General features: G+C 57.4%; 43 protein-coding genes (2 of these 43 cut by a window edge). 8 read left to right on the top strand and 35 right to left on the bottom strand.

Annotation, left to right across the window (positions count from 1 at the left end; all coding sequences use genetic code 11):
• A protein-coding gene (locus ABY734_RS05165) for an aldehyde dehydrogenase family protein (RefSeq protein WP_372777935.1) crosses the window boundary here: on the bottom strand, window positions 1-1453 show its 5' portion. It extends 92 nt beyond the left edge of the window; 1453 of the gene's 1545 nt are visible here — the first part of the coding sequence; its start codon is at window positions 1451-1453; its stop codon lies beyond the left edge, outside the window.
• A 258-nt stretch (window positions 1454-1711) separates the two neighbouring features.
• Here ABY734_RS05165 and ABY734_RS05160 point away from each other — a divergent pair, with 258 nt between their 5' ends.
• Window positions 1712-2659 carry a DMT family transporter gene (locus tag ABY734_RS05160; protein ID WP_372777934.1) on the top strand — a complete coding sequence of 316 codons (948 nt, stop codon included), beginning with the start codon at window positions 1712-1714 and terminating at the stop codon, window positions 2657-2659.
• Between the two features lie 32 nt (window positions 2660-2691).
• On the opposite strand, the gene pepN is transcribed toward ABY734_RS05160, so the two are convergent.
• The 5 genes from pepN to ABY734_RS05135 are packed head-to-tail and all read right to left on the bottom strand — an operon-like array spanning window position 2692 to window position 8245.
• Window positions 2692-5355, bottom strand: a complete 2664-nt coding sequence (gene pepN, locus ABY734_RS05155; RefSeq protein ID WP_372777933.1) for an aminopeptidase N — start codon at window positions 5353-5355, stop codon at window positions 2692-2694.
• 6 nt (window positions 5356-5361) lie between these two features.
• Window positions 5362-6210, bottom strand: coding sequence for a DUF2797 domain-containing protein (locus ABY734_RS05150; protein ID WP_372777932.1), 849 nt, complete (start codon window positions 6208-6210; stop codon window positions 5362-5364).
• The gene (locus ABY734_RS05145) at window positions 6195-6461 is read right to left on the bottom strand and encodes a YeaC family protein (RefSeq protein ID WP_372777931.1); all 267 of its coding nucleotides are present in this window, start codon (window positions 6459-6461) and stop codon (window positions 6195-6197) included. The genes ABY734_RS05150 and ABY734_RS05145 overlap by 16 nt, the downstream gene beginning before the upstream one ends.
• 43 nt (window positions 6462-6504) lie before the next feature.
• The gene (locus tag ABY734_RS05140) at window positions 6505-7341 is read right to left on the bottom strand and encodes a rhomboid family intramembrane serine protease (RefSeq protein ID WP_372777930.1); all 837 of its coding nucleotides are present in this window, start codon (window positions 7339-7341) and stop codon (window positions 6505-6507) included.
• Between the two features lie 25 nt (window positions 7342-7366).
• The gene (locus tag ABY734_RS05135) at window positions 7367-8245 is read right to left on the bottom strand and encodes an NAD(+) kinase (RefSeq protein ID WP_372777929.1); all 879 of its coding nucleotides are present in this window, start codon (window positions 8243-8245) and stop codon (window positions 7367-7369) included.
• 36 nt (window positions 8246-8281) lie between these two features.
• On the opposite strand from ABY734_RS05135, the gene ABY734_RS05130 reads away from it, so the two are divergent.
• Window positions 8282-9163, top strand: coding sequence for a DUF1853 family protein (locus ABY734_RS05130; protein ID WP_372777928.1), 882 nt, complete (start codon window positions 8282-8284; stop codon window positions 9161-9163).
• A gap of 19 nt (window positions 9164-9182) precedes the next feature.
• Here ABY734_RS05130 and secF read toward each other — a convergent pair whose 3' ends face one another.
• The 3 genes from secF to purL all read right to left on the bottom strand — a co-directional run bounded on the left by secF (window position 9183) and on the right by purL (window position 16028).
• Window positions 9183-10100: a protein translocase subunit SecF gene (secF, locus tag ABY734_RS05125; protein ID WP_372777927.1), complete on the bottom strand. Its 918-nt coding sequence runs from the start codon at window positions 10098-10100 to the stop codon at window positions 9183-9185.
• A gap of 8 nt (window positions 10101-10108) precedes the next feature.
• Window positions 10109-11974, bottom strand: a complete 1866-nt coding sequence (secD, locus tag ABY734_RS05120) for a protein translocase subunit SecD (RefSeq protein ID WP_372777926.1) — start codon at window positions 11972-11974, stop codon at window positions 10109-10111.
• Window positions 11975-12137: 163 nt separating this feature from the next.
• A complete protein-coding gene (gene purL, locus ABY734_RS05115) occupies window positions 12138-16028 on the bottom strand; it encodes a phosphoribosylformylglycinamidine synthase (RefSeq protein WP_372777925.1) in 3891 nt (1296 codons plus the stop codon).
• 194 nt (window positions 16029-16222) lie between these two features.
• Between purL and mltF the strand changes: the two genes are divergently transcribed.
• On the top strand, window positions 16223-17617 hold the full coding sequence (mltF, locus tag ABY734_RS05110) for a membrane-bound lytic murein transglycosylase MltF (RefSeq protein ID WP_372777924.1): 1395 nt from the start codon (window positions 16223-16225) through the stop codon (window positions 17615-17617).
• Window positions 17618-17770: 153 nt separating this feature from the next.
• Here mltF and tadA read toward each other — a convergent pair whose 3' ends face one another.
• A complete protein-coding gene (gene tadA, locus ABY734_RS05105) occupies window positions 17771-18253 on the bottom strand; it encodes a tRNA adenosine(34) deaminase TadA (protein WP_372777923.1) in 483 nt (160 codons plus the stop codon).
• A 193-nt stretch (window positions 18254-18446) separates the two neighbouring features.
• Between tadA and ilvD the strand changes: the two genes are divergently transcribed.
• From ilvD to ABY734_RS05090, 3 genes are all read left to right on the top strand, one after another.
• Complete coding sequence (ilvD, locus tag ABY734_RS05100; RefSeq protein ID WP_372777922.1) at window positions 18447-20141, top strand: dihydroxy-acid dehydratase; 1695 nt, start codon at window positions 18447-18449, stop codon at window positions 20139-20141.
• Window positions 20142-20508: 367 nt separating this feature from the next.
• Window positions 20509-21996, top strand: coding sequence for a SulP family inorganic anion transporter (locus tag ABY734_RS05095; protein ID WP_372777921.1), 1488 nt, complete (start codon window positions 20509-20511; stop codon window positions 21994-21996).
• Window positions 21997-22012: 16 nt separating this feature from the next.
• The gene (locus ABY734_RS05090; protein ID WP_372777920.1) at window positions 22013-22870 is read left to right on the top strand and encodes a universal stress protein; all 858 of its coding nucleotides are present in this window, start codon (window positions 22013-22015) and stop codon (window positions 22868-22870) included.
• A gap of 40 nt (window positions 22871-22910) precedes the next feature.
• On the opposite strand, the gene ABY734_RS05085 is transcribed toward ABY734_RS05090, so the two are convergent.
• The 10 genes from ABY734_RS05085 to guaB form a co-directional block, all read right to left on the bottom strand.
• Window positions 22911-28595, bottom strand: coding sequence for a PAS domain S-box protein (locus ABY734_RS05085; RefSeq protein ID WP_372777919.1), 5685 nt, complete (start codon window positions 28593-28595; stop codon window positions 22911-22913).
• A complete protein-coding gene (locus ABY734_RS05080) occupies window positions 28592-29848 on the bottom strand; it encodes an EAL domain-containing protein (protein ID WP_372777918.1) in 1257 nt (418 codons plus the stop codon). Before ABY734_RS05080 ends, ABY734_RS05085 begins: the two co-directional genes overlap by 4 nt.
• Before the next feature lie 16 nt (window positions 29849-29864).
• The gene (locus tag ABY734_RS05075; RefSeq protein ID WP_372777917.1) at window positions 29865-30242 is read right to left on the bottom strand and encodes a response regulator; all 378 of its coding nucleotides are present in this window, start codon (window positions 30240-30242) and stop codon (window positions 29865-29867) included.
• Between the two features lie 224 nt (window positions 30243-30466).
• Entirely contained in the window at window positions 30467-31099 is a 633-nt protein-coding gene (locus ABY734_RS05070) for a response regulator (RefSeq protein ID WP_372777916.1), read from the bottom strand.
• Window positions 31096-33126, bottom strand: a complete 2031-nt coding sequence (locus ABY734_RS05065) for a PAS domain S-box protein (protein WP_372777915.1) — start codon at window positions 33124-33126, stop codon at window positions 31096-31098. Before ABY734_RS05065 ends, ABY734_RS05070 begins: the two co-directional genes overlap by 4 nt.
• A 75-nt stretch (window positions 33127-33201) precedes the next feature.
• Window positions 33202-34179, bottom strand: coding sequence for an alpha/beta hydrolase (locus ABY734_RS05060; RefSeq protein WP_372777914.1), 978 nt, complete (start codon window positions 34177-34179; stop codon window positions 33202-33204).
• 183 nt (window positions 34180-34362) lie between these two features.
• The gene (locus ABY734_RS05055; protein ID WP_372777913.1) at window positions 34363-34599 is read right to left on the bottom strand and encodes a DUF2835 domain-containing protein; all 237 of its coding nucleotides are present in this window, start codon (window positions 34597-34599) and stop codon (window positions 34363-34365) included.
• Window positions 34600-34647: 48 nt separating this feature from the next.
• The gene (locus tag ABY734_RS05050) at window positions 34648-35151 is read right to left on the bottom strand and encodes an NADAR family protein (RefSeq protein ID WP_372777912.1); all 504 of its coding nucleotides are present in this window, start codon (window positions 35149-35151) and stop codon (window positions 34648-34650) included.
• Window positions 35152-35349: 198 nt separating this feature from the next.
• Window positions 35350-36921 (bottom strand): glutamine-hydrolyzing GMP synthase, encoded by a 1572-nt coding sequence (gene guaA / locus ABY734_RS05045; protein WP_372777911.1) that lies wholly within the window; start codon window positions 36919-36921, stop codon window positions 35350-35352.
• A 111-nt stretch (window positions 36922-37032) separates the two neighbouring features.
• The gene (gene guaB / locus ABY734_RS05040) at window positions 37033-38502 is read right to left on the bottom strand and encodes an IMP dehydrogenase (protein WP_372777910.1); all 1470 of its coding nucleotides are present in this window, start codon (window positions 38500-38502) and stop codon (window positions 37033-37035) included.
• Between the two features lie 116 nt (window positions 38503-38618).
• On the opposite strand from guaB, the gene xseA reads away from it, so the two are divergent.
• On the top strand, window positions 38619-39962 hold the full coding sequence (gene xseA, locus ABY734_RS05035) for an exodeoxyribonuclease VII large subunit (protein WP_372777909.1): 1344 nt from the start codon (window positions 38619-38621) through the stop codon (window positions 39960-39962).
• Between the two features lie 95 nt (window positions 39963-40057).
• On the opposite strand, the gene ABY734_RS05030 is transcribed toward xseA, so the two are convergent.
• The 3 genes from ABY734_RS05030 to prfB all read right to left on the bottom strand — a co-directional run bounded on the left by ABY734_RS05030 (window position 40058) and on the right by prfB (window position 43414).
• Window positions 40058-40708: a Crp/Fnr family transcriptional regulator gene (locus tag ABY734_RS05030; RefSeq protein ID WP_372777908.1), complete on the bottom strand. Its 651-nt coding sequence runs from the start codon at window positions 40706-40708 to the stop codon at window positions 40058-40060.
• A gap of 47 nt (window positions 40709-40755) precedes the next feature.
• Window positions 40756-42285 carry a lysine--tRNA ligase gene (gene lysS, locus ABY734_RS05025; RefSeq protein ID WP_372777907.1) on the bottom strand — a complete coding sequence of 510 codons (1530 nt, stop codon included), beginning with the start codon at window positions 42283-42285 and terminating at the stop codon, window positions 40756-40758.
• 30 nt (window positions 42286-42315) lie between these two features.
• Window positions 42316-43414 (bottom strand): peptide chain release factor 2 gene (prfB, locus tag ABY734_RS05020; RefSeq protein ID WP_372778193.1). Its coding sequence is split into 2 segments (ribosomal slippage): window positions 42316-43338 and window positions 43340-43414, totalling 1098 coding nucleotides; the frame shifts between segments, so codons are not numbered across the junction.
• A gap of 233 nt (window positions 43415-43647) precedes the next feature.
• Here prfB and ABY734_RS05015 point away from each other — a divergent pair.
• On the top strand, window positions 43648-45141 hold the full coding sequence (locus ABY734_RS05015) for a wax ester/triacylglycerol synthase family O-acyltransferase (RefSeq protein ID WP_372777906.1): 1494 nt from the start codon (window positions 43648-43650) through the stop codon (window positions 45139-45141).
• Between the two features lie 6 nt (window positions 45142-45147).
• Here the strand turns inward: ABY734_RS05015 and recJ are convergent, their stop codons facing one another.
• The 12 genes from recJ to ffh form a co-directional block, all read right to left on the bottom strand.
• Window positions 45148-46881 carry a single-stranded-DNA-specific exonuclease RecJ gene (gene recJ / locus ABY734_RS05010; protein WP_372777905.1) on the bottom strand — a complete coding sequence of 578 codons (1734 nt, stop codon included), beginning with the start codon at window positions 46879-46881 and terminating at the stop codon, window positions 45148-45150.
• The gene (thrC, locus tag ABY734_RS05005) at window positions 46881-48278 is read right to left on the bottom strand and encodes a threonine synthase (protein ID WP_372777904.1); all 1398 of its coding nucleotides are present in this window, start codon (window positions 48276-48278) and stop codon (window positions 46881-46883) included. The genes recJ and thrC overlap by 1 nt, the downstream gene beginning before the upstream one ends.
• 92 nt (window positions 48279-48370) lie before the next feature.
• Window positions 48371-49678 carry a homoserine dehydrogenase gene (locus ABY734_RS05000; RefSeq protein WP_372777903.1) on the bottom strand — a complete coding sequence of 436 codons (1308 nt, stop codon included), beginning with the start codon at window positions 49676-49678 and terminating at the stop codon, window positions 48371-48373.
• Window positions 49679-49834: 156 nt separating this feature from the next.
• A complete protein-coding gene (gene alaC / locus ABY734_RS04995) occupies window positions 49835-51031 on the bottom strand; it encodes an alanine transaminase (protein WP_372777902.1) in 1197 nt (398 codons plus the stop codon).
• Between the two features lie 36 nt (window positions 51032-51067).
• Window positions 51068-51808: a DsbC family protein gene (locus tag ABY734_RS04990; RefSeq protein WP_372777901.1), complete on the bottom strand. Its 741-nt coding sequence runs from the start codon at window positions 51806-51808 to the stop codon at window positions 51068-51070.
• 72 nt (window positions 51809-51880) lie between these two features.
• Window positions 51881-52759, bottom strand: coding sequence for a site-specific tyrosine recombinase XerD (xerD, locus tag ABY734_RS04985; RefSeq protein ID WP_372777900.1), 879 nt, complete (start codon window positions 52757-52759; stop codon window positions 51881-51883).
• 46 nt (window positions 52760-52805) lie between these two features.
• Window positions 52806-54584 (bottom strand): SLC13 family permease, encoded by a 1779-nt coding sequence (locus tag ABY734_RS04980; RefSeq protein WP_372777899.1) that lies wholly within the window; start codon window positions 54582-54584, stop codon window positions 52806-52808.
• Between the two features lie 217 nt (window positions 54585-54801).
• Complete coding sequence (rplS, locus tag ABY734_RS04975; RefSeq protein ID WP_372777898.1) at window positions 54802-55161, bottom strand: 50S ribosomal protein L19; 360 nt, start codon at window positions 55159-55161, stop codon at window positions 54802-54804.
• 33 nt (window positions 55162-55194) lie between these two features.
• Window positions 55195-55935: a tRNA (guanosine(37)-N1)-methyltransferase TrmD gene (gene trmD, locus ABY734_RS04970; RefSeq protein ID WP_372777897.1), complete on the bottom strand. Its 741-nt coding sequence runs from the start codon at window positions 55933-55935 to the stop codon at window positions 55195-55197.
• A 2-nt stretch (window positions 55936-55937) separates the two neighbouring features.
• Window positions 55938-56474 carry a ribosome maturation factor RimM gene (gene rimM, locus ABY734_RS04965; RefSeq protein WP_372777896.1) on the bottom strand — a complete coding sequence of 179 codons (537 nt, stop codon included), beginning with the start codon at window positions 56472-56474 and terminating at the stop codon, window positions 55938-55940.
• Window positions 56475-56492: 18 nt separating this feature from the next.
• A complete protein-coding gene (gene rpsP / locus ABY734_RS04960; protein ID WP_372777895.1) occupies window positions 56493-56753 on the bottom strand; it encodes a 30S ribosomal protein S16 in 261 nt (86 codons plus the stop codon).
• Between the two features lie 174 nt (window positions 56754-56927).
• Window positions 56928-57671, bottom strand: the 3' portion of a protein-coding gene (ffh, locus tag ABY734_RS04955) for a signal recognition particle protein (RefSeq protein ID WP_372777894.1). Its footprint extends 648 nt past the window's final position; 744 of the gene's 1392 nt are visible here — the last part of the coding sequence; its start codon lies off the right edge, out of view; it ends in the stop codon at window positions 56928-56930.

Raw genomic sequence — 57671 nt, 5'->3', positions numbered from 1 at the left:
CGCTTTGCAGCTTGCCCTTGCCTTTGTCGATCAGTATGGGTTGGGCGAAGCAGTAACCGCGAATGCCGGTGATGCTGTTCACCTGGCCAACACCGCTGTGCTTGCGGCCACCGAAAGGCGCTGTGGGTACACCGTAGGTCATGGCCATGTCGTTCACACTGACACCTCCGGTGTCGATGCGGCGGGCAAGGTTAAAGCCTTTGTCCAGATCAGAGGTCCACACGTTGCCGTTGAGGCCAAATTCGCTGTCGTTGGCAAGACGCAGGGCTTCGTTCTCGTCGCGCACTTTCTGAATGCAGATAATGGGGCCGAAGGTTTCATCGCGCATGATGGTCATGTCGTGCGTTACATCGGTGATCACGGTAGGCAGGTAGTACAGGCCTTTAAGCTCGGTATTGCGGCTGCCGCCGACGTGTATCTTGGCACCTTTGGCTCGGGCGTCTTCAACGTGGCTTTCGATAATGGTCATCTGTTTGTCCCAGAAAACCGCGCCCACATCTTCATCGCCACCATGTTCGGGGCCCTGCTTCAGGGTTTTGGTTTTCTCGACAACCTTGGCAACAAACTCGTCGTAGACGCTTTCCATCACGTAGATGCGTTCGGTACCACAGCAGTAATGGCCGGTGTTCATGCAGGAACCTGCCAGCGCGCCGTCAACCGCGCGATCCAGATTGGCGTCGGCACAGACAATCATCGCGTCTTTACCGCCGAGTTCCAGTGTCACCGGAATCAGCTGGCGTGCACAGGCTTCGGCCACTTTACGGCCCGTGTTCACACTGCCGGTAAATGAAATCTTGTCGACGCCGGCTTCAACCAGGTCAGCACCGGTTTGGCCATCGCCCATCAGCACCTGAACCACGCCATCTGGCATGCCCGCTTCGCGGTAGATGTCTTCCAGCAGCTTGGAGGAATACGGGGTCACTTCCGAGCCTTTCAGTACCACAGCGTTACCCGCCAGCAGGGCCTGCACCGCGGGGTTGGCCGCCAGCACGAAGGGGCCGTTCCAGGGCACGATAACGCCCACCACACCCAGCGGCTTGTAGACAATTTTCATTTTCTTGGTCAGGCCAACAATGCCCGGCACTTTGCGCTTTTCAGTGGCCAGGAATTTTTTGGCGTGCTTGGCGTAGTAGGTCATGGCGTCAACCACGGAGAATATCTCCATGCTCAGCGCATCAGCAGGCGCCTTGCCGGTTTCCTTGATCACCGTGTCGATGATTTCGTCCTGGCGCTTGAGGATAACCTGCACCGCCTTCTGGATGACTTTGGCGCGCGCTTCAACGGGCATTTCGGCCCAGGCGGTCTGGGCCTTGCGGGCCTTGGCTACCGCGGCTTTCACGTCCTCGGTATTGGCGCATACCAGCTCGCCTATCGGTTCCATGGTGACCGGGCTGGTCAATTGGTACACCCGGCGGTTTTCACCTGCTTTTTCAATCGGTTGATATATGGACATGGCGCCCTCCCTTCCTGTCAGAGACTAATAATTATTAGCCAACGAGTATACGCCCGGTTCTGCGTATAAAAAATGTCCGAAATGTTAGAATCGGACGCGGCCCTCAGCCGGACGCAATCACCATTTTTGCGGAGAGCATCACCCCCGCCTGATCGCCGACAAGCCCGAGGTCGAAGTCCCTGTATAATGCCGGGTTCGGGCAGCCTTGAGATGATGGCGTGCCCGGTCATGTAAACACTCTTATCCGGATGCCGGTCAATGCCACTACCCTCTTCCACCAAGGCGGATCTGTTATTGCTGCTGGTCACGCTGCTGGCGGCAATCAGCTGGATGTTCTCCAAGGAGGCGGTAATGCTGATGCCGCCTTTGTTGTTTATGGGCATTCGTTTTCTGCTGGCAAGCCTGCTGTTGGCCTTGTTCGCCTGGCGCCAGTTGCAACGCCTCGACGGTGAGCAGTATTGGCGCGGCGCCCGAGTTGGCGTGGTGTTCGGTCTTGCCATGTGTTTCTGGGTGTCCGGACTGAATGTCGCCAGCAATATTGGTGAAGGGGCTTTCCTGGCGAGCCTGGCGGTGATTCTGGTGCCGGTAATAGCGCGAATTGTGTTCAAGGAGAGGCAGCCTTCAAGCACGTGGCTGGCGCTGCCTGTAGCGGTGGCGGGGCTGGCGATGCTGTCGCTGCAACACGGCTTTCGGCTGGAGGCCGGGCAAGGGTTCTTTGTGGCAGCGGCGGTGATTTTTGCCCTGCACTACACGCTCAATACCCGCGCCGCCAACGCGCGGCTGATCCATAGCCGCGACGGCGCTACCCGCGAGCTGATGCGGATTCCCGTGATGGCGCTAACGACAATCTCGCTGGCCTGCGCTGGCGCCGTGGCACTGTCCGCATCGCTGCTGCTGGAGCCATGGCGCGCGACCTTCGAGAGTTTTTCACCGGTGCTGGCGGGCTGGATTCTGGCCAGCGTACTGATCGGCACATCCACACGCTTTGCCGTTCAGACCTGGGCCCAGAGTCTGTCGTCGTCGAATAACGGCGTTGTGATACTGGTGCTGGAGCCGGTATGGGTGGCGAGCATTTCGGCGTTCTGGTTTGACGAGCGCATGAGCGGCTCGCAAATGGCCGGCTGCGCGCTTATATTTGCGGCGCTGCTGATCAATCGCTGGAGCACGGTGCGCCGTTTGTTGACGCGCTCCCGAGCCTCGCTCTAAAGCTTTGACTGGCCCGGTACGCGCTTTTCCATTTACTCCTGCAGCGACTTGCTGACCACCTCGAACACATCGCGTGACAGCTCCGGCTCGGCCGCGATACGCTCCAGCTCGGCCTTCATCAATGCCTGCTGCTCAGGCAGGTACTTGCGCCATTTGGACAGCGGCCCCAACAGTCGCGCCGCGATCTGGGGGTTGATACGATTCAGCTCAATCACCCGCTCCGCCAGGAAGCGATAGCCACCCCCATCCAGCTGGTGAAAGTTAACGGCATTCTGGCCACAGAAAGCGCCAATCACCGCCCGCACCTTGTTGGGATTGCGAATTTCGAAGGCCGGATGGTTCAGCAGCTCTTCCACCCGCTTCAGGGTGCCCGGCCGATAGCTGGTGGCCTGAATCTGGAACCACTGATTGATGACCAACGGCTCGTGCTGCCAGTTCTGGTAGAACTGTTGCAGCGCCAGTGCCTTTTTCGACTCAAAGCTGCTGTTCACCAGCGCAACCAGTGCGGCCAGCCGATCAGTCATATTGTCGGCGCTGTCGAGCTGCTCCATGCAAACCTGCAGGTAGTGGTCTTCTTCCAACAACATCAGGTACTGCAGGCAGAGGTTTTTCAGGCTGCGCTGGGCAATCTGCTGTGCGCTGGGCTCATAGTCGCCCTGACGCTTGCTGAGCGAGCGATAGACTTCGATCAGGTCATCCCTGAGGGCGTGAGCCAGTTCCAGTCGCGCCTGCATTCTTGCGGCATGAATCGCCAGCACATCCACCGGCTGCAGTATCTCCGCCAGATAGGCCTCAGAAGGCAGGCTCAGCATCAGGGCCACCATAGCCGGGTCGAGACTGCTGTCGCGCAGTAAATTGCGCCCTGCCGTAATCAGGCGTTCGTCCAGTGCGCAGACCTGATTCTGCTGGTGGGCGCTAACCATATCTTTCAGGGCCAGCACGCCCAGTTGCTGTGAGGCTTCCCAGCGATTAAAGCCGTCGTCGTCCTGCTGCATCAAAAACAGCAGTTCGTCGCGACTGTAGTCAAAGGTCAGTTTTACCGGCGCGGAAAAACCGCGCAGTAAACTGGGCACCGGCGGCTCGGGAACATCTTCAAACACAAAGTGCTGCTCAGCCTGTTTCAGGTGCAGCACTTTATGGGTGTTATCTGCGGTTTCCGGGTCGGCCTCTTCTCCGGCCAGCTTCAAGCGCAGCGCGCCGGCATCGCCCAGCAGCCCCACCGCCACGGGAATATGGAAAGGCTCTTTAGCCGCCTGGCCGGGCGTTTTCGGGCAACTCTGCTGCAGGGTCAGGGTATAAGTGCTGTGTTCTGCATCGTAGCTGCCACTTGCTTTCACTTGCGGTGTGCCTGCCTGTGAGTACCAGAGGCGGAACTGGCCGAGATCCATACCGCTGGCATCTTCCATGGCTTTGACAAAGTCTTCGCAGGTCACTGCCTGGCCGTCAAAGCGCTCGAAATACAGGTCACTGCCCTTGCGGAACAATTCCGGCCCCAACAGGGTGTGAATCATCCGCACCACTTCGGCACCTTTTTCATAAATGGTGACGGTGTAGAAGTTGGAAATTTCCATATAGGAGTCGGGCCGCACCGGGTGGGCCATGGGGCCGGCGTCTTCGGCAAACTGCGCGGTGCGCAGCAGGCCGACGTCTTCAACCCGTTTGACAACGGGCGAGCCCATATCGGCAGAGAACTCCGCATCGCGAAACACGGTAAAGCCCTCTTTCAGGCTGAGCTGAAACCAGTCGCGGCAGGTAACGCGGTTGCCGGACCAGTTGTGAAAATACTCGTGGGCGACAACCCCTTCTACCCGCTGAAAGCCCACATCGGTTGTGGTGGCCGGGCTGGCGAGCACACAGGAGGTATTGAAGATATTGAGGCTCTTGTTTTCCATCGCCCCCATATTGAAATCATCCACCGCGACGATGTTGAAAATATCCAGATCGTATTCGCGGCCGTAGACCTCTTCGTCCCAGCGCATCGCGTTTTTCAGGGACTGCATGGCGTGGTCACACTTGTCGAGGTCTTTCTCCTCAACATAGATATGCAAATCCACATGGCGACCGCTGACAGTTACAAACTCGTCACTCACCCGCTCCAGGTCACCAGCGACCAGGGCAAACAGATAAGCGGGCTTTTTGTGCGGGTCTTCCCACACCGCGCGGTGGCGACCGTTTTCGAGGGTGTCGGTAGAAACCAGATTACCGTTGGACAAGAGCACCGGGCAGCGTTTGCTGTCGGCGTCCAGCGTAACGGTATACACAGACATCACATCGGGCCGGTCGAGGTAATAGGTGATTTTGCGAAAACCCTCTGCTTCGCACTGGGTGCAGTACATGCTGCTGGATTTGTACAGGCCTTCCAGCGAGGTGTTGTTCTGCGGGTAGATGCGCGTGGTGCAGCGCAGGGTAAAACGGTCGCCTACCTTGTCGACGGTCAGGCTTTCACCGGCAATCTGGTAGTCGGCTTCAGAAAGCGTCGCATCGTCGATAGCCAGCGACTCCAGTTCCAGCTCACAACCGTCGAGCACCAGCGGCGCGTCAACGGTTTCTGCTTCGGGATTGCGGCGCATGGCCAGCGTGGAGTGCACCAGCGTATATGAATCGAAAATTTCAAAATGCAGGTCGGTGCTGTCGATCAGAAAATCGGGCACCCGATAATCTTTCAGGTAGATAGTTGTCGCCTGAGCATCACGCATGTCTTGTTAACCTTCGTCAGAAACCGTCAGCTTGTAACCGCCGTATTTGCGGATATTGATGACACCGGTATCAAAAATAAGATACTGCCCTTTAATCCCCTGTAGGGTGCCTTCGGCAGTGGGAGACTTGTCGAGATTGAATGCCTTTACTTTAGCCGGATACTGCTCAACCGGGAAGGTGATATGCACATCTTCTGCGGCCAGTGGCTCAATCGCGTCTTCGCCAAAGCTCTCGCGCAAATGGGCAATGTCTGGCGCGCATTCGGCGCTGAGCCGATCCCGTTCGGCGTGCAAGTCCATTGGCTCGGGTTGGTTCTTGAGCATAGCCTGCCAGCTGGTTTTGTCCGCCACGTGCTGTTTAAAAATACTTTCCACCAAACCCGATTGCAGGCGATTGCTTACCCGAAAAATCGGTAGCGCCTGCACCGCGCCCTGATCTATCCAGCGGGTCGGCACCTGCGAGCCACGGGTGATACCCACCTTCACTTTTGAAGTGTTTGAGAGGTAAACAATGTGATCAATCATGCAGTGGGTTTCGCCCCACTGGGGCTCGCGGCAGGTGCCCTCAAAATAGTGACACTTTTCCGGGCTGACAATACAGCTGTCACACTGGGCCAGCCGCTGAAAACAGGGGTAGCAATAGCCCTGATTAAAGCTTTTACGGGTTTTGCGGTCGCAGTGAACACAGTTGATCTCACCTTCAAAGGTGAGCTTTAAAAAACTGCCAATGCGTTCGTTCAGTGCAATTTCGGCTTCGCCCAGCGGCAGGCGGTAATGCGCCACGCCGTCGACAAGCTGGGTGCGCATTTTCTGGGCATTACCACTTCCCAATACCGCCATTATTTGTCCGCCCATTTCAGAATGCTGGTTTCCGCTGGCTCGTCGTCGCACAACTCGCCCTCGGCTTTACTACCGCGATCAATATAGCCCACGCGCTCTTCTTCCTTGAGATTGTGCAGGTCGTAAGTGATAACCGCCTCCATACAGACTTCCTTTTGCTCGCCGGTCAGTGGTCGGCCATCGGGCCATTTACCGATCTCGACGGCGCGCTTAAGGGCCGCGTGGATTTCCGGCGTCATCGCCTTGAGCATTGCTTCTACATTCATAGGAGGAACTTCTTGATCAAAAACGGAGATTATAACAAAGGCCTCAGCGGCCGGTGAGGCGAAGGCCCAGCAGTGTTGCCAGCGCGAGCGCCACCCCGGCAACCAGACCGCCCAGATGGGCTGCGTTGGCGATGGAACCCAGCCCCACCAATTCGGTAAAACCGAGCATACAGATCAACAGCCAGGCCAGCATGAAAATCACGATGCCCTTGGGTAAGGCAAAGGCCGCGACCGGGCGAAACCGCTGCCACACCACCAGATAACCCAGATAGCCGTAGATCACCCCGGACATACCACCGAATAGCTGTCCCGGCGTAAACCAGGCCTGGGCCAGATTGGAAAACACGCCCATCAGCAGGGTAAGCAGCAACAGCGCCACACTGCCCTGCTGAAACTCAATGCGTCGCCCCAGCTCCCAGGTCCACAGACCATTGAACACCAGATGCAGCAGGCCGTAGTGCAGGAAGACCGGCGTAAACAAACGCCAGTATTCACCGGGGGCGGTGCTGATCATATAGCCGTCATCAACCGCAATAATGCGGTAGAAGGACAGCCACGACATGGCTTCAGTGCTGAGGCCCGTAATACCGGCGCCGATAATGCTGGCTGCCAGCAAGAACAGCGTCACCGGCAGGAAGGTGGTCGCGCGTGACGCTTGCGGGGCCTGCTCCTGCGGCTCGGCCTGCACCACTTCAATGTCACCGGACTCCATTCGTCGGTGCAGCGCCGCAACCAGCTCAGCAGACGCGGCATCAAGCACCCAGATAACCTGGGCGCCCTGCCACTCGCTGATCTGGTGCGGGATACCCTTGCCCGCCAGCAGGGCCGCCAGCGGTCGCAGGTCGTGATGCAGGGGGACGCGCAGTGCCTCGTAATCCATTCAACCTTCCAAAAACCCTTTTTCGTTAATTGCCCAGCTTTCCACCCCAGCCCAGTTTGTCGCGACAGCTCGCATAAAAACTGTGATCTGCGGGGTGAATCATGGTCATTTTATGGGGCTTTTTGCGCACATATACAACGTCACCGGGACGTGTCGGTATGACTTCCTGACCGTCACAGGTGACCGGCGCCGGCATTTTGTTGTCGGCCTGAATAACAATCTTGATCTCGCTTTTACCGTCGACCACAATCGGCCGACTGCTCAGCGTGTGGGGGAACATCGGTACCAGTGCGATAGCATCCAGTTTGGGATGCATAATCGGGCCACCGCCGGACATGGAATAGGCGGTAGAACCGGTCGGCGTAGAGATAATCAAGCCGTCGGAGCGCTGGCGATAAACAAACTCGCCCTCGATATACAGGTCGTACTCCATCATATGAGCTGACGTTCCGGAGTTGACGACCACATCATTGAGAGCCTCACCCACACCCACCGGCTCGCCCTGCCGTTTGACTTCCACATCCAGTAAAAATCGCTTTTCCAGCGTGTAGTGCCCATCGAGCACCGCACCGATCTGCTCTTCCAGCTCGTCCGGCGAAATATCGGTGAGAAAGCCAAGACGACCGCGGTTAATGCCCAGTATCGGTGCCGGTTGTTTGGACAGGGTGCGGGCGGCGCCGAGGAAACTGCCGTCGCCACCGACCACAATCACCAGATCGCAGGTTTCGCCAATGCTCTTGCGCGGACTCACCCGCAAACCGTGATTGGGCAGCAGAGAGGCAATATGCTCCCCCAGCACCACCGTCAGGCCGCGTGACTGCAGAAAGGTAACGAGTCGTTGCAAGGTCTCCGCAACCCCGCTACCTTCACGTCCTACAATGCCAATGTTCCGAAATGAATCCATATTCCTGCCCTAACCAAGGCCCGCCAGTATCGCACTATGACCGCGTTTATTCATACTCTAAAACACCCGCGCGTGCGCGAGCTTGCCTGGATCTGTTTTTCCGAATCCATCATCCATGACCCCGGAGCGCTGGCGTGCAAGGTTACCGCAGCTGACTTTGAACTGCACGAAGCCCGCCGCGAGGCCCTGCTGGCCCTCGACATGTCGCCCCAACCGCTGCTGAATCACCTGGAGGAAAACTGCCGCTCACGACGCCTGGGACTGGTGTTCGAGAGCTACTGGCATTTCTTTCTGCAACAGGATGAGGAAACCGAGCTGATTGCCCACAATCTTCCCGTTCGCGACGGCGGCCGGACTCTGGGCGAATTCGATGTGCTGTACTTCTGCCACCGCCGCCAGCAGGCCATTCATCTGGAACTGGCGCTGAAGTACTTCATGGCGACACCACAGCCACTGCAGGCAGGCAGCCCCATGAGCCAGTGGCTCGGACCCAACAGTCGGGACCGGCTGGATATCAAGTGGCAGCGCATGCGTGATCATCAGCTGGCGCTGCCCGCCACACCCGCCGGCCGGGCCGCGTTAAACGAACTTGGCATAAGTGAGATAGCGCAGGAAGTCGCAGTAAAAGGCTGGCTGTTTTATCACCCGGAGCGACCGGTAGAAGCAGCGCCGATCAATCCGGCACACTGTCGCGGCCTGTGGCAGACACTGGGCGATTTTTCCGAACGGGAACAGGCCTCAGACTGGCGCTATCTGGCCAAGCCTGACTGGCTAGCCGACTTCAGCAGCGCGACTGCGCTGGAAGCAAAACACTGGGCGCTGGCCGAGCAGCGCCCGATTATGCTGATTAATCAGGCGCAGGAGCGCCGCATGGTAGCGCCCGACACCTGGCCCGAAAACGTGCTGGCGCAGCCCTGAGCGCGCCAGCAGTGCGGCATCAAGGCATGTCGTCGATGGGCTCGCCTTCTTTTTCGGGAATCATCAGGTCTTCCTGACGAATACCCAGCAGCAGCATAAAGTTGGCAGCCACGTAGATGGATGAGTAGGTACCCACCACAATACCCACGGTCAAAGCCTGGGCAAAGCCGCGAATCATTTCACCGCCGGTAAGCAACAGCGCCAGCAAGACCAGCAAGGTGGTCAACGAGGTCACCATCGTCCTACCCAGTGTCTCGCTCAGCGAAACATTGATGACATCAACCGACGGCTGTTTCCGCAATTTGCGGAAGTTTTCGCGAATACGGTCAGATACGACAATGGTGTCGTTCAGCGAGTAACCGATAACCGCCAGCAGTGCGCCCAGTACTGTCAGGTCAAAGTCGAGCCGCAACAGCGAGAAGATACCCAGCACAATAATCACGTCGTGCCCCAGGGCGACTACGGCACCAAAGGCAAACTTGAGCTGAAATCGCATGGAGATGTAAATCAGCACTACGACCAGCGCCAGAAGAATGGCCAGGCCGCCCTGCTCGCGCAGTTCCTCACCCACTTGCGGGCCGACAAACTCGATGCGCCGCAGCTCCGCTTCACTGCCCGCAGACTGCTGCAAGATGCCGAGAATCTGTTCACCCAGATCCGGGCTCAAGCCCTGTGGCAGGCGCACCAGCACATCGGTGTCAGCACCAAAGTTGACGACCACGGCATCAGCGTAACCCGCCTCCGCCAAAGCGCTGCGCACATTGCTCAGGGGCTCGGCCTGCTCATAAACCACTTCAACCAGTGTGCCGCCGGTGAAGTCGAGACCGAAGTTCAGGCCACGCACCGCCAGCGAGCCGATAGACAGCAAGACCAGGCCGATGGAAAAGGCGGCCGCAATTTTGCGGGCGCCCATGAAATTTATCACTCGATCAGTCATCAGGAACCTCAGATCGCCAGTTTGTTGACACGGCGACCGCCGTAAATCAGGTTAATAATGGCGCGCGTGCCCATTATCGCGGTAAACATCGACGTCAAAATACCGATGGACAGGGTCACGGCAAAGCCTTTCACCGGCCCGGTGCCGACAGCGTAAAGAATCACCGCCACAATCAATGTGGTGATGTTGGCGTCCATGATGGTGACAAAGGCGCGATCATAGCCTGCCGATATGGCCTGTTGTGGCGAGGCGCGATTTTTCAGTTCCTCGCGGATACGGGCAAATATCAGCACGTTGGCATCAACCGCCATACCGACGGTCAGTACGATACCGGCAATACCGGGCAGGGTCAGTGTAGCCGACAATACGGACATCACCGAGATCAGCAGCACGATGTTCGCCGTCAGGGCACACACCGCAGCCACACCAAAGACCCGGTAGTAAACCAGCATGAACAGGGCCACCATACTCAGGCCGATCTGAACCGACAGTACGCCCTGCTTGATATTCTCAGCACCGAGCGAGGGGCCTACGGTGCGCTCTTCAACAAAGTCGATGGGCGCGGCCAGCGCACCGGCGCGCAGCAGCAGCGCCAGTTCAGCCGCCTCGGCAGGACTTTCCAGCCCGGTAATCCGGAACTGCACGCCCAGCGCGTCGCGAATGGTCGCCAGGCTGATGATGTGTTTCTCGTCGTAAGGCGTTTTGACGACTTTCTCTGTACCGTCCGCTGCCTGTACATAGGTGGTGCGGTTTTTACGTTCGATAAACAGCACACCCAGACGGCGGTTAATATTATGGCGCGTTACCCGGTGCATCATGGTGCCCCCCTCGCTGTCGAGGGTGATGTTTACCTGGGCCTGCCCGGTCTGCTGGTCAAAGCCGGCCTGTGCGTTGGCGACCCGCTCACCGGTAATCACGATATCCCGCTCCAGCCAGGCACCGGAGTCACCGTAGTCGTTTGAGCGAAATTCAAAACGCTGACGCTCGGACAATGGCGCGTCGTACTTGGCTTCAAGCCGGAACTCGAGGTTCGCGGTTTTACCTAGAATACGCTTGGCTTCGGCAGTATCCTGAATACCCGGCAGCTCGACTACAATCCGGTTTTTGCCCTGACGCTGCACCAGCGGCTCGGATACGCCCAGCTCGTTGACTCGATTGCGCAGGGTAGTCAGGTTCTGCTCTACGGCGTAGCTTTCGATTTCCTTGCGCTTCTGCTCGCTCAACACTGCCGTCAGGAAAAAATCGTCCTCGGTTTCGGTTTTGCTGATCTGCAACTCATTGTACTCGTCACGGATCACACGGACCGCTTTGTCGCGCAGCTCTTCAGAAGCAAATCGGCCCTCAATCCGGCCATCCTTCTGCAGCTGAACCAAACCGCGAATGCGCTCCTTGCGCAGCAGCCGCTTGATCCCGGTGTTGTAAAATTCCTGACGACTGGCAACCGCGCTGTCGGTATCCACCTCCAGCAAAAAGTGCACACCGCCGCTGAGATCCAGCCCAAGTTTCATGGGCTGTCCGCCCCAGGCGGTAAGCCAGTCCGGGGTGGTGGGCGCCAGGTTCAACGCCACGATGAAATCGTCTCCCAGTGCCCTCTGAATCAGCTTCTGGGCGGTAAGCTGTTGCTCGCGGTCTTTCAGGCGAATCAGCGCCGACTTGCCTTTTTCGCTGACGGTTTCCCCGAAATACTCGATATTTTCGGCCCTCAGTGATTCCAGCGCACGATTCAGGTCTGGCTGGCTGATGGTGGTGCCGCTGCTCTCACTGGAGATCTGAATGGCGGGGTCCGGGCTGTACAGGTTGGGGGCGGCGTAAAAGAAGCCGAACGCAACGACCAGCAGGATCAGGGCGTTCTTCCACCAAGGGTATTTATTCATCTAGCTCCACCGTTTGGGCTGCTCTGGGCAGCATTTCTTAGTCTGTGCGGTCTGTGCCGACATGGTTATATCGAGGCCGCCCTGGCAAAAAACAAGGCCGGCAACGCGAAAGCGACGGCGAGTATATCAGTCAGCGACCGGGTTTTCTGTTGCGTGCGGCGGATTACCCCAACCACACGCGGGCATTGCGGAACATTCGCAGCCAGCCGCCGTCTTCTTCCCAGCCTTCCGGACACCAGGAATTGGTCACCGCCCGGAATACGCGCTCCGGGTGCGGCATCATAATGGTGACACGGCCGTCGGAAGTGGTAACGCCGGTAATACCGGCGGGCGAACCGTTCGGGTTGGCCGGGTAATTTTCGGTCACTTGCAGGTGATTATCGATATAGCGCAGTGCCAGGGTGCCGTTACTCAGGCTGCGCTCCTGATGACTGGCATCGCGAAACTCTGCCCGGCCTTCACCGTGGGCCACCGCCACCGGCATGTGCGAACCGCTCATGCCGCTGAGCAGGATCGACGGAGAGGCTTCTATCTGCACCAGCGATACCCGCGCCTCAAACTGCTCGGAGCGGTTGCGGACAAAGCGCGGCCAGTCTTCAGCGCCCGGAATCAACTCGCGCAGATTCGACATCATCTGACAGCCATTACAAACGCCCAGTGCAAAGGTGTCCTGGCGGTTGAAGTAGGCTTCGAATTCATCCCGGGCGCGGCTGTTAAACAAGATGGTTTTGGCCCAGCCTTCACCGGCACCCAATACATCGCCGTAGGAAAAACCACCGCAGGCAGCAAGGCCCTTGAAATCGGCCAGCGAAACGCGCCCGGCCAGAATGTCGCTCATATGTACGTCAACAGCGGTAAATCCGGCCCGGTCAAAGGCTGCCGCCATTTCCATCTGGCCATTCACGCCCTGCTCCCGAAGAATGGCGATACGGGGCCGAACACCGGTTTGAATATAGGGCGCGGCAATATCGTCGTTAACGTCGTAGCTCAGCTTGGTGCTCAACCCCGGATCATCAGCCAGAATCGCGTCGTATTCCTGCTGGGCACAATCCGGGTTGTCGCGCAGCGATTGAATGGCGTAGCTGGTGTGAGACCACAGGCGCTGCCAATAGCTGCGCGGTGCCTCAAGCAGCACTTCGGCATTGCGGCGGAAACGCAGGGTATCGGTGTCTTCAGGCGTGCCGATCTCGTGAACAAAGGCCTCGAGACCGTGTTTTGCAAAAGCCGCTTTGACGGTAGCCAGTTCAGATTGAGCAACCTGCAATACGGCACCCGGTTCTTCGGCAAACAGCACCGCAACACTGGCGCCGTCCAACTCGCTCAGATCTACATCCAGACCGCAGCGTCCGGCAAAAGCCATTTCCGTCAGCGCGACGAACAGGCCGCCGTCGGAGCGGTCGTGATAAGCGAGTACAGAATCCGCTGCCAGCAGTTCCTGCATGGCGGTGAAAAAGCCCTTGAGCTGCTCGGGCTGGTCGAGGTCCGGGGCTTCGTTGCCGATCTGGTTGTAGACCTGCGCCAGACAGGAGGCTCCGAGACGATTCTTGCCGTTGCCGAGATCAACCAGTAGCAGACGCGTTTCCTGCTCCGGTTTTTGCAACTGGGGTGTGACCGTCTTGCGGACATCAAGCACCGGCGCAAAGGCTGAAATAATCAGCGACATGGGCGCGGTAACCGCCTTCTCACCCTCTTCATCCTGCCAAACGGTGCGCATGGACATCGAGTCTTTGCCGACCGGTACGGTGATACCCAGCTGAGGACACAGCTCCATGCCCACTGCGCGAACGGTGTCGTAGAGGCGCTCGTCTTCACCGGGATGACCGGCCGCACACATCCAGTTGGCCGACAAGCGGATATCGCTCAGTTTGCCAATGCGCGTGGCGGCAATATTGGTAATGGCTTCGGCAATGGCCATACGACCCGAGGCGGGTGCATCGATCAGGGCCATCGGCGTTCGCTCACCCATGGACATGGCCTCACCCGCTACGCTGTCGTAAGACACGGTGGTCACGGCACAGTCCGCCACGGGTACTTGCCAGGGGCCGACCATCTGATCGCGATGCACCTGTCCGGTAACTGAGCGGTCGCCAATCGTAATCAGAAACTGCTTGCTGCCCACGGTCGGCAGGCGCAGCAGGCGCTCCGCGGCCTCATTGAGATCAATACCATCGAAGTCCGGTGTCTGCTTTTCAAAGGCAATGCGATTGATGTCGCGGTGCATCTTCGGCGGCTTGCCGAACAGCACGTTCATGGGCAGATCGACCGGATTGCTTTGCAGGTAGCTGTCGCCAACGCGCAGATGCTTTTCTTCAGTAGCCTCGCCCACCACCGCGTAGGGGCAACGCTCGCGCTCGCAGATGGCGGCAAAGGTCTCCATGTCTTCCGGCTTGACCGCCAGCACGTAGCGCTCCTGGGATTCGTTACACCAGATCTCCAGTGGCGACATGCCCGGCTCGGCATTGGGGACATTGCGAATATCGAAGTCGCCGCCGGTACCGCCATCTTTGGCCAGTTCCGGGAAGGCGTTGGACAGACCGCCGGCACCCACATCGTGAATAAAGGCAATGGGATTGTGCTCACCGCGCGACCAGCAGCGGTCGATGACTTCCTGGCAGCGGCGCTCAATTTCCGGGTTCTGGCGCTGCACCGAGGCAAAATCCAGATCTTCGCTGGAGCTGCCGCTGCTCATGGACGAAGCGGCACCACCACCCAGCCCAATCAGCATGGCCGGACCGCCCAGCACGACCAGCTTGGCGCCGGGCTCAAAGGGCGGTTTGTCGACGTGTTCGGCTTTGATATTGCCGTATCCGCCGGCAATCATGATCGGCTTGTGGTAACCCCGACGCTCCTCGCCATTGGGGCCCGGCACGGTTTCTTCATAGGTGCGGAAGTAACCGCAGATATTGGGGCGGCCAAACTCATTGTTGAAGGCGGCGCCGCCAATGGGGCCCTCCACCATGATATCCAGCGCCGATACGATGCGATCCGGCTTGCCGTAATCCGTCTCCCAGGGCTGGATGGCGCCCGGCAGGTGCAGGTTGGAGACGGTAAAGCCTGTCAGGCCGACTTTGGGCTTGGAGCCCCGGCCGACCGCGCCTTCGTCGCGAATCTCGCCGCCACTGCCCGTGCCCGCGCCGGGGAAAGGTGCAATGGCCGTGGGGTGATTGTGGGTTTCCACCTTCATCAGCAGGTGAATATCTTCCTGATGATAGTGATACTCATGGGAGTCAGCGTCGGGGTAGAAACGCCCCGCACGGCTGCCTTCCACCACCGCGGCGTTGTCAGCATAGGCGCTAAGCACACCCTCCCCGCCCTGCTCGTGGGTATTCTTGATCATCTTGAACAGTGACAGGGGCTGCTCTTCCCCATCAATCGACCAGCTGGCGTTGAAAATTTTGTGACGGCAGTGCTCTGAATTGGCCTGGGCAAACATCATCAGCTCGACATCAGTGGGGTCGCGCTGGAGCTTCGCAAAAGCGTCGTGCAGGTAGTCTATTTCATCGTCAGCGAGGGCCAGGCCCAGCGAGGTATTGGCAGCAACCAGTGCGTCGCGCCCCTCAGTCAATACCGGGACGCTGCTCAGCTTGGCCGGTTCCTGACTCCGAAACAGTACCTGGGCTTCCTCGGGGGCACTAAAGACACTTTCCACCATCCGGTCGTGAAGTGCAGCGGCCAGGGCCTTGGCCGTGTCGGCGTCCGGCGCGCTTGGCAGGTCGAGACGATAAGCGATACCGCGCTCGATGCGTTTAATCTGGGTTAAGCCGGCGTTGTGGGCAATGTCCGTTGCTTTACTGGACCAGGGCGAGATGGTGCCCACGCGCGGGGTAACAAAGATGCACAGGCCGTCCACGTCCTCCTGCATCAGCGCGGGGCCGTAGCTCAGCAACTGAGCCAGTACCTTAAGCTGCGGCTCGTCGATTTCCCCATCTATATCTGCCAGATGAAGGTAACGCGCCGAGACGGCTCGCAGATCCGGTGCGATGTCGCGCAGTGTCTGCTGAAGTTTCTCCAGACGAAAGTCTGAAAGCGCCGGAGGTCCGGAAAGAATACGCATGCTGGCCTGATGCCCTGTGTAGACAAAAATTTGAGCGGCGTATTGTAATCGATTTGCCACCGAATTTTTATCCAAATCCCCTTTTCTCACGGTATTTGAAAATCTGGCATCCGGGGCCGCGCCAAGGCTAGAATGGCAGAACCACCCCCGGGAACAGACCGTTGAGATTTTCGCGAACCTACCAGTGCCTTCTTTTGATCAGCAGTCTGCTGCTGGCCGCCTGCCAGGAGCAGGACAGCCTCAGCGTGATTGAAGAGGAAGGCGTCCTCAAGGTCGTCACTCGCAACGGGCCCACCACCTATTACGAAAACCGCGGCAGTGGCACCGGCTTCGAGTACGTTCTCGCCAGCATGTTTGCGGATTATCTCGATGTCGAGCTGAAGATTACGCCGGTCTACGGCATCGAAGACCTCTTCTCGCACCTGGAAAAGGGCCGCGCCCAGATCGCGGCCGCCAGCCTCACTCCGTCACTGGAGCGCAACCAGCAATTCGACTATGGCCCCACCTACATGAAGGTGCGACAGTTTGTGGTGTACCGGCGCGGCATCGCCTTTGCCGCCTCGGTAGAGGACCTGATCGGCCGCAACCTGCAGGTCATGCAGGGCAGCACGCAGGAAGAGACCCTGCAGTGGCTGCAGCAAGAGCACCCGGAGCTGAGCTGGACGGCCCCGCCAAAACTGGAAACCATCGATCTGCTGGACATGCTGGAAAACGGCGAAATTGAATTCACTGTCATCGATTCCAATGAATATCTCGCCAACAAGGGCTTCTACCCGCAACACCGGGTAGCCTTCAGTATTGGCGACCCCAGCTCTCTGGCCTGGGCCCTGACCAGCAAATACGACAACACTCGCTTACAGCAAAAGCTCGATGCCTTCTTTGAAAAGATTCGCGCCAGTGGCGAACTTGCCAGCCTGATCGAGCGCTTTTACGGCCACAACGAAAGCAACACCCAGATAAATTCCCAGACCTTTGTCGAAGCGGTAGAGGCCAAGCTCCCCGAATACAAAGATCTGATTGAAAAGGTTGCGCTGGAATACGAAATCGACTGGCGATTGCTGGCTGCGATGAGTTATCAGGAGTCTTACTGGAACCCACGCGCAGTGTCACCCACCGGGGTAAAGGGCATGATGATGCTGACCCGCCGTACAGCCAAGGAAATGGGCGTTTCACACCGCTTTGATGCCCGCCAGAGCCTGCGGGGCGGCGCTCGTTATTTCAAGAAAATCTACCAGCTGCAGGCAGACGAGGTGGAAGAGCCGGACCGAACCTGGTTTGCGCTGGCCTCATACAATATCGGTCGTGGCCACCTTGAGGATGCCCGCACCCTGACCGAAGCACAGGGCGGCAACCCCAATCTGTGGAAAGATGTTAAAGAGCGTTTACCCCTGTTACGCCAGCGCAAGTATTACAGCAAAACCCGCTACGGTTTTGCTCGCGGCGACGAAGCGGTGCATTACGTACAGAATATTCGCCACTACTACAGCCTGCTGACCTGGACCGAGATCAGTAAGGTGCGGGTGCCGCCGCCCAAAGTGGTTGAGGACCTGCTGCCGCCAGCCGTGGCGCCGTTTTACAAAGCGCTCTAGGATCGCCCTCACCCCGGCCCTCTCCCAGAGGGAGAGGGGGCACGAAAATCACACCCTGCAAAGCACCCCCCTCCCTCCGGGAGAGCACGAAAGTTCACGCACCCTGTATAGCATCCCCTCTCCCCCTGGGAGAGAGTTAGGGTGAGGGAAAGCTCATTTTCGCTTGCGTGCAAAAAAACCGCTGATCAGCTCGGCGCATTCGTCTGCCAGCACCCCGCCCTGAACCTCTATCCGGTGGTTATAAAAAGGCTGTGACAACACCTGCAGCTGACTGGCCACCGCCCCCGCACGCGGCTCACTCGCGCCATAAACCAGTCGCTTTATACGCGCATGCACCAGTGAACCGGCACACATGGTGCAAGGCTCAACGGTGACATAAAGGGTGGTGTCCGGCAGGCGATAGTTACTCACGGCATGTGCCGCCGCGCGCAAGGCCACGACTTCGGCATGAGCGGTTGGGTCGTTCTGCGATATCGGCTGATTAAAGCCCTCTGCAACGAGCTGACCGTCTCGAACCAGCACCGCGCCAACCGGCACTTCGCCAAGGCGCTCGGCCTCGCGGGCCAGTGTCAGGGCATGACCCATCCACTTCTCATCTTCGCTCAGCAAGTCGATTTCCGACAGTTTACTCACCAACAGCTGCTTTCCTTACCGTTATTGCACTATCCATCATTACCGCATTCACCGCTCACGTAACATACACCGGCCAAAATCCGCCAAAAACCCATCTATGGCTTTAACCGGCCGACGCAATCGGCGACCATGGGCTCATAGTAAACGCTCCCTCAACAAGCCGCACCCCATACTTGTATCCGCAATGGAGACTCCAATGAGTGACAATACGAACACACACAAACGCCCCTACAGCAGCGAGCTGGTGGACGGCATCCGCAAAGCGCCGGGGCGGGCTATGCTGCGCGCTACCGGCTTTACCGACGAAGACTTTAAAAAGCCCCAGATCGGCATCGCCTCCACCTGGAGTATGGTGACCCCTTGCAACATGCATATCGACAAGCTTGCCGATCTGGCGTGCAAGGGCGCGGACGCCGCCGGCGGCAAAGGTGTGATCTTTAACACCATCACCATTTCCGACGGTATCGCCAACGGCTATGAGGGCATGAAGTACTCACTGGTATCGCGCGAGGTTATCGCCGATTCCATCGAGACTGTTACCGGCTGCGAGGCTTTCGACGGCCTGGTGACCATCGGCGGTTGTGACAAGAACATGCCGGGTTGCCTGATTGCCATGGCGCGACTAAACAGGCCTTCCGTGTTTGTGTACGGCGGAACCATTCGTCCGGGCAAGGGCCACACCGACATCATTTCGGTGTTTGAGGCGGTGGGCGCGCACGCCAAGGGCGATATGGAGCTGATCGAAGTAGAGCAGATAGAGAAGGAAGCCATCCCCGGCCCCGGCTCCTGCGGCGGTATGTACACCGCCAACACCATGGCTTCGGCCATCGAAGCCCTCGGCATGAGTCTGCCCGGCAGCAGCGCGCAGGACGCCATATCTGACAGTAAAAAACAGGATTGTGAAGCCGCTGGCGAGGCGGTGGTTAAGCTGATTGACCGGGACATTCGCCCGCGCGACATCATGACCCGCGAAGCCTTTGAGAACGCCATCACCGTCGTTATTGCCCTGGGCGGCTCCACCAATGCCGTATTGCACCTGCTAGCCATGGCCGACGCCATGGAAGTCGACCTTTCCATCGACGATTTCACCCATATCGGGCGCCGCGTGCCTGTCGTGGCAGACCTGCGCCCATCGGGCCAGTACATGATGTCGGAGCTGGTGGAAATCGGCGGCATCCGCCCGCTGATGAAACGGCTGCTGGATGCGGGGCTGCTGCACGGCGACTGTCTGACGGTTACGGGTAACACCCTCGCCGAAGATCTGGCTGACACGCCAGACTACCCGGCAGGTCAGGACATCATCCGCCCCCTGGAACAGCCCATCAAGAAAGACAGCCACCTGCGTATTCTGCGCGGCAATCTCGCCCCCGAAGGTGCAGTGGCCAAGATCACCGGCAAAGAGGGCCTGTCCTTTACCGGACGTGCGCGGGTATTCGAGTCCGAAGAGGAAACTCTGGACCGGATTCTTGATGGTACAGTGCAAGCCGGCGACGTTATCGTTATCCGCTACGAGGGCCCCAAGGGGGGCCCGGGCATGCGCGAGATGCTCGCCCCCACCTCGGCCATCATGGGGCGGGGCCTGGGTGAAGACGTGGCGCTGATCACCGACGGGCGATTCTCAGGCGGCAGCCACGGCTTTGTGGTGGGCCATATCAGCCCCGAAGCGATGGACGGCGGCCCCCTGGCGATTGTTCAGGATGGCGACCAGATCACCATTGATGCCGAACAGGACGAAATCACCCTGCACGTGGACGAAGCTGAAATAAGCACTCGGCTCCAATCCTGGCAGCGCCCACCTCTGCGCTACCGGCGCGGTGCCTTGGCGAAATATGCGAAGCTGGTGGGGTCGGCGTCAGGCGGGGCAGTTACTGATTCACCTGATGTGGGGTGAGGCAGGCGCTTACCCCCCCCCAGAATCAGCCCCTCAAGCAGGTTCGCGCTGCAAAATCATACTACCAACATGAACAAGCCCAGCATCTGCCGGGCTTTGTGCGATCTCTTCGGGCCTGCGCAGTTCGTGCTCCCTTAATTGCTTTAAAGGGTCACTCGCGTACAATGCGCGCTCCAAAACGAAACTTCTCTCCGGAATCCCCAGTGTCAGTTAGTCCGCCATAGCGCTCCTTTCTCACAATTATCTCGATTGCCGTACGCTTTCCCCTTAGATTGCGCACGCTGTTTGTGTGCCTTTGTCCGTTCAATTGATTATTCCCGCGATGCCGCTGCATTGCCGGACAAGATTATTTACTCGCAGGTTGTGAATGTTAGAAACAATTAAGCAAAACTGGTTTTTCAATACGCGTGGAGACCTGCTGGCGGGCCTCGTGGTTGCGCTGGCACTGATTCCCGAGGCTATCGCCTTTTCCATCATCGCCGGGGTAGATCCCAAGGTCGGGCTATACGCCTCTTTCTGTATTGCCGTTGTCACCGCAGTCGTTGGCGGACGCCCAGGCATGATCAGCGCGGCTACAGGTGCCATGGCCCTGCTCATGGTGACCTTGGTCAAACAGCATGGACTGGAATATCTGCTCGCGGCGACGCTGCTGACCGGCGTATTTCAGATCGCTGCGGGTTTTCTGCAACTGGGCAGCCTGATGCGCTTTGTTTCCCGCTCGGTCGTAACCGGGTTTGTGAACGCTTTGGCCATTCTCATCTTCATGGCTCAGCTACCGGAACTAACCAACGTAACCTGGCATGTCTACGCCATGACAGCGGCCGGGCTGGGGATTATTTATCTGTTCCCCCTGCTGCCGACGGTAGGCAAAATCATCCCGTCACCACTTGTCTGCATTATCAGCATGACCATCGTTGCTATCCTTTTGAATCTGGATATCCGCACCGTCGGTGACATGGGTCAATTGCCAGATACCTTGCCGGTTTTCCTCTGGCCCGACGTTCCGCTCAACCTCACCACGCTGCAAATCATACTGCCCTACTCTATTGGTCTGGCTGTGGTTGGTTTGCTCGAATCCATGATGACCGCGACCATTGTCGACGACCTGACAGATACCAAAAGCGATAAAAACCGCGAGTGTAAAGGCCAGGGCATCGCCAATATCGGTGCGGGTCTTTTGGGCGGCATGGCTGGATGCGCGATGATCGGCCAGTCCATTATCAATGTGAAATCCGGCGGTCGAGGCCGACTCTCTTCGTTTTCAGCCGGTGTATTCCTGCTGATCCTGATCGTTTTTCTCGGTGATTGGTTGAAACAAATCCCCATGGCCGCGTTGGTCGCGGTGATGATCATGGTCTCTATCGGCACCTTCTCCTGGGATTCGCTTCGCAACCTGAAAAAACACCCTTTATCCAGCAATATCGTCATGATCGCGACGGTTGCCGTAGTCGTCGCAACACACAATCTCGCCATCGGCGTGTTTGTCGGCGTGCTGCTGGCGGCGCTGTTCTTCGCCAACAAGATTGGCCGCTTTATGGTGGTTAAAGATGAAAAGATCGAAGACGGACACCGCCACTACAAGGTCGTTGGGCAGGTGTTTTTTGCTTCTGCAGATCACTTTATGGAGTCCTTTGATTTCAAGGAAGTGGTTGATCGCGTTACCATCGATTTGCATCAGGCCCATTTTTGGGACATCACCTCGGTCGCAGCGCTGGACAAGATCGTTATCAAATTCCGACGTGAAGGCGCTGATGTGAATATCGTCGGCATGAATGAAGCGACGCGCACCGTTGTCGACAGGTTTGGTGTTCACGACAAACCCGAAGAAGTTGAAAAAATGATGGCCGGCCACTAATCGACGGAGAAGAATAATGAAAAAACTGCAAGTTACCGCCTGTATAGACGGATCGGCTATTTCAAGCAGCGTATGCGATACCGCGGCCTGGGCAAGCGCTATTCTGGACGCGCCTCTGGCCTTCCTCCACGTGCTGGAGAAAACCCTTTCACCTTCAAGGGAAGATCTGTCGGGCGCTATTGGCCTGGGCAGTCGCGAGCATCTTCTCGATGAACTGACACTGCTCGATGAAAAACGCAACAAGATGGCCATCGAACACGGCAAACACCTGTTGGACGATGCAATACAGAGAGCAACCAGCGCCGGTGCCGTCGAAGCCATTGGCGAGCAAAGACACGATCGTTTGCTGGATGCGCTGCTGGCTTGTGAAGACAAGACCCGATTGTATGTGATTGGCAGACTCGGCGAAGACCACGACCCCAGCAAACAGGTGATTGGTTCTCACATTGAAAATGTCGTGCGAGCCATACACACGCCAATCATGATGGCGACAGGAACGTTTACAACGCCCAGCAACTACATGCTGGCTTACGATGGCAGCGAAACCTCCGATAAGGCCATCGACCGGATCGCCAGCAGCCCTTTGCTTGCAAAGCTTTCCGGGCATGTGGTGATGGTGGGCAAGGAGAACCAGGAAAACCGGACGCGGCTTGAAGCGGCGTGTAAAACCCTGACTGACAAAGAGCACCAGGTTGAAGCCCATCTGGTTCAGGGCGAGGTCAATGCAAGCCTGATGGACTTTCAACAACGCTTCAATATCGAATTGAAAGTCATGGGCGCCTACGGCCATTCCCGGATCAGAGATTTTATCGTCGGCAGTAACACCACGAAAATGCTGGCCACAAGCACTGTTCCCGTCTTGATCTTGCGCTAGCCTGACACTCCCCTCCTTACTCTAAGGCGCCGGCCGCGAGCTATCCAGCCACGGCCTGGGCGTCCGAAGCTTCCGCCTGCACCAAGGGGAGAATGGAGCCCTTCGCACTATTAACATGCATCCAGAAATCCGGGAAAAGGCGATTGATCGCATGGCAGTCTTCCGCCCGGCCCGCGTTCTCCAGTTCCGCGCAGGTATCCCCCAGTGCCAGCGCACCCACCGTCCGTGCGGAGCTTTTGAGCCGGTGGGCCAGACGCGCCACTTCCACCACCTTGCATTTCTTTCGCGCCTCCTCCATCTCCGCGCTCAGCTGATGAACACTGTCCAGAAAGTCCTCTAGCGTCTCTCGCAGCACCAGGGGGTCGTCGCCCACGATTGACTTCAGTACCTCCAGGTCGACCGTCGTTTGTGCTGCCGCGATTTCTGCCTCCTGTTCGGCCTGCAGTGTATCGTTCGCCGGAGCGTCCAAAGATCCCATCGTCGTATCTATCGCCGGCATCCATTGTCTCAGCGTCTCACCCAGCACCTGCAGTTGCAGCGGCTTGGTCAGATAGGCATTGATACCCAGCCGCAGCGCCTTTTCCGCTTCCCCCCGCAGGGCATTGGCGGTCAGTGCGAGAATGGGAACAGGCAGATCCGCCGAGCCTTCCTCGCGGCGTATGCTCTGAGCCAGATCGTAGCCGTCCATCTCCGGCATGTGCAGGTCGGTCAGCACGCAGGCATAATTGCCGGCACGCCACATACGCAGTGCCTCGGCGCCGTTAGCAGCCACCTCGGCGGCATATCCCAGCAACGCCAATTGCTTGAGAATAACTTTCTGGTTGGTGGGCTCGTCCTCGGCCACAAGGATCAAACGCCCCTTGTCCCTAGCCTGCGCCACGGTATCCGCGCGCTTAACCGTCATCGGTGCTTGCTGGTCAAGACGGGAGATCACTTGCGGCGAAGCGGATCCCGTCGCCACCGCAAGTGACTGTAGAACATCTTTGCGACGCAGGTAGCTGTGTCGACTGTGAATGACATTGTCAGCCTCAAACGAAATGCCGCTCTCCAGGCCACGGGTAAACACTACAAAGGTCAGCTGCTCATACTGGCTGTTATCTGCTTTGTCGTTCACCCAGGCCAAGGTATCGCTGCCACCGTCCACCACTAGAATAGCCGGCTGACCTCGCCCGGCTGCCTGCGTAGCGACCTCCTCTAACAGGTGAGCACTGCTCTGCAGCTCGACACCAGCGTGCTGCAGGTGCCGGGTAAGTGCTTTTCGGCGTACCGGATCGGTAGCCGACAGTAGACACTCCAGCTTCGCCGGAAGGTCCGGCTGCCAGTTCCGGGGCTCACTCTGGGTGGAGGCCAGCGGCAGGCGAACATGAAAACTGGTTCCTTCCCCCATTTTGCTTTCCACATCAATACTGCCATCCATGAGCTCAACCAGCCGCTTACAGATCGCCAGGCCCAGCCCCGTGCCGCCGTACATCCGGGTAGTCGACACCTCCGCTTGAGTAAAGGAGTTGAACAATTTCGGTATGACTTCGGACTCAATGCCGATACCGTTGTCATGCACGCTGAAACAGAGCTTATCGCTGTGCTTGCTATCGATCCCCACATCCAGGTTCACCCTACCGGTGATACCTTCGCGGCCACTGGAGAATTTGATTGCATTGCCAAGCAGGTTGAACAGCACCTGCCTAATGCGCGACGCATCGCCCAAATACCCCGACGCCACCTCTGGCGCCACGAACAGGTCCAGTTCTACCTCTTTGCGGGCGGCGGAAACGGCCATGCTTTCCACCACGCTCTCGACCATGTCTTCCAGGTTGAAAGGTGCCACCTCCAGTTCCAGGCGCTCGGCCTCAATTTTAGAAAAATCCAGGATGTCGTCGATGATGGTCAACAGACTGAAGGCAGAATCTCGAATGGTGCCCACCGAGGAGGACTGCTCTTGCGATAGCTCCGAGTGGGACAGAACCTCGATCATTCCCACGATCCCATTCATGGGCGTGCGGATCTCGTGACTCATTACCGCAAGAAATGAACTCTTCGCCTGGGAGGCCGCTTCCGCTTCTTCCTTGGCTCGGGCCAACTCTTTATTGGCCGCCGTGAGCTGTTGGGTACGTTCTGCCACGCGATCCGCCAGGGCGGCCCGTTCCTGCTCCACCAACGCGTTGGCTGCCTGCAGCTGAGCCGCACTCTGTTCCAGTTGCAGCCTCGCTTGCTCCTTCGCCGTCACATCGTGCATGGCAACAACAGCGCCCATCTTATTGCCGTCTTCATCGAAGAGGGGGCCACCACTGCACAAGACCTGTCTGGGCGTCTGCCCCTTCGCAGCAATACATATCTGCGCGCCAGCTACGTGGGCACCCTCAAAGGCCTGGCGCAAGGGAATGTCGTCCAAGTTCAGCGGCGTCTCACCATCCGCATGATAGAGGTCGTAGTACTCTGACCACTGCTCGGGCGGTATATCGAGCACGTCCACGCCGTGCCATTCCCGCGCGGTCCGATTGAATCGGACAAGGTTGCCGTCGCTGTCGCAGGCCACCACGCCCTCCGCGAGGTTTTCCAGCAGTAAGCGAGTCATCTCCTGTTGCTTCTTTAACTCAGCTTCAGCCCGCTTGCGGTCAGTGATATCCGCCGCCAGCACCAGCCGCGCGTTACTGTTCTCCTCCACTACGTCGTGCGAGGTAATATCGACAATAATCTCCCTTCCGGCGCTGGTCAGGTGGCGTATTTCGCCGTGGTATGACAGACCGCCGTCGTCTTGGGCGACGAGATTAAAGGTGTCCTCTGCGTCCTCTGGCGGGCGGATATCCAGAATAGTCATGGCAAGAAACTCGTCGCGACTGTAACCGTAATGGCGGATAGCCGCCTCATTCACATTGAGAAAGCACAGAGTCTTCTTGTCAAAGGTCCACATGGGGACCGGGTTGCTTTCAAACAAACTGCGATAGCGTTTTTCACTGGCAGCTTGCCGCTCGGCGTTCAGGTAAGCCTCGTGGCAGTCCTCTAGAATGGTTACCGTATAGCGATAATTTCCGTGTTCATCGCGAATAAATGTTGATGAGCTGCGCATCCAGCGCTGACTGCCATCGGCGCAGATAAAGCGTGTTTCTTCGCTGTACTGGCTCGTGTCGGAGTCCCGCAATTCCGTGTGTTTTTCATCCGCACCCTCGTGTTCTTCGGGCGCGACAAAATCCATAATCAGCCGACCTTCCAGTTCGCCTTCCCTGTAACCGAGGATCTCGGCCAGCCTCGTATTGGCCTGTTCGATGCGCCCTTCGATATTCAACTTCACAATACCCACTGCGGCATTGTTCAGAGTCGCCTCCAGTTGCTGCTCTCTGTCCCGTAGCTCCCCGGTCCGATGTGCAACCTCCGCCTCGAGGTCGGCGTTTAATCGCTCCAGTTCCACCAGCGCGTTGTACTCCAGCGTCACGTCCCGCGATACGGAGAGAATTCGCTCGGGCAAGCCGTCACTGCCGACAATGGGGGTCACTGCCACATCCCACCATTTCTCTACGCCGTTCATCGTCGGCGTCAGACCGCGAAAGCGGCCGGTAGACCCGGCGCGGGCTTGATCCAACGCCCTGGCGGCAGCGCTGCGATCCTCTTCGCGCTTCCAGAAACCCAACCACAACTCATTACGAATACTGTCGAACTCCGGAACCTGCATGAGTTCCATACCTTGCGCTGTCATATCGAGCAGGCGTCCGTCGAGACTCAGAATTTTGATGCAGTCCTGGCTGCTTGAAATAATAGAGGAGGCATAAGCTTCACTTTCCTGCAGCGCTTCATTGAGACGCAGGCGCTCAGTGATATCCTGGGTAATACCAACGATTTGTTCGGGGTTGCCGTCGCTGTCACATTCCAAGCCCATGCGGATGATGACAGAAATTACTTCCCCATCCCGGCGCCGCAATCGACATTGCCACTCCGACTCTAGAGCCTCGTTGTCTACACTGCCATCGGGTAGAAGTATTGTCGGCATACTGGCCTGATCATCCGGATGCAGAATCTGCTCAACCCATTGCTGGAAGGGCATACTAAAACCACCCTCACTCTCGGCGGTCGTAGCCAGCATGTCATAGGTGTCCTGCCGCACATTGAGCTGCCACGTCTTAAGATCAATACTCCACACCACCATGTCCGAAATCTGCAGAGCTCTCTGCAGGCGGCCTCTTTCCAGATCAAGCTCATGCCCTTGGTCGAGCATCTGGCCGTAGACTGAGCGGTATCTAATACCCATACGGAGTATAAGTAGAATGTAGAGAAACAAGGTGCCATGCATCATGATCAGCAAGGCAACGGACGATGCCGCGCTATGGCCCGGCATATATCCGCTGGGCAAGTAGGACTCCCAAACCCATTCGGATCCATGGAGTTTCACCGGGAATAGAATAGCGGTTTCCCCCGCCCTGGGGCTGGCACCGCGGCTGATCATCACTACCGGCGACTCGGAATTGCTGCGATCGACCAGTTGCCCCCGTAGATTGTTTCCGAAGCGCTCTGTCGCTGCTGTGAACAGCTTGCCCACATCCAGCACGCCCAGCACACTGCCAAGGTAGGCGTCTCTTCGCTCCGCAATCGTATGAGAATGTGAATCAAAACCTGCCGAGTACACAGGGTTAACCATCACAACGCCATCGTTGTCATGGCCGCTGATACTGAATGCTGCCGAGAACACCAATTGACCGCTATCTCGACTCCGTTTTACCAGCTCGCCCATGGCCGTCTTAGCCGCTTGCGAAAGGCGCTCCTGGCCCGGACCGGGTAGTCTTCCCCTGCTGGAAATCACCGAAAATTGAACATTGTCTGCATCGACATTTTCCGACAAACCACGCGACGCAGACACCCAAAGCACATCATGATAAGCATCACCTTCTTCAGCGCGGGTAAACGCCCGGAAACTCTTCAAATCAAACCCACCATTGGCGCCGATATGGCGGGCGGCAGCAACGATACTGCCCGATTCCAACATCACGGCCTCGTGAAACGCGTCTATCGACTGGAGATTTTCCGCACGATGACTCGCCAGTGCCTCCCTGTCTAACTCGCTCATCAACCAGGAAAAAAACGCGACAAAAACTCCTGCACCAATGATCAGCGGCAGCAATACGTGCTGATAACGCTCATTGTATAGTTGGCGCACCCGCTTCACGGCAAAGATCCCAACGGTGCCGACCAGTAGTACCCCCAAACTGTCGAAGGACCAGATGGCCAGGAAAATTGCCAAGGCCTCGTCGGCGCTGCTGCCAACAAAGTAGTAAGTGCTGATCACCGAAGAGGCGGCGCTGATCAGAGCGGCGCCCGGCCCGGCGACAAACAAAACGAGCAGAAGTCGCCGGCTGCGCAGCCGAAAGTCAAAGTGCTCCGTGTGCCGCCAGAAGTGCTTCCTGACAAATGCCGCGGCTGCAACGGAAGCCAGTACCGGACCGACCGGCATCAAAAGCGTCGGGACTATCCCCATGGAGAGTGCGTGATCCAGATTACCAGTCGACGGGAATGCCAGCATCCAGCCCAGATAGACTCCAGGCCACAGGCGCACGCCACCGAGAATAAGTGCCGTCACTGCAATGCCCGACACCGGCCAGGCTTGCAGTACGTGAGAGGTCGGTGCACCCAGCCAGCGCGCCAGCAAGGAACAGCCTGCGTAAACTATCGTCAGCGCCAGTACACCGGAAAGCCATCGTTTTCCGGTAAGTGTCGAAAAATATTTCTGTGCTTCGCTGTTCATTGGCCCTGCTCCTGGCAGTATTTGATGAAGGCTTCCCCGGATAGTGGCCGGGCGATGAAATACCCTTGAGCTACGTCGCAGCCCGCCTTCCGCAGAGCCGCCAGCTCTTCCGCTGTCTCCACACCCTCGCCCACGGTCACCATACCCAGCCGCCTCCCCATTTCTATGCTGGAGCTTACGATGGCCTGAGCCTCCCGTTTGCGCAGCATCGCCGACACAAAGCAGCGGTCAATCTTGAGTTCGGTAAACGCAATACGCCCCAGTTGCTGCATGCTGGAAAACCCCGTACCGAAATCATCGATGGATAAGCCAAACCCCCGAATACGCAAGCGGGCAAGGTTTTCCAGGGCCGCCGCCATTTCAGTCATAGCAGCAGTCTCGGTTACTTCCAGCGTCATATGGGCTGGATCCAGGCCCGTCGAGCGCACCAGGTTGTCGATGCGATCCGCGAGACCGACGTCATCCAGTGATGTCAGTGACAGGTTGACCGACACGCCAAACTTTAGACCGATCTGGTGCCAGCTATGGCAGGCACGAGCGGCTTGATCGATCAGGCTGAAAGTCAGTGCGTCAAGCTCGCCGGCCGCCTCCAGTTGCGGAATAAAAGCAGCGGGGGCAACCAGCCCGTGGCTCGGATGCTGCCAGCGGGCCAGGGCCTCTGCACAAAGGATCCGACCAGTGGCTATATCCAATTTGGGTTGAAAGAAAGGCACAATTTCACGTCGGGAAACCGCTTCGATTATTTCTTCCAAGGTATAACTGTGCCGCGCGCTTTCAGCATGCATTACTCCACTGCCAGGCTGTGTTTCTACTACTGCTTCCAACAGTTGTGTGAGGTGCGCCATTGTGACGGGCTTGTTGAGCGCACCCAGCACCTTCATACCGTGGGCCTCACATAGGGCTTCCACCGAAGACAGAAACAGCGCGTCGCAACCACTGGTGATCGCCAGAGCGACACGGCAATTCTGCTCAGCCAGATGGCGAACAAACTCCATGCCGTCCATGTTGGGCATGTCCAGATCACAGAGGATAAGGTCCGGCTGCTGTTCAAGAGAGCGAAGAAGGTCCAGTGCTCGGGCACCGTCTTCCGCCTCGGTGATGTCGCCAACACCGCAGCGTGTGAGGGCACGTACCAGGTTGCGCCGCTGGAAATCATCATCCTCGACCACCAGCACATTCAGCGCAGCGAGACCCGACAGCAGGGACTGAGAGCCACCTCGACTTTGTTCGTTTGCTTGGATCATTGATTCCATTGCGCTGCCCTCTCTGCTACTTTTTTACCGGCTGTCCGTCAGCAACGGCGCCGACCAGCATGCTTAAGCTATTGAAAATTTCACTCTTCACCACCACACTCGCAGCACCAACTTCGAGACAGTGTTGACGGATAAACGTGTCTTCCATCCCCAGCATTGCGATCAGCGCAACCTGCGGGTACTCCGCCTTCACAAAGCGGATAAACTCCGCCCCACGAAGGTCTCCCAGATTAAGGTCGAGCAACACCAGGTCGGGCTCTCTATCGCACATAGCACGCTTCAGCGCTCGGCCATTCGCAAAGGCCAATACCTCAGACACTGCGCCCAGCCCGCCCAGGAAGGCGGAGATCCGCTCTCTCAGCAAAGGGTGTTGGTCGGCTATATAGATGCGCATGCTCGGCATATTTCCCGCGTTAGTTAACAGGACTTATCCTAAATCCTGCCGCATGGGGGAACATCAGCGAATGGGGCGTTGTAGTGTCATGGGATCGCGAACGGCCTTGTCACAAAATTTGCTACAAGCACCGTCGAGCGGCGGACAAGATAATCGCAGGGCTACGCGCGGCAAGAAATGAGCGCATCAAGGGGGCGGTAAAAAGGGAGGATTAACAGCAGGACCTATTCCACGAGGCTGTGCTTGAGCGCATAGCGCGTTATTTCCACGTCGGTTCGCAGATTTAATTTTTCCAGTATCCGGCGTCGATAGGTAGCGACCGTATTGACGCTGATCTTCAGGGCTTCAGAAATATCCTTTGTGCTGTTGCCAGAGGCAATCTGCTGCAGAACCTGAAACTCCCTGTCTGAAAGCTGGTCGTGGGGCATAGATGACTGGCCGCCCCCCAGTGCATTGGCAAGCTCTAGGGCGACCGCAGGGCTTATGTATTTCTCACCAGAATTGACGGTGCGCACGGCAGCAACAATATCCTGGGCCGCGCTCTGCTTAGACACAAAGCCGGCTGCTCCGGCCCGCAGCAATCGCACGGCCACTTCCCGTTCCGGTGCCATACTCAAGATCAGCACCGGAATTGACGGATGGGTTACTTGCATGTGTTTGACGAGATCCAGCCCGCTGCGATCCGGCATGTTGAAGTCCAGCACAGCGACATCGATCTTATTATCCCGGAGTGCGGCTATAACTTCGTTCCCGTTCCCGGCTTCGACAACCACTTCGCAATCCTGCTCGCGCTGGAAGACCTTGCACAGGCCCTCCCGCACAAGGGCATGGTCATCTGCCACCAGCAACCTGATCACTCCTGCCTCTCCTTGCGGGCCGATGCCAGCTCTAGTCTGACTTCGGCACCGGCACCGGGACTGGAAACAACCTCCAGCTTGGCGCCGATCTGTTTGGCGCGCTCACGCATACCCAGCATACCCAAGGATGCCGCACGCCGATCTCCGACCTCAAAGCCCCGACCGTCATCCCGAATGGTTAATTGCAACACCGACCCTGTGTAGTCGAGCGAGAACTGCACCTGCGACGCGTCGGCATGCCGCATGATATTAGTCAGAGCCTCCTGCACGATTCGAAATAATTGAATTTCAGTGTCCTCCGCCAGATCCGGCAAACTACCGCCTATGCTCACCTTACAGCGCAGACCTGCACGCCCGGCTATCTCCCTGCACTGCCACTCAACTGCGGCGGCCAGGCCCAGTGTATCCAGGACTTCCGGGCGCAATTGTTGAGCAATCGTGCGCACCGAGGAAAGACTTTTATCCACTATCTCCAGGGTGCCCCGTATGTTTTCACTGGCGCTGTGATGGCCCTGCAGATTCAGGTCTTGCACCAACAGATCCAGGTCTATTTTGGCGGCAGTCAACAACTGCCCCAGTTCATCGTGGATCTCCCGGGAAATCTGCTTTCTCTCCTCTTCGCGGATTGACATGAGCCTCGAGGTCAAACGCTCCCGCTCAATCTCGGCTTGCTTCGCTTCAGTGATATCGCGGCCGACTATAAACAGGCGTTGCTGTTCCACCCACATTGAGCCGCTGAACCGAAACAAGCGGTACTCTCCCTCCTTGTTGCGAACACGTGCATCAAGCCCCGGAATGTCTGACTGGCCATCCAAAATACCGGCGATGGTTGTCCGGGCGGGCTCCACATCATCCGGGTGCAGCACATCGAATAAATTCAGCTTTTCCAGGTCGGTTTGTGTATAGCCAAGTTGGCGCTCCGCAGCGGGATTCGCCCGCAATACCTGGCCGTTGAGACCCACAATGGCGAATAGCTCGATCGCTTGGTTAAAAAACTGATCGCGCTCTGACTCAGCGCGTTTGAGTTCGCCAACTGGCTGCAGAATCGCCACGGTGTGCAAAACCTTGCCGTCGGCATCCCGGACAACTGCCACGCTGGTATTACACCAGACCATTGCGCCGTCCCTATGCCGGAAGCAAAGCTCGGTAACAAAACCCGGTGATTCCCCGGCAAACAGGCCTCGTCGCAATTCGGTGACACGTTCCCACTCATCTGCAACGAGAATTTCACTCAGGTTTCGCCCAATCAGAGCCTTCGGTTCATAACCCAGCATGGCGGCGTAGGATGTGTTAACCGCGATAAACGCTCCCGCGGGAGTATTCATGCCAATACCGAAACTGGAATCTTCGAACAGAGCACGAAACTGCCTCTCGCTCGCCGTCAGCGCCGCCAGTGTGCCTTCGAGCTCGCGGGTGCGCTCCGATACCCGTTGTTCCAGGTTTACCTTCGCATCCTGCAGGAGGCGCTGGGTTTTACGGTGTAATGTAACTTCGCTTTGCAATTCATCGCGGGCCCGATCCGATTCACGCAGAGCGACATTCAGTTCCAGTTGCAGCACCACCTGGCGTGCCAGTGCGGTCAATGCCGACCGCTGCGGCTGACTAAGCTTGCCAGGCTCACGATCAAGAACACATAGCGTGCCCACGTTGAGACCATTCGGTGATGCCAGGGGAACGCCCGCGTAATGAGCAATGTGGGGATATCCAGTGACCAATGGGTTATCTGAAAACCCAGCATCCTTCCGAGCATCACGGACTTCAAAAATATCTTGGCTTCGAATCGTGAAATCGCAAAATGCTATAGAGCGGGGGGTTTCCGGTACCGATACACCCAGTCGCGACTTGAACCACTGCCGACCTTCGTCGAGGAAGGTGATCAGCGCCATGGGAGTGCTACACACCTCCGCGGCAATGCGCGTGATGTCATCGAAAAAATCTTCTGCGGGTGTATCGAGAATCCCGTAGCGATCGAGTTCGGCGAGTCGGGCAGCTTCCAGTTCGCCCCGTTCCGTTTTCAGCGTGTCCATTCCTCCAGTATAGCTAGCAATTCTCTCCTGAAAAGCGTAATTCTACGTAGTTGACTAACCCCAGGGGATCATCCTTCACAAATTGTCTTTGTCTGCGCTCTTTACAAAGGCCACCACCGCCTCGACAACCTCCGTGACCGTCGAGGGTGAAAGGATCTCGCCTGCCAGAACGTGATGATTCGGATCGCCTGAATCATTAATGATGATTTTCTTTTTGATGGTGGAGCCAACCTGAGCGTAGGCCTTATCAATCTTTGCTACATTTAATACCTGGTCATTCTCAGAATAAATCCACAGAGAAGGCATTTTTAAGGTGCTGAGATCTTCCTGATGCACCGTCTTCACCATTGCCATCATCGGCAGTATGGCATCGGTTGGGTATCGGGTTGTCCAATACCGCGCATGAGCCTCATTGTGCGGCGTCCAATTGCGCTCTGGACCGAGGACCAGACGGGCGATCTGCTTGCCCCATGGCCAGGTAAGGATCATTGATCGCTCGTCTTTCGGACCGAAATTTGGCGACATGAGCACCAGTACCGAGAGCCTGGCGCTGTCATTCAATGCCGCCCAGGCAGCGGCAGTACCACCAGTCGACACACCCAGCAGAATAATTTTCTCTCCCAAGCGACGGCCGATAGACATGGCCTCGTGAGTGTCATTCAGCCACCGGCTCAGGCTTCCCTCCAGCATGGCATTGCCATCCCGGCCATGGCCGGTAAAACGGGTGCTGTAGACGTTGGCGTCAAGGGCCGCGGCGATCCGCTCGGCGACAGGCGCCGTTTCCTGTCGGGTTGCTGAAAAGCCATGCAGGTAAACGACGACATAGTCCGTTTTGGTTTCCGGCTCGCCCGCCCAGACAATCGTTTTCTCGGTGCCCGGCGTGATATCACTGAACCGGGCTTCGCTGTCGCGAAGATAAGCCTCGAGAGATTCCGGCAGCTCAGGGGTCGTCAACTGGATGTCCGACTCCAGGCGAGGACCGCTAACAAAGACGATGGTGAGCAGGATGATGGATGAAATCAGGCCAAGCTGACAGCGTTTGAGTCGAGGCATATTTTAGGACGCTATCCAATTGGAGGACTATAAATAGCTGGTCAGTAGGGCGCGACACTTAAGGCCACTCCTACGCAGATAAACCACACGGCCGACAAAACGCTCCTGCTACTTCGCGGCAAGACATGGCTAATCCACTTAAAGAAGGTAGGTTGCAATGTAGCCGATGGCAATCAGAAAAAGTCAGTGCGCATCTTTAGGCGACAGGGCATCCAGCGAGATAAAGCGGTTTTGGTCATCTGTGGTAAGACGAAAAGTGCCCCGAATACCGTTGCGAGTGACGTGTTGTCGCAAATGCCTTGCAGCAAACCTTATCGTCAATCCGTTTCGCGCCCTGGCGACCACGGTTATGACCTTGCCCGAATAATAGCGGTGCAATTCATCAGGAGTGATGGACAGATCGAGGATATAGTCACGCATTTTTGCTGTCAGACTCCTTGTAAATCGATACGCCGAAGTCTGCAAGTATCAGCAGTCCGTATTCGGACCTGACGTTTTTGCGGCCAATTCTTGCCGCAGTTTTTCTCTGACATTCATCAATACCACACCGTAATGATTGTCGCCCCGGTTATCGCGGCCACTGCCCCAGTAGTAATCGTACTGACTATTCTCGACCAGCAGAGTATCGCCAGTTGCCAGCAATTGCTCGGCTATCTCGGGATAAGTTCGACACTTGGTGTAAACGGCTCGCGTCATGATGGTTGCTTTGATGACTTTCCAGTCTTTGCGTATCTTGCGAAAAAGACTGCGACCCAGCTTGCGGGCTTTTTTCGGATGCGGCGCCTGCCGGATTAGCTCCTGTACCGCCACGTCGTCGAATTTTTTAGCCTGAAAATAATGTTCTACAGAAGGCCACTCAAAACCGTCCAGCTTAAAGCTGTGTTTTGAAAAGGTACCCAGGGGGTTGCTTACATCGGAGCGATTGATGCGAAGGGCATTATCGTCCTGGGCTGGGAATAATCCGGGCGGCATAGAGCGCAACTCAGTAGAGAACAAACGGCGAAGACTACATTGAAGCCGCTGAATAGCGGCTTTGCAAGGCAATGTTCAGGGTGTGTGCATTACAGGGGGATAGTTTGAAACTCACTGAAAGGGGCGTTGGGCGGCGGATAAATGATAAACCCCTGCATTTACGCAGGGTTTATCGTTCTGTTGCGCCGCGCCGGTCACCTACTCCCACTCAATGGTCGCAGGCGGCTTGCTCGATACGTCGTAGGTCACTCGAGAGACCCCGGAAATTTCATTAATGATCCGATTGGAGACGGTTTCCAGCAGCTCGTAGGGCAAATGCGCCCAGCGGGCGGTCATGAAATCAATAGTTTCCACCGCGCGCAGCGCGATTACGTACTCGTAGCGGCGCTGATCCCCGACCACACCAACGGATTTAACCGGCAGGAACACGGCAAAGGCCTGACTGGTTTTGTGGTACCAATCGGCTTTATGTAGCTCTTCTATAAATATAGCGTCGGCTTCACGCAGCAAATCCGCGTATTCTTTTTTCACTTCACCGAGAATGCGCACACCCAAGCCCGGCCCCGGGAAGGGATGACGGTAGACCATATCGTAGGGCAGCCCCAGCTCAAGACCGATCTTGCGCACTTCGTCCTTGAACAGTTCCCGCAGAGGCTCCACCAGCTCCATCCGCATATCGTCCGGCAGGCCGCCGACATTGTGGTGGGATTTGATGACATGCGCCTTACCGGTCTTGGCAGCGGCGGACTCAATGACATCGGGATAGATGGTGCCCTGAGCCAGGAAGTCGACATCCTTGAGCTTGTGAGCTTCTTCGTCAAAAATTTCGATAAAGGTATTACCGATGATCTTGCGCTTCTGCTCCGGGTCACTCACCCCTTCCAGACGTGATAGGAAAATATCGACTGCGTCGGCACGAATGACGCGAACCCCCATGTTCTCGGCAAACATGGTCATCACCTGATCGCCTTCGTTTTTGCGCAGCAAGCCGTTATCGACGAACACACAGGTCAGCTGATCGCCAATGGCGCGATGCAAAAGCGCGGCAACAACCGAGCTGTCGACACCGCCGGACAGCCCGAGCAACACCTTACGATCGCCCACTTGAGCCCGCACCCGTTCGATACCGTCATTGATAATATTTTCTGCCGTCCACAGGGCTTCACAGCCGCAGATATTCAGCAGAAAGTGCTCAAAAATGCGCTTGCCCTGCAGAGTGTGCGTCACCTCCGGGTGGAACTGCACACCGTAAAACTTGCGCTCTTCGTTGAGCATGCCCGCGATCGGGCAGGAGGGAGTTTCGGCCATCACCGAAAAGCCTTCCGGCAGTTTCACTACTTTATCGCCGTGGCTCATCCAGACATCGAGCTGGGCGCGAGCATCTTCCATATGATCGGCAATATCCGCCAGCAAGCTGCCGGGCTCGTTCACTGATACACGGGCATAGCCGAACTCCTGAACTTTGGAGCCTTCGACCTTGCCGCCCATCTGCTCGGCCATGGTCTGCATGCCATAGCAAATACCCAGCACTGGCACACCCAGTTCAAATACCACCTGCGGCGCCCGAGGAGACTGCCCCGCCGTGACTGACTCCGGACCACCCGCCAGAATAATACCCTTGGCATTAAATTCACGGATGTCTTCTTCCGGCATATCGAAGGCGTGAATCTCACAGTAAACCCCAATTTCGCGCACGCGACGCGCGATCAACTGGGTGTACTGGGAACCGAAATCGAGAACCAGAATTCGATGGGAGTGGATGTTTTGCATGCGTGTGTTGTCTCTGATCTGAAAAGAGAAACGGGGCATCGTAGCCCCGTGCGGTATTTTCTCTAGGGTCAGACGTCGGACGTCAGACGTCTGACGTCAAGCCCGCCGTTACTATCCTCGTGGGTAGTTGGGCGCTTCTTTGGTGATGCTGACATCATGAACGTGGCTTTCGTTCATGCCCGCCGACGTAACACGGGTGAACTGGGGCTTGGTGCGCATGGTGTCGATATCAATACTGCCGGTGTAACCCATGGCCGAGCGCAGGCCGCCCATCAACTGATGCACGATAGCCGACAAGCTGCCCTTGTAAGGCACGCGCCCTTCGATACCTTCCGGCACCAGCTTTTCCACTCCCTCTTCCGCACTCTGGAAGTAACGGTCACTGGAGCCCTGGGTTTTCGACATCGCGCCCATGGAACCCATGCCGCGATAGGACTTGTAAGTACGCCCCTGAAACAGCTCAACCTCACCCGGCGCCTCGTCGGTACCGGCAAACATGGAGCCCATCATTACTGCGTGTGCACCGGCGGCTATCGCCTTGGAAATATCACCGGAGTAACGGATGCCGCCATCGGCAATGATTGGCACGTCGGTATCCTTCAACGCCGACACGACATTGGCTATCGCAGATATCTGGGGAACGCCAATACCGGTAACAATACGAGTAGTACAGATAGAACCCGGACCAATACCGACTTTGACACCATCGGCACCCGCCTCCAGCAAGGCCTTTGCCGCCTCTGCCGTAGCGATATTGCCGCCAATCACATCCACCTGAGGGTAGTGCTTCTTGATCTGGGCAACGCGGTTGATCACGTTGCGCGAGTGGCCGTGAGCGGTATCCACGACCAGCAAATCGACGCCGGCTTCAACCAGGGCGGCAATACGATCATCGGTATCAGCACTGGTGCCGACAGAGGCGCCTACACGCAATTGACCAGACGCATCCTTACAGGCGTGCGGGTAGGTCTGGGCGTTGTTCATGTCCTTGACGGTGATCATGCCGCGCAGTTCGAAGGCTTCGTTGACCACCAGCACTTTCTCAAGCCGGTTTTTGTGCAGCAGTTCGCGCACCAGTGCCATGTCGGCACCTTCCTGCACAGTCACCAGTTTTTCTTTCGGCGTCATAATGGCAGACACCAGTTTGGCCGGGTCTTCCTCAAAACGCACATCGCGACTGGTGACAATACCCACCAGCTCGCCTTTGTCCATGACCGGCAGGCCGGAAATCTTGTTGCGGCGGCGCAACTCAATCAGGTCGCTGAGCGTGGCGTTTGCGTCAATGGTGATCGGGTCTTTGACCACACCACTCTCATGTTTTTTGACGGCTCGAACCTCTGCGGCCTGCTGCTCAATGCTCATGCTCTTGTGGATGATCCCGATTCCACCTTCCTGGGCCAGAGCAATAGCAAGGCGGCTTTCGGTGACGGTATCCATCGCCGCCGAGAGCAGCGGAATGTTCAGTTCGATATTACGGGTCAGGCGGGTGCGCAGGCTGACATCCTTGGCCGTTATCTCGGAGTAGCCCGGCAAAAGGAGTACATCGTCAAATGTCAGGGCTTCTTGTGCGATTCGCAGCATGGCTTCTTCCGGTGATCGCGAGTTAATCGGACAATTTTAATGGATGGGGGCTACCTGAGTAAACCGATACTCTCACTGATCTGTCGCAGAACGCTGTCAGACAGTACAATGCGCCCATGCAAACACCCTCCCCCACTGACGTTTTATCGGTAGCTCAGCTCAACCGGCTGGCCAAACAACTGCTGGAAGACTGTTTTGCCCACGTTAGCGTGACCGGTGAAATATCCAACCTTGCCCGTCCCGGTTCCGGCCACTGGTATTTTACTCTTAAGGACGACCGCGCCCAGATTCGCTGCGCCATGTTCAAGGGCCGCAATTTTGCCGTGCGCTTTCAGCCCCAGGCCGGACAGCAGGTGCAGATAAGCGGCAAGGTCAGCCTGTACGAAGGACGCGGCGATTATCAGCTGATTGTCGACACCATGCAGCCCGCCGGTGCCGGGGCCTTGGCCCAGGCCTTTGAGCAGCTCAAACAGGAACTAAAGGCGGCAGGCAAATTTGATCGCAAGCGCCCCCTGCCCAAGCGGGTTCGCCATCTGGCAGTGATAACCTCGCCCACCGGCGCTGCGATTCAGGATGTGCTCTCGGTGATTGAACGGCGCTGGCCCGCGCTGCGCGTTACGCTGATTCCCTCGCAGGTGCAGGGCGAAAGCGCCGCCGCGCAGCTGGTTCAGGCCATTTCCCTCGCCAACCGGCTACAGGGCGAAAATCGGCCTGATGTGATCCTGCTGACCCGGGGCGGCGGCTCTCTGGAAGACCTCTGGCCCTTCAATGAACGCATGGTTGCCGATGCGGTCTTTGCCAGTGAGCTGCCGGTGGTCAGCGCCGTTGGCCACGAGGTGGACTTCAGCATCAGTGATTTTGTCGCCGACCTGCGGGCACCCACGCCCTCAGCGGCAGCGGAACTGCTGTGCCCCGATCAGCAGGAAGTCAGGGTGGCCTTGCGGTCGTTGAATTCAGCCCTGCACAACCAGATGCAACGGACCCTGCAACAGAATCGAGACCGCCAGCAGGCCCTGCACAAGCGCCTGCGCAATCCCTCGCAGTTGCTGGCGGAACGCTCACAGCGCGTAGATGAGCGCGAACTATACCTGCAACGGCTGATGACTCAGCAACTGCTTTCCCATCGCCAGCACTTGAAGAGTCTTGAGCAGCGCCTGTCAGGCCTCAGCCCGGCGCGACAACTGCAACAACAGCAAACTCGACTGATACACGCCCAAAAACGCTTACTCGGCGCAACCCGCAGCCATCTGCGCCAGCAGCAGCAAAAGCTGGGGCACGTAACGGATGTGATTCGAAAGTTAAGTCCGGACGGTACGCTGCAGCGGGGTTATGCGATTGTGCTGGATGGGGCAGGAAAAGCTGTGAAAGACGCCTCACAACTGAATAAAGGCGACAGGGTCAACGCACGGTTTGCGAGCGGCAGAGCAAGCGCCGTGGTTGACCGGATTGAGCAAGACTAAAAGCGCTCCCTCACCCCGACCCTCTCCCAAAGGGGTCGAGTTCAGTGCGCACCCTCTCCCTTCGGGAGAGGGTTGGGGTGAGGGTCCGCGCAGAATCAGTAACTCTCTGGCAACTGCTTCAGCAAAAGAATCTGCCGCGACTCAATGGCGATATACTCACCAATCGTCAGATCTTTCAGGATCCGCGCCACCATCTCCCGCGAGGCGCCAACCCTGTCGGCAATATCCTGCTGGGTCAGTTTTTCCTGAATGCGGCCAACACCGTCTTCATCGGTTTCGGCCAGGGTCGTAAGAACCTTCGCCACACGGCCGTAGACGTCCTGCAAGGCCAGAGCCTTGACGTCGTCCGTCAGTTTGCGAATACGCCGGGTCAGGTTGCGAATCAGGGTTCTCGCAATATTGGGGTGGGCATCAAGCACGGTGTTGAAATCCTGCTTGTAAATTACCCGGAAGCTGGCGGTTTCCATGGCGCGAACTGAAGCCGAACGGCGATCATCATCCAACAAAGCCAGTTCGCCAAAGTAGTCGCCGTCTTCCAGGATATCCAGCACAAAGTCCTTGCCGTTCTTGTCACTGCAATAGACTTTTACCCGGCCGCGCTCGATGATGTAGAGGGAGTCGGCCAGATCACCTTCGTGTATCACGACTGAATTCTTGCTGAATTCCCTTGCGACGCTGGCGCGCCGCAGAGCTTCCAGTTCTTCTCCGCTTAATCCTTGAAACAGATCAACTGTATCGAGTCGCATTTGCCGCCCCCTGTTTTTCTAGTTTCAACCTAGAATATCTCTAAACCCTAGTTTGCACTACCCTCCGGCCTCATGTGAGGAAACAGCAGCACATCGCGTATCGATGGCGAGTCTGTGAGTAACATCACCAGACGATCGATACCGATGCCCTCACCTGCGGTCGGGGGCAGCCCGTATTCCAGCGCCTTGATGTAGTCTGCATCGTAATGCATCGCTTCAAGGTCGCCGCCTTCCTTTTCGGCTACCTGTTCCATAAAACGGGCGGCCTGATCTTCTGCGTCGTTCAACTCCGAAAACCCGTTGGCCAATTCGCGACCGCCGACAAAAAACTCAAAGCGGTCTGTGACAAACGGGTTGTCGTCGTTGCGCCGCGCCAGTGGAGACACCTCAGTGGGGTACTCCGTGATAAACGTCGGTTGATCCAACCGATGCTCTACTGTGGCTTCGAAAATTTCGATCTGCACTTTGCCAAGCCCCCAACTGTCTTTCAGTTGAACGCCCAGCCCAGTCGCAATTTCACGTGCCTTTACTTCGTCCGCCAGCGCCTCGGCGCTGATATCGGGATTAAACTTCAATACCGAATCAAACACCGACAAGCGCTGGAATGGCTTGCCAAAATCGTAAATTTTCTCACTGATAACCTCGCCATCAGCGCCGCGCTCGGTCTGTTTGACTTCGGTTGTGCCCAGCACTTCCAACGCAACCGTGCGCAACATGTCCTCCGTGAGGTCCATCAGATCGTTGTAATCCGCATATGCCTGGTAAAACTCCAGCATTGTGAATTCCGGATTGTGGCGTGTTGACAAGCCTTCGTTGCGAAAGTTTCGATTAATTTCAAAGACGCGTTCAAAACCGCCAACTACTAGACGTTTCAGGTACAACTCAGGCGCAATTCTGAGATACATATCCACGTCGAGGGCGTTGTGGTGGGTCTTGAAAGGACGCGCCGTCGCGCCGCCCGGAATCACCTGCATCATGGGTGTTTCCACTTCCATAAAGTTGTGGTCACACAGGTAGCGGCGAATGGTGTTGATCACTTTGGTGCGGGCACGAAACACATCGCGCACATCGGGGTTTACGATCAGGTCGACATAACGCTGGCGATAGCGGATCTCCTGATCCTGCAGGCCGTGAAATTTGTCGGGCAGAGGACGCAGGGACTTGGTCTGTAACTCGGCCGATTCCAGGTAGACATAGAGGTCGCCCTTACCGGATTTATGCACCGGGCCTTTGCCCGCAATAATGTCGCCGATATCCCAGGTTTTGATCTCTTCCATCAATTCAGCCGGCAAGGTCTTCTTGTCGACATAGGCCTGGATGCGGCCGGAGGAATCCTGTAGCACCAGAAACGGACCGCGCTTGGCCATAATGCGACCGGCCACAGCGGCCTTGCGGTCAAGGGCTTCCAGCGATTCCTTGTCCTTATCGCCCAGTTCCTGTTGCAGATCGGCGGCATAATCGGCCCGGCGAAAAGTGTTGGGGAAGGCGTTGCGCTGCTCCCGGATCTTGGCCAGCTTGGCGCGACGCTCCGCTATCAAACGGTTCTCGTCGGCTTGGGGTGGGCTTTGCTCAGTCATGGGCTTACCTGTAGGTTAAAAAGCTGTGAATCAGAGGCCGCTTTTCAGGCTGGCTTCAATAAATTGATCAATGTCACCGTCCAGCACTTTGTCGCAGTTGCTGGTCTGCACGTTGGTGCGCAAATCCTTAATCCGCTGATCGTCGAGCACGTAGGAGCGGATCTGACTGCCCCAGCCGATATCTGATTTGCTGTCTTCCACAGCCTGGGCTGCCTGATTGCGTTTTTGCAACTCCAGTTCATAGAGCTTGGCCTTCAGCATTTTCCAGGACTTGTCCCGGTTCTGGTGCTGAGAGCGTTCGCTCTGACACTGCACCACAATGCCGGTAGGCTCATGCGTCAAACGTACCGCGGAATCGGTTTTGTTGATGTGCTGACCACCGGCACCGCTGGCGCGATAGGTGTCGGTGCGCACGTCGGATGGGTCAATTTCAATTTCGATATTGTCGTCAATTTCCGGCGACACCCACACCGACGCGAACGAAGTGTGGCGGCGGTTGCCGGAATCAAAGGGCGACTTCCGCACCAGCCGGTGAACGCCATTTTCCGTGCGCAGCCAACCGTAGGCGTATTCGCCCTGAAACTGGATGGTGGCGCTCTTGATTCCCGCGACCTCGCCCGCCGAGACCTCAACCAGCTCCGGTTTGAAGCCGCGCCGCTCGCCCCAGCGCAGGTACATGCGCAGCAGCATATTGGCCCAATCCTGAGCCTCGGTGCCGCCAGAACCCGCCTGGATATCCAGATAGCAGTTGTTGGCATCCATTTCACCGGAAAACATACGACGGAATTCAAGGGTATTCAGCGCGCCTTCCAGCTTGCCAATGTCGTCTTCCAGCGACTGCAGCGTTTCCTCGTCGCCCTCTTCCTGAGCCATTTCCAACAGCTCGGACAGGTCAACCAGACCACTATCCAGTTCGTCGATGGTGTGAACGACCGCTTCCAGACCCGCACGCTCGCGACCCAGAGCCTGGGCCTTGTCCGGATCGTCCCAGACGGACGGTTCGCCGAGCTCCAGCTCGACTTCGGTCAGGCGCTCTTTCTTGTGAGCGTAGTCAAAGATACCCCCGGAGCACGTCTGTTCGCTCGGTCATATCCTTGATGGCTTGTCGGAGAGGGTTTACTTCCAGCATGTAGGCGGTGTCCAGCTTGGTCAAAAGAGCGGCAATTTTACAGGAAGGAATCAAGGGCTTAAAGCAAACGCGCCAGTATCGTGCAGCTAATTGCAGAATGCTTCACTTTGGCGCGGTTTTTTCACAAAACTGTCGGGGAGGGCCAGTACCCTTGTCCGGAACGGGCTTTGCATCCAACAAGGCAAACGACCCATTTTAAGTGGACTCACAGACACCGCTCGGAGCATCACATAATGAAAAAGCTGGCATTGATCGACGACGCATTCCTGCGGCTTGAAAACCGCCGCCAACCCCTGCATATCGGCGTTCTGATGATGCTGAAGCCGCCGACAGATGCGGCCCCGGACTTTGCCTACCAGCTTGCGGATCGCCTGCGCCAGCATACAGAGACCGCACCGCCCTTTAACCAGAAACTGGTGAGCAAGCGCGGTCTGCACTACTGGGAGCAAGACAACCACTTTGACCTGAATCACCATTTTGTCCATCTGGCCCTGCCCAAGCCCGGCCGAATCCGGGAGTTGCTGGCGATGGTGTCGCGGGTCCACAGCGGCCATCTGGACCGCTCCTACCCCCTCTGGCGCATGTATCTTATCGAAGGCCTGGAGGACGGCCGCATCGCCATGTATCTGAAAATGCACCACGCGATGGCCGATGGTATCGCCGGCATCACCATGCTGGGCAAATGCATGTCCAATGATCAGGAAGCGTCCAAAGAGATGCTACCGCCCTGGGCGATTGGCGCCAGAAAGTCCCGCCGCGCGCAACCGCCCGTCCCCACCCCGGCCAGCGGCTTTACGGCCATACGCGCGTTGACCAGAGAAGGCTACAAGGCCATAACACCGGTTTTGAAAGAAGTTGGCGGCACGTTTAAGGATTTCCGGTCGGGAAACGAGAATCTGGCCCTGGCCGGACAGGCCCCCAAATGCATTTTCAACCAGAAAGTCAGTGCCTCCCGGCGATTTGCTGCCCAGTCCTATTCCATGCCCCGCATCCGCGCGATAGCTCGCGCCTTCGATGCCACCAGTAATGACGTGATTCTGGCAATGTGTGGCGGCGCCCTGAGGCGCTACCTGATTGACCGGGGCGAACTGCCAAAAGAATCGCTCACTGCCGGCGTGCCGGTTTCGGTGCGGCGCAAGAACAAACAGAGCAAATCCAACAACGAGATTGCTTTTACCCTGACCAAACTGGCAACCCATCTGGAAAATCCCGCTGCTCGCTTGCGGGCGATCAAAAAGTGTATGGACTACAACAAGGAGCGCATGAGCAAGCTATCGCCGGGCCAACTGCTCGCCTATGCCGCGATGGTGATGGCGCCCGGTGCGACCAATGCCTTGTTTGGCCGCAACCCCGATAGAACCCTTGGTAATGTGATTATTTCTCATGTGCCGGGGCCTCGCGAAACCATGTACTGGCAGGGCGCGCGCCTTGACGGCCTGTATCCGGTGTCGCTGATCATCGACAGCGGCGCCCTGAATATCACGCTGGTCAGCGGCAGGGATACGGTCGACTTCGGCCTGATCGCCTGTCGCAAAACGGTGCCGAGCGTGCAGAACCTGCTGCGGCACCTGGAGGATGAACTGACGGCATTGGAGCGGTGTATGGAAGAGAGCAGGCCGGCACCGCTGCGCCAGAAAACCAAAACGGCGGGTAAGCGGCAAAAAACCACGCCTGCCCCGAAACAAAAGGTGAGCAAAGCGGTAAAGGAAAAGGCCAGCGCCGCCTGACTTCGCTCAGGCAACAGCTTCCAGCGACTGCACCATCAACTGCAGCTGGGTATTGCCGCGAAAGCGGTTGATATCAAGCGCATAGTACAGACGCACCTGTTGTACGTCTGGGTTCGGCCACTGCTCAATATCGACGTTAAACGCGATGGCATCGACGGCCTGCTGCGGATTTGACAGCGGAGCGACAACAAACTTCAGGTGTTTTTCTCCGACAATTCGCTGATTGAGCAAGAGAAAATCGCCGTCAAAGCGCGGTTCGGGAAAGTGTTGGCCCCAAGGGCCCGCGTCGAGCAATTGCTGCGCCAGAGGTTCGTTCAGGTCGTCAGCAGCCAGTTCGCCGTCGCTGACCAGACTCGCTATAAACAGCTCAGGGTCGGACATGTCCTCGATAACCGCAGCGAAGACGCCACCAAACTCTACCAACCTATCCCTTCTGAGACTCAAACCCGCCGCCATGGCGTGACCACCAAACTTGATGATCGCGCCCGGACAGCGCTTATCGACCGCGTCGAGCACATCGCGAATATGAACCCCGGGAATAGAACGACCAGAGCCTTTGACCACCGCATCATCTTCTGGCGCAAAGGCGATGACCGGACGGTGATAGCGCTCCTTGATGCGCGACGCCACCAGACCCACCACCCCGGGATGCCAGGTCTCGTCATGCAGAGTGATGCCCAAGGGCAAGGTTTCCGCGTTTAGCTGCAGATTTTCCAGATGCGACAGCGCTTCCTGTTGCATGCCCTGCTCGATTTCACGCCGCTCCCGGTTCAATGAATCGAGATCAGTCGCCAACTGACGGGCCTCATCGCCCGACTCGGCCAGCAGGCAGCGAATACCCAGTGACATATCATCCAGCCGTCCGGCGGCGTTAAGGCGCGGACCGACTACAAAGCCCAGATCGCTGGCCTGCAGGTGATTGGGGTCGCGCTTGCCAGCTTCCAGCAGGGCATAAATTCCCGGACTGGCCAGCCCTGCGCGAATACGACGAATGCCCTGATGCACCAGAATGCGGTTGTTTTGATCCAGCGGCACCACGTCGGCAACGGTGCCAAGGGCAACAAGGTCAAGAAAATCCGCCATTTTCGGCGGCGCAATACCTCGGCTTTCAAACCAGCCCGATTGGGTAAGTGCTGAACGCAGTGCCGACAGCAGGTAAAACATCACCCCTACCCCGGCCAAAGCCTTGCTGGGAAAAGGGCAGTCGGGCTGGTTCGGATTAACAATAGCCAGCGCCTTAGGCAGTTCACGGCCCGGCAGGTGGTGATCGGTCACCACCACATCAATCCCCAGCTCGTTAGCGGAATCCACCCCCGCCAGACTCGAAATACCATTGTCTACGGTGACAATAAGGTCTGGCTTCGACTCTGCAGCCACAGCAACAATTTCCGGACTGAGACCATAGCCGTACTCAAAGCGGTTCGGCACCAGAAAGTCTACCTGCCGCGCGCCCATGGCCCACAATACCTTTAAGCCCAGCGCCGAACTGGTTGCGCCATCGGCGTCAAAGTCACCGACAATCAGAATACGTTCATCGGCCTCAAGGGCTTTTACCAGACGCGCCACGGCCTCGGGCAGACCTTTACAGGTCGGCGGCAGTAATTTGCTCAGGGAGAGATCACAGTCAGAATCGGCAAGCACCCCCCTTGCCGCATAAATACGCTGCAGCAAAGGCGGGACGGCCTCGCTGAAAGAGGCCTTGTCCAGCGCCGATTGGCGCCGCTGAATATTCAGAGCCATCAGGCCTTGATGTGCGACGCCATAAAGGACTGGACGGCGGCCAGATCATTGTCGAGCACTTCGTAGCGCTCGGGCAGGCTTAACAGGTCTTTCATATGATGGGGCAGCGCCGGCGATTCCGGGTAGCCGGCTTTCATCACCGCTTCGGGGAACTTGGCCGGATGGGCGGTGGCCAGTGTCACCATGGGCACACTGCGATCTCGTCGGCAGGCCCGGGCCGCGTGTACGCCAATAGCCGAGTGCGGATCGAGCAGGTATTCAGTGTTATCAAACACATCTTTGATGGTCGCAACGGTTTCATCGTCGCTGACACGACCGCTGTCGAACAGCTCCCGCACCCTGGCGAACACGCTGTCGGGTACCGACACCGACTCGCGATTGAAGCGGTCCATCAGATCGGCGACCGCCGCGCCGTCACGATCATAGCCATCGAACAGCATGCGCTCGAAGTTACTGGAAATCACGATATCCATGCTCGGTGACAGGGTGTGTTGCAACTCCTGCTTTTCAAAGCGGTTGCTGCTGACAAAGCGGTGCAGGATATCGTTGCAGTTGGTAGCAATTACCAGCTGATCGATTGGCAGGCCCATCTGCTTGGCCAGATAGCCGGCGTAGATATCGCCAAAGTTGCCGGTGGGCACCGAAAAACTGACTTTGCGACCGGGCGCGCCCAGAGCCAGTGCGGCGTAGAAGTAATAAACGATCTGGGCCATGATCCGCGCCCAGTTTATGGAATTCACCGCGACCAGCTGGCGCCCTTCGGGCAGAAAACCCTGATCGGCAAAGCTGGACTTCACCATCGCCTGACAGTGGTCAAAGTGACCTTTCACCGCGATATTGTGGATGTTATCGCCTTCGACGGTGGTCATCTGCCGGCGCTGCACTTCCGAGACCCGCTGGTAGGGGTGCAGAATAAAAATATCGAGGTTTTTACAACGCTTGCAGCCCTGAATCGCGGCGGAGCCGGTATCACCGGAGGTCGCTCCCATCACCACCACTTTCTGATTGCGGCGCTCCAGTACATAGTCCAGCAGCCGGCCCAGCATCTGCAGGGCAAAATCCTTGAAGGCCAGTGTCGGGCCTTGGAACAGCTCAAGAATCCATTCGTTCTGATCAATCTGCACCAGCGGCGCAATGGCGTTATGACGAAAATCTGCATAGCTGTCGTTGACGATGGCGCGAAGATCCTCGTCCGGAATGGCGCCGTCTACAAAGGGTTTTACAATCTCAAAAGCCAGCTCGGCGTAGGACAGGTCAGCCCAGGCCGCTATCTGTTCAGGGCTGTAGGTCGGCAGGGTTTCCGGCACATACAATCCGCCATCCGGCGCCAGGCCAGTGAGCAGAACGTCTTCAAAGTTCAGTGCGGGCGCCTTGCCGCGGGTACTGATGTATTTCATGTTTCGCCTTCGTAATCTGCAATCTATGGCGCAAGACACTGCGGCCTGCGCTATTTGGATGCGTCAGACGTCAGGCGTCCGACGTCCGACGCTTAACCCGCCAGTGACTCAACCCGAATCCGGACAACCTCTTCAGCGATGCTGTCGAGCGCCTGAATCTGCTCCACCGCAGCCATCAGCGCTTTTTCGCGCGTGACATTGGTGAGCAGGATAACCGGAACGTGATCCGCATCTTCGGCAGGCTGCTTCTGAATCAGCGCTTCAATGCTGATTCCCGCATTGCTCAGAATCTGGGCAATCTGCGACAGCACGCCGGGTTTGTCCAGCGCCGACATGCGCAGGTAATAGGCGGTCTGAATTTCTTCGATCGGCTTGACCGGATGATCGCTCAGGGTATCCGGGTGGAAGGCCAGATAAGGCACGCGATGTTTGGGCTCAGCGGTCAGGGTGCGAGCCACATCAACCACATCGGCCACCACTGACGAGGCCGTGGGCTCACTGCCGGCTCCGGGACCGTAATACAGGGTCGGGCCAACCGCATCGGCCTTAACCAGAATCGCGTTCATGACACCGTTTACGTTGGCGATCAGCCGCTTTTCGGGAATCAGGGTCGGGTGTACGCGCAGCTCAATACCCTCGTCATCACAACGAGCAATACCCAGATGCTTGATGCGATAACCCAACTCTTCCGCGTAATTCACGTCTTCCGTGGAAATACGGGTAATACCTTCGGTGTAGACCTTGTCGAATTGCAGCGGAATACCAAAAGCGATGGAGGCCAGAATAACCAGCTTGTGCGCCGCGTCGATGCCCTCTACATCAAAGGTGGGGTCCGCTTCGGCATAACCCAGCGCTTGAGCTTCTGCCAGCACATCGCCAAAGTCGCGGCCTTTCTCACGCATTTCGGTAAGAATGAAATTACCGGTGCCGTTGATAATACCGGCCAGCCATTCAACCTGGTTGGCGGCCAAACCCTCGCGCAGGGCTTTGATAATCGGAATACCGCCGGCAACCGCAGCTTCAAAGGCCACACTGACACCCTTGTCGTGGGCGGCGGCGAAAATCTCATTGCCGTATTCGGCAATCAGGGCCTTGTTGGCGGTAACCACGTGCTTGCCGTTGGCGATCGCTTCGAGGATAAGTTCGCGAGCAACGGTAGTGCCGCCAATCAGCTCGACCACGATATCGATCTCGGGATTGCGTACGACCTCGAATATATCGCGGGTAACAGCCACATCACCGGTGTCACAGGCAGGATTGTCACGGCGGGCGCCGACCTGGGCGACCACAATATCAGCCCCGACACGGGCCCGGATGGAGTCGCGGTTGCGCGCCAGAACATTGAAGGTACCGCTGCCAACGGTGCCCAAACCACAAATGCCTACCTTAACGGGATTCAAGCTGCCTCTCCTCACGTGCCTGCCCGGCTGACGCCGGCTGGCGGAAAATTGAAGGCGCGTATTCTAGCTTGAATCGGTAGGTATTACACGTGTGGGGGGAGCTTAGCGGGCTGGAGGGAGGAGATTCGGTTTGGTGCTTTGTTGGTGGGTAGGACGTCAGACGTCCGACATCCGACCATCACTACGAAACATCCGCTTTATATTCCGCAATGCCTGCCGCGTGCGCTGCTCATTCTCTATCAGCCCAAAGCGCACGTAGCCCTCCCCGTACTCACCAAATCCGATGCCCGGCGATACCGCGACCTTCGCCTCGACCAGCAGCTTTTTGGCAAACTCCAGCGAACCCAGCTCACGGTAGGCCTCGGGAATCGGTGCCCAGACAAACATGGTGGCTTTGGGTGGAGTAACCGCCCAGCCCATTTCATTCAGGCCACTACAGAGTACGTCGCGGCGGCTTTGATAGAGCAGACGGATTTCTTCCACACAGCCTTGATCTGCTTCCAGCGCGTGTATGGCCGCCACCTGAACCGGCGTGAACATGCCGTAGTCGAGGTAGGATTTCATGCGCGCCAAAGCGGCAATCAGGGTGGCATTGCCACAGCAGAAGCCCACCCGCCAGCCCGGCATATTGTAGCTCTTGGACAGGGAGTAAAACTCTACCGCGATGTCTTTGGCGCCGTCCACCTGCAGTATCGACGGCGCCTGATAGCCGTCGTAAACCAGATCGGCGTAGGCCAGATCCTGCACCACCCAGATTTCGTGCTCGCGGGCGACTTTGACGATTTTTTCGAAGAATTCGAGCTCCACGCAATGGGTAGTGGGATTCGCAGGGAAATTCAGCACCAGCATCTTCGGCTTGGGCCAGCTGTTGCGAATGGCCTGCTCCAGCTCGTCAAAAAAGCTGTGACCATCCCCCATCGGCACATGGCGAATATCGGCGCCGGCGATGACGAAACCATAGGGGTGAATCGGGTAAGAGGGATTTGGCACCAGAATCGCATCACCGGGGCCGGTGGTTGCCAGCGCCAGATGGGCCAGCCCTTCCTTCGAACCGAGCGTGACAATGGCCTCGGTTTCCGGGTTCAGGTCCACATCGTAGCGGCGCTTGTACCAGTCACAAATGGCCTTGCGCAGCCGGGGAATGCCCCGCGATTGGGAGTAGCGGTGGGTATCGCCGCGCTGGGCGGTTTCCGTCAGCTTGTCGACAATATGCTTCGGCGTCGGCTGGTCCGGATTACCCATGCCAAAATCAATAACATCCTCACCGCGTGCCCTCGCCGCCTGCTTCAACTCACCGATAATGTTAAACACATAGGGCGGCAGACGACTGATGCGATTGAATTGATCCTGCACGGGCACTCCTTATCCGAGGCGGCTTTTTCGAAGCGTTTATTTACCTTGCAGTGCCACGCGCACAAGGCTGTCAGCCGGCATATAGCCCGGCACCAGCTCGCCGCGGGTGGTCACAATCGCCGGCGTGCCCGTCACTCCCACCGTGCCGCCCAGCATGTACTGCTCCGCTACCGGATTGTCGCAACTGGCGGTGGGAATAGTCTGGCTGTTTTTCAGTTTGGTCAGCGCCTCCTGCGGGTTCTTGGCGCACCAGGCAGAGACCATCTTGGGTGCAGTGCGCGACTGGGCACCGCGCGGGAAATCACGCGGATAAGCCAGATAGCGAACCTCAATGCCCATTTTGTTGAGCTGCGGTACTTCGTTGTGCAGCTTGCGGCAGTAGCCACAATCCACATCGGTGAAAACGTAGATCGCGCCTTTGGTTTCCCCTTCCGCCGGGAACACAATCATGTCTTCCTTTTTAACCTGTGCCATGCGCTGTTTGCGCATTTGCTCGCGGCCGCGCTCGGCGAGGTTCACAAAACCTCCGGGAGCCAGCTCAAACAGATCCCCGGTAAAGAAGTACTTGCCGTCTTTGGTAGCGTAAACCGTTGGGCCGTCTTTCAGGCTGACTTCGTAGAGTCCGGCCACGTCGCTCTTTTTAATATTTTCCACCTGGATATCCGGGCGGCTTTTTTGAAAGGCCTGACGGATATTTTCAGCGGGTGTTGCCGCCGAGGCCGCGGTGGCCAGCAGCAGAGCGCAGAGGGGAAGAATTCGGCTAATAAAATGAAACATGCAGTAACGGCCTTTGAGGTCTGGATAGTATTAGTTATGAAAGCGGAAGTCTGAAACAGTTCCGGAGGGGCATCAACCGCGCGGATGGTGTTGCTGGTGCAATTGCTTCATTCGCTCTCTCGCCACATGAGTGTATATCTGTGTGGTGCTGAGGTCACTATGGCCCAGCAACAATTGCACAACCCGCAAATCGGCGCCGTGATTGATAAGGTGAGTAGCAAAGGCATGACGCAGGGTGTGCGGTGATAGATTACTGCGAATACCGGCTCGCTGAGCATACACCTTAATCCGGTGCCAGAAGGTCTGGCGGGTCATTTCCTGGCCACGCTGGCTGGGAAACAGCACGTCACCGCTTTTAATCAGCTCGACACGCCCAGCCTGCAAATAGCGCTGCAGCCAGTACAGCGCCTCCTCTCCCATGGGCACCAGACGCTCCTTGCTGCCCTTGCCCATCACTTTAACCACGCCTTGATGCAAGTTGAGCTGGTGCAGTTTCAAACCCACCAGCTCGGAGACCCGAAGGCCGGTGGCGTAGAGCAATTCCAGCATGGCCTTGTCGCGCAATTCGATGGCAATGTCCTCTTCCGGCTGGGCCAGCAAAGAATCGACTTCTTCTTCCGACAAAGATTTTGGCAGCGGCCGGCCCAGGCGCGGCGATTCAATATTGAGGGAAGGGTCAATCGGAATGCGGTTTTCCCGCAGCAGATAGCGATAAAAACCGCGCAAGCAGGAGAGCATGCGCGCCGAGCTGCGCGTAGACTGGCCGCGCCTTGCCATCTCACCGAGCCACTCCAACAGATCAGCCCGGCCCGCGCGCTCGAGCGCCATACCGCGCGGCTCCAGCCACTGCTGAAACAGGGTCAAATCCCGGCGATAGGACATCAGGGTATTATCGCTAAGCCCCTTTTCCAGCCAGACGGCATCCAGATACTGATCAATAAGTGCAGACATGACGGGAGTTTAGCGGCGCCGAGGCATTACGCAAAGCACTGCAGCGTTATGGATAAAAAGGCCACACCAGCGGAATCAGACCAAGAGTTACCAGCGCCGCCAACAGACTCAAGGGAACGCCCAGCCGCAGATAATCGCTAAAGCGGTAGCCTCCCGGCCCCATTACCATCAAATTGGTCTGGTAGCCCAGCGGGGTCATAAAGCTGGCACTGGCGGCAAACATGATGGCAAACACAAAGGGCAGCGGACTGACACCAAGCTGTTCCGCAATCCCCATGGCGATGGGAAACATCAGCACCGCTGCCGCATTATTGGTAATCACCTCGGTAAACAGGGTCGTTATAAGATAGATCAGCACCAGCGCCAGCCACGGCGGGGGCAACCCAGTGCCCAACAAGTTCTGCACCAGCCAGCTGGCCGCACCACTGCTTTCCATCGCCGACCCTACGCCAAAGGCGGCACCGATCACCAACAAGACCTGCAGGTTGAGACTCACGCTGAGCCGCGCACGATTGACCGACACGCAGCCGCTGAGCAACAGGCCCGCAACCGCCATCGCCGCCGCCTCAAGCACACTGAGCCAACCGAGCAGGTTGATTGATACCATCACTACCAGAATCACTATCGCCAGCGGAGCCCTGGCAAAATCCGGTGGCGTGGAATCTCGCAGAGGACTGACCAGCAGGAAGTCCCGCTGGTAACGGTACTGCTCGACAAAGTCTTCCCCTGTTTCCAGCAACAGGGTATCGCCCACCCGCAATACGGTTTCGCCGACCTTGCCGGCCAAACGCTGACCTTCGCGACTGATGCTGAGGATCGCAGCCTGATAGCGGGTACGAAACTTGCCGTTTTTAACCGTTTGATTCAGCTCCGGAAAATCGGCCCCAATTACCACTTCTACCAGGCAGCGCTGATGGTGGAAGAGCGACAGTTTGTGCGCCCCGCCATGGGCCGGCACCAGACCATTGATTCGCTGCAACTCCAACGCGCATTCAGGCGCACCAACAAAGGTGAGAATATCCCCCGCCTGAATAGTCCGCTCGGGCCCCACTGCGGTATACAGCTCCGCGCCCCGCTCAATTTCAATCAGATAGCCGTGGCTCAGATTGCGCAGGCCGGCCTGCTGGATGGTCTTCCCGGCAAGCGGGCTGTGATCGCGAACGCTCATTTCAACCCGGTATTCCCGGGCATTTTCAGCTTGTGCCACCGGAGTCTGGCGCTCACGCAGCAACCTGGGGGCAAACACCAACATAAACAGGCTGCCCGCCAACATCAGCGGCACTCCGACCCAGGCCAGTTCAAACACGCTGAACCCGGTATAACCGCGCTGCTGCCAGAGGCCGTCTACCACCAGGTTGGTACTGGTGCCGATCAGGGTGCAGGTGCCGCCGAGAATAGCGGCGAAGCTAAGCGGCATCAGCAACTGCGACAAAGACAGCCGAAAGCGCTGGGCCCACTCCTGCACCGCCGGAATCATCATCGCCACCACCGTCGTGTTGTTGAGAAAAGCACTCAGCAGCGCCGTCGGAAACAGCAGACGAGCCTGAGCGCTGCCACTGGAACCGGGCTGGCCCAGCAGGCGGTGCGACAGCCAGTAGATGGCTCCGGTATCGCGCAAAGCCGCCGCCACAACGTAAAGCAGTGCCACCGTTATCAACCCCGGATTGGCAAAACCCGCCAGCGCCTGCGGCACCGTTACAACCCCACCGAACAGCAGCGCCAGCAGAGCCCCCACCATGACCGCATCCGCCGGCAGGCGATTGTGAATCAAACTGGCGACGACCCCGAGCACAACCAGCAGGGTAAAGGCGATATCAAACGTCATATGAAAGGAGACCCCGTAAAGCCGCCAGAGGACGGCGAGGAGTATGGTAGTGCGGAACAAACGCAGAGAGATAATACTGTTTGGCTATAACTTTATACTTGGACTAACGCCATTGGTCAGCCTCCCAATACGAAAGCTACAGGCACAAAAAAGGCATCTTCGCGAGAAGATGCCTTTTTGAGTAAAGCTGCTGCCACCCGGGGGCGGCAAGGATACCTTAGGATTTGGTATCCAGCTTTTCCTTGATACGTGCTGCCTTACCGCTGCGCTCACGCAGGTAGTACAGTTTGGCCTGACGCACGTCACCGCGACGCTTCACGGTGATGCTGTCAACCAGCGGGCTGTGCGTCTGGAAGGTACGCTCAACACCGATACCGTGAGAAATCTTGCGGACTGTGAATGCAGAGTTGATGCCACGATTGCGCTTGCCCAGTACTACACCTTCAAAGGCCTGCAGACGCTCGCGGTTACCTTCCTTAACTTTCACCTGAACCACAACGGTGTCGCCAGGGCTGAATTCCGGCAGGTCCTGTTTGATCTGCTCTGCATCCAGTTCCGCGATAATTTTGTTGCTCATGGCACACTCCTCAATAAAGTCATAGCTTCACAGCTATTGGCTACTCTGCTCGCTGATAAATTCGGCCAGCAGCTCTCGTTGCTCATCGTTTAGCGTCATATTGTCCAGCAAATCCGGACGACGCTCCCAGGTTCTTGCCAGCGACTGTTTCAACCGCCAACGTCGAATTCTTTCATGGTCACCACTGAGCAGTACTTCCGGTACCTGCTCTCCCCGATAATCCTCGGGTCGGGTGTAGTGGGGGCAATCCAGCAGCCCATCCACAAAGGAGTCTTCTACCGCCGATTGCGCATGCCCCAGCACTCCGGGCAGCAGACGGGCGACTCCGTCTATCATCACCATGCCAGCCAGCTCACCGCCGCTTAGCACGTAATCACCGATCGACCACTCTTCGTCGACTTCTGCCTGCAACAGGCGCTCGTCAACTCCTTCGTAGCGACCGGCGAGTAAAATCCATTCTTCTCGCCTTGCCAACTCTGCCAGTGCCGCCTGATCCAGCCGGCGCCCCTGTGGCGAAAGATAGGCCACCCGGGCTTTGGGCAGGGCCTGCTTGGCCGCTGCTATGGCATCACTCAAGGGCTCGGTCTTCATGACCATGCCCGGCCCACCGCCGTAAGGCCTGTCGTCCACCGTCTGGTGACGATCGTGGGTAAAGTCCCTCGGATTCCAGCACTGCACCGCCAACAAACCATTTTTGATGGCGCGCCCGGTAACCCCGTAGTCAGTTACCGCAGCCAGCATTTCCGGGAACAGGGTGATAAATCCGATTTTCACCCTTAAAACTCCGGATCCCACTCCACCCGCATATGGCCGGCGGCGAGGTCGATCTCCCTGATGAACTGCTCTGGCACATAGGGAATCAAGCGCTCCCGATCATCCAGACTGCCCTCACAGGGTTTAACAACCAGCACATCATTGGCGCCGGTCTCGAGCAAGTGATCCACCCTGCCCAACAGCAGGTCGTCTCCCCCTGCCGTCACTTTCACCAGCAGCCCTTGCAGCTGGTGCCAGTAGTATTCGTCTTCCGGTAGCGCTGGCATGGCATCACGCCGCACTGCCAATTCGCATCCGGCCAGTGTTCTGGCCACTTCACGGTCATCAATACCGTCAAGCGATGCAACCAGGGTCTTGCCCTGGCGGCGCCCTTCAGAAATTTTGACGGGCTGCCACTGCCCTGCCCGTTTAATGAATACCTCGCGATATTCGAGCAGGTTGGTCATCGGGTCGGTGTAGGAGTACAACTTCACCCACCCTTTAACCCCATATACCGTCGACACTTTGCCGACGGTAATCAGGTCATCCGACGCAGTCATCAGATGCCTGGCGCCAGCTTAAGCAGCAGCTTGCTGAGCTTCGGTAGCTTCTTCTACCAGCTTGGCAACACGCTCGGACAGCTGTGCACCCTGGGAAACCCAGTACTCAATGCGGGCGGTATCAACACGCAGACGCTCTTCCTGACCACGGGCGACCGGGTTGAAGAAACCAACGCGCTCGATAAAACGGCCATCGCGAGAGTTACGGCTGTCAGTGACAGTCAGGTGGTAAAACGGACGCTTTTTGGAGCCGCCACGCGACAAACGGATAGTTACCATACTATTGAATTTCCTACGGTTTTTGGCCAAGCCCCAGAGGGATCAGCCCATCTTCAAATCAGTTATACAGCCCCAAGCACAAGACGGGGCCTTCAAAGGCGCGACATTCTACGGGAAAGCGCGCTGAAATGGAACGTTTTTTCAAGCTCTTAGGCAACCCAGAGGCCGCGCCCGTCACATCCCCGGAAAGCGGCCGCCGCCCCCCATTCCACCGCCGCCGGGGGGCATCATCCCGCCCATGCCGCGCATCATATTGGCCATACCGCCTTTTTTGGTCATTTTCTTCATCATCTTCTGCATCTGCTTGTGCTGCTTGAGCAGACGGTTCAGATCCTGCAGTTCGGTGCCCGAGCCTAGGGTAATGCGCTTTTTGCGCGAGCCGTTCAGCAGGTCCGGATTGCGGCGCTCGGCGGGGGTCATGGAGTCGATAATGGCCTCCATGCGTTTGAACATCTTGGTGTCGATCTGGGACTGGGCCTGCTGGGCCATCTGACCCATGCCCGGCAATTTATCGAGCATACCGGTAATGCCGCCCATGTTCTGCATCTGTTGAAGCTGGTCTTTCAGATCCTCCAGATCGAACTTTTTGCCCTTCTTGATCTTTTTGGCAAGCTTCTCGGCCTTTTTCTTGTCGAGCTTCTGCTCCGCTTCTTCAATCAGCGACAGCACATCGCCCATGCCGAGAATGCGCGAGGCGATACGATCCGGGTAAAAGGTTTCCAGGGCATCGGTTTTTTCACCCACACCCAGGAATTTAATGGGCTTGCCGGTAATGTGCTTGACCGACAGTGCTGCACCACCACGGGAATCCGCATCCGACTTGGTCAGCACCACACCGGTCAGCGGCAATGCTTCACTGAAGGCCTTAGCCGTGTTCGCCGCATCCTGCCCCGTCATGGCGTCGACCACGAACAGGGT

This window comes from Litorivivens sp. (assembly GCF_041624475.1).
Taxonomy (GTDB): Bacteria; Pseudomonadota; Gammaproteobacteria; order Pseudomonadales; family Spongiibacteraceae; genus Litorivivens.
The sequence above is the reverse complement of the archived record's forward strand: the minus strand, read 5'-3'. Positions and strand labels throughout refer to the sequence as shown.

Coding starts and splice junctions, on each gene's coding strand:
- ABY734_RS05140 (WP_372777930.1), bottom strand. CDS start 7,341: ATGGATTACGAGGCACTGCGCGTCCCCCTGCATCACGACCTGCGACCG.
- thrC (WP_372777904.1), bottom strand. CDS start 48,278: ATGAAATACATCAGTACCCGCGGCAAGGCGCCCGCACTGAACTTTGAA.
- secD (WP_372777926.1), bottom strand. CDS start 11,974: ATGAATAAATACCCTTGGTGGAAGAACGCCCTGATCCTGCTGGTCGTT.
- rplS (WP_372777898.1), bottom strand. CDS start 55,161: ATGAGCAACAAAATTATCGCGGAACTGGATGCAGAGCAGATCAAACAG.
- xseA (WP_372777909.1), top strand. CDS start 38,619: ATGCAAACACCCTCCCCCACTGACGTTTTATCGGTAGCTCAGCTCAAC.
- ilvD (WP_372777922.1), top strand. CDS start 18,447: ATGAGTGACAATACGAACACACACAAACGCCCCTACAGCAGCGAGCTG.
- ABY734_RS05065 (WP_372777915.1), bottom strand. CDS start 33,126: ATGGACACGCTGAAAACGGAACGGGGCGAACTGGAAGCTGCCCGACTC.
- ABY734_RS05095 (WP_372777921.1), top strand. CDS start 20,509: ATGTTAGAAACAATTAAGCAAAACTGGTTTTTCAATACGCGTGGAGAC.
- guaB (WP_372777910.1), bottom strand. CDS start 38,502: ATGCTGCGAATCGCACAAGAAGCCCTGACATTTGACGATGTACTCCTT.
- xerD (WP_372777900.1), bottom strand. CDS start 52,759: ATGTCTGCACTTATTGATCAGTATCTGGATGCCGTCTGGCTGGAAAAG.
- ABY734_RS05075 (WP_372777917.1), bottom strand. CDS start 30,242: ATGCGCATCTATATAGCCGACCAACACCCTTTGCTGAGAGAGCGGATC.
- ABY734_RS05015 (WP_372777906.1), top strand. CDS start 43,648: ATGAAAAAGCTGGCATTGATCGACGACGCATTCCTGCGGCTTGAAAAC.
- lysS (WP_372777907.1), bottom strand. CDS start 42,285: ATGACTGAGCAAAGCCCACCCCAAGCCGACGAGAACCGTTTGATAGCG.
- ABY734_RS05160 (WP_372777934.1), top strand. CDS start 1,712: ATGCCACTACCCTCTTCCACCAAGGCGGATCTGTTATTGCTGCTGGTC.
- ABY734_RS05145 (WP_372777931.1), bottom strand. CDS start 6,461: ATGAATGTAGAAGCAATGCTCAAGGCGATGACGCCGGAAATCCACGCG.
- ABY734_RS05055 (WP_372777913.1), bottom strand. CDS start 34,599: ATGCGTGACTATATCCTCGATCTGTCCATCACTCCTGATGAATTGCAC.
- ABY734_RS04990 (WP_372777901.1), bottom strand. CDS start 51,808: ATGTTTCATTTTATTAGCCGAATTCTTCCCCTCTGCGCTCTGCTGCTG.
- rimM (WP_372777896.1), bottom strand. CDS start 56,474: ATGACTGCGTCGGATGACCTGATTACCGTCGGCAAAGTGTCGACGGTA.
- ABY734_RS05135 (WP_372777929.1), bottom strand. CDS start 8,245: ATGGATTCATTTCGGAACATTGGCATTGTAGGACGTGAAGGTAGCGGG.
- ABY734_RS05030 (WP_372777908.1), bottom strand. CDS start 40,708: ATGCGACTCGATACAGTTGATCTGTTTCAAGGATTAAGCGGAGAAGAA.
- ABY734_RS04980 (WP_372777899.1), bottom strand. CDS start 54,584: ATGACGTTTGATATCGCCTTTACCCTGCTGGTTGTGCTCGGGGTCGTC.
- rpsP (WP_372777895.1), bottom strand. CDS start 56,753: ATGGTAACTATCCGTTTGTCGCGTGGCGGCTCCAAAAAGCGTCCGTTT.
- guaA (WP_372777911.1), bottom strand. CDS start 36,921: ATGCAAAACATCCACTCCCATCGAATTCTGGTTCTCGATTTCGGTTCC.
- ABY734_RS05080 (WP_372777918.1), bottom strand. CDS start 29,848: ATGGAATCAATGATCCAAGCAAACGAACAAAGTCGAGGTGGCTCTCAG.
- ABY734_RS05130 (WP_372777928.1), top strand. CDS start 8,282: ATGACCGCGTTTATTCATACTCTAAAACACCCGCGCGTGCGCGAGCTT.
- ABY734_RS05050 (WP_372777912.1), bottom strand. CDS start 35,151: ATGCCGCCCGGATTATTCCCAGCCCAGGACGATAATGCCCTTCGCATC.
- recJ (WP_372777905.1), bottom strand. CDS start 46,881: ATGGCTCTGAATATTCAGCGGCGCCAATCGGCGCTGGACAAGGCCTCT.
- ABY734_RS05085 (WP_372777919.1), bottom strand. CDS start 28,595: ATGAACAGCGAAGCACAGAAATATTTTTCGACACTTACCGGAAAACGA.
- secF (WP_372777927.1), bottom strand. CDS start 10,100: ATGACTGATCGAGTGATAAATTTCATGGGCGCCCGCAAAATTGCGGCC.
- purL (WP_372777925.1), bottom strand. CDS start 16,028: ATGCGTATTCTTTCCGGACCTCCGGCGCTTTCAGACTTTCGTCTGGAG.
- ABY734_RS05060 (WP_372777914.1), bottom strand. CDS start 34,179: ATGCCTCGACTCAAACGCTGTCAGCTTGGCCTGATTTCATCCATCATC.
- pepN (WP_372777933.1), bottom strand. CDS start 5,355: ATGCGTGATGCTCAGGCGACAACTATCTACCTGAAAGATTATCGGGTG.
- ABY734_RS05150 (WP_372777932.1), bottom strand. CDS start 6,210: ATGGGCGGACAAATAATGGCGGTATTGGGAAGTGGTAATGCCCAGAAA.
- ABY734_RS05090 (WP_372777920.1), top strand. CDS start 22,013: ATGAAAAAACTGCAAGTTACCGCCTGTATAGACGGATCGGCTATTTCA.